Below are 57,671 nucleotides of genomic sequence, written 5' to 3'. Positions count from 1 at the left end.
GTGGACGCCGATCTGACCGATGGGCCAAAGCATCATGAAGACGTGGAAAAGCAGATAAACTTTATATTGCGTAGTGATGACGTTCTTGACGAACACATAGACGAAGATAGCAAACAACCCTAAGAGCAAGCCTAAATCGATGCCTGCCGTTAGTCCCATGAGCTCCACCCAAATCACTATTTAATATGCCATGACAAAAGGCCTGGGACGATTTTCCGTATACACTCTTCCATTCTATCACAATGCCCGGATATCCGACAATAACGGTTGTCACCTTAATTGACATCGCCGGCGGCGAGGCGAAGCTTGTCCTCGAGCGCCCGCTCCAGATAAGGTGAGACTTGAAGCATATTGCGGAACGATACGTATTCCTGCCATTTGGCGGCGGCGTCCGCGCGGCTGGCGCCGGATTTGACGGCGCGGATCAGCATGTTTTTCGGCGTATGCTCGGGATCGATGAACTCCAGCAGCTGCGTGCGGTAACCGAGCACTTCGAGCAGCTGCGCGCGGATCGCGTCCGTGGCGAGCGCGGAGAACCGCTCCTTAAGCAGGCCGTGGGACAGCAGCGGTTTCATCGTCTCGTTCGCAACCTGGCGGAACAGCTCGTGCTGGCAGCAGGGCACGGACAGCACCACGGACGCGCCCCATTCCACCGCCTTGGCGAGCGCGGCGTCCGTCGCCGTATCGCAGGCGTGCAGCGTCACGACCATATCGGCCTGGGATTGCTCCTTGTAATCCGCGATGTCCCCGACCTGGAAGCGCAGCCGGTCGTAGCCGAGCTTCTCGGCCAGCTTCGAGCAGAACGCGATGACGTCCGCCTTCAGGTCCAGCCCGACGACGGAAATGCGGCGCCCCCGCTTCACGGCGAGCAGATGGTAGAGCGCGAACGTCAAATACGACTTGCCGCAGCCGAAATCGACGATCGTGATCTCCCGATCGGCCGGCAGATGCGGCAGGACGTCTTCGACCATCTCGAGAAACCGGTTGATCTGGCGGAACTTGTCCTGCTTCTTCGCGGCGACCCGGCCGTCCTTCGTCATAATGCCGAGCTCGACCAGAAACGGCGCGGCTTCGCCTTCCTGCACCACCCGCTGCTTCTGCCGGTCGTGCGAGAACGCGGCCTCCTTCTTCTCCTGCGGCCGCGAGGACGGCTTGCGCAGCACCGCCGGCTTGCCCTTCTTGGAGAACAGCACCTGCACGTCCGCGTCGTCCGTCCGGATCAGCGCCTGCCGGTAATGCGCCTCCAGCCAATCCGCCATCCGCCCAGCCGCCTCCGCCTGCGGGACGTTCTCGTGCGTCACTTTATTGTCGGCGTAATATTGAAATTGATAGTGCAGCGCGCCCTTCAGCTCGACGGGGCGAATGACCGTCATGGCCGGGATGCCGCCGTCCTTCCGGCGAAGCTGGCTGAACGTCGCGCCCCCGATCCGCCCTTCCGCCACCCAGTCTTCCAGGTCGCGCCGCCATTGCTCGTTGCTTTCCATAATCCGTTCTTCAGCTCCTACATTGTCTCGATCTATACCGTCTTCAACTAAACCGTCCCGCTGTCCTGCTTGATCCGCTCCAGCCCGTCCTGCACCTCGTCGCGCGGCAGTCCGCCCGCCTCCAGCGACTCGTCCGGCAGCAGCAGCAGGCGGCTGTAAAAATCAAGCGCCTCCTCGCGGGACAGCGCGCCGTCCTCGAGCAGCTCGTGCAGCATGTTCTCGGCCTCATCGTAGCGCCGATCGCCCTCGTACCACTCCAGCATGAGCCGCTTCGTGGCGGCGGGCAGCTCGTAGTCGCTTAGCCGGCCGGCCAGCTCCTCCGCTTCTTCCGACGGCGTCCGCAGCATCGCCGGCGCGTCCAGCAGCGCGAGCCGCATGAACAGGTGGAACGCCTTCAGCTCGATCGGATACGCTTGATCGGTCCGTCCGAGCTCGCTTAGGATCGCCGCCTCTTCCTTCATCAGCAGCGCCACGCCGCTTAAGTTCGCCGTCTCGACGACGCCGTTCGTCGTCATCATCCGGACGAGATCGGCGTCGGACAGCTGCCGGATCAGCTTGCCGTTCATCCGGAACTGCCGGTCGAGCAAATCATCGATGACGAGCAGCGCCTCCTCGTGCTTGCGCTGCTGGCGCAAGCCCATGATAGTGCCGGCGGCCTCGCCTATCTGCTGGATCATCCGCATAAAGTAATCCCGCTGAAACATTCCGTTCTCCTCCCCTTCCGGCAGCGCCGGTCAACACGCCCTGCATGACCGAACGTCTTATCGTTTCAGAAACCCGAGCAGCTCGGCGGCCAGCCGTTCCGGCGCCTCCACCATGCTCATATGGCCGCAGCCTTCCAGCAGCGCCTGCGTCACGCCGGGACCGTCCGCCGTGAACGTATTGGCCGGCGGCACGACGCCGTCCTCCGAGCCCGCGACGAGCAGGCGCGGTACCTCGAGCGCGTCCAGCACGCCCGTCCGGTCGGGGCGCGCCTTCATGCCGAGCGCGGTCGCGGCCGCCCCCGCCGCGCTCGTGCCGCGGCCGACGCCGATCATGCGCCGCACGTCGCCGGCCATCGATTCCTTGTGCGCCGGCGCGAACAGCTTCGGCACCAAGCCCTCGACGAACGGCTCGATCCCGTCCGTCCGCAGCGCCTGTGCCGCTTTGTCTCGGTTCGCCTTCGCTTCCTCGCCGTCCGGCTTCGCCGTGGAATGCACGAGCCCGAACGCCGCGAGCTTATCGGGATGCCGCTCCGCGAAGGCGAGCGAGACGTAGCCGCCCAAGGAATGGCCGAACAGCGCGACAGGTCCGGCGTTGACGTGCGCCAGCAGCCGCGACAGGTCGTCCGCGAAATCCTCCATCGCGTACGCGTCCGCTTCCGGCGCCGAGCTGCCGCCGTGGCCGCGCAGATCGGGCGCGAGGATCCGGCCCGCGTCCCGCAGCAGCGGCAGCGTCCTCTCCCAATACGCCGAGCTGCCGCAGAAGCCGTGCAGCAGGACGACGACCCGGCCGTCGCCGCCTGTACCCGCGGCCTCCGAATCGTAATAAGCGATGGTCTGGCCGTCCGGCAGCGTGAACGTCCGGTTCGCGATCGAGCGTGGATCCGTTGTCATGCGTATCTCTTCCCTTCCGTATTCGGCGGCCGAAGCCGCCGATGGTCATTTATGGCCTTAAGCGCTTGGCGGCCCGGCATCCGGCAGCGCGGGCAGCCCCCATGCCGCCTGAACGGCTCCCGCCAGCGCGCGGGCCAGCTCCAGCACCTCGCGCAGCGAGGCGTGCTGGATCGTCCAGTACGGCTTCGGACTCTTCGGCCCGACGATGCCGGCGATGCTGTAATGCCCGGCGGGCGCGAGCTTCTTGCCGACCGCGTGTCCCGGGAACAGCGGGCCTTCGCCGACGATGAAGCCGGGCTCCTCTTCCTTTGTACCCAAGCACGCGTCGATCGCAATCGTGAGCATGCCCTCCGGAATCGCCGTGCGCATCGCGTCGTACATGTCGGCGTCGCACGGTCGCTCCAGCGTCCCGACGACATGGACCCAGCCGGCCTCGGCCAGCATCGTTCCGACGAGCGGCCCGAACGCGTCGCCCGTCGAGCGGTCCGTCCCGATGCACAGGAACGCGACCCGGCCGCGGTCCGGCTCCGCGGCGGCTGCCCGGCGCAAAAGCGCGGCTGCGCCGTCGATGCCGACGCGCTCCCGCGGCACCGGATCGTCCAGCCGCGCCCTGCGGGCTTTGGCCCGGTTTCCCATAATCTCGATTTCCCCCTCTTTATGGCTGTCCCCATTGTACCGAATTCGCCATACGGCTTCAAATGCGCCCGCCGCGGGGCGCGGTCCCGGTGTAGCGGTCATCCCGCGGGCATGCTACAATACGAGCAGTCACTTAAGAGACGGGAGGAGATTAAGGATGCGAAACTTGGCAGAACCGAACGAGGACAACATCGCCTTCATGATCGACGCGATCAAAAACAAGCTGCGCATGGCTTCCGGAGCCGCCATGCAGGCGTCGAATTTCAGCCTGGCCAAATACGAGGACCTGCGGGACGTCTACGACCTCGTCGCGGCCAAGGACAAATTCAGCATCAGCGAGGTCGAAGCGATTGTCTCGGAGCTCGGCCAGCTGCGCGACAACTCTTGATTCGACATGAATGACAGTTATTTACAATTATCGGCGTAAACTGACAACCAAACAACCCGGACGCGCGCTGCGTCCGGGTTGTTTGGTTCCACTATTGGCTGAAACTGCCATCGAAGCGCCGAGGCGCCGCCGGCTTAACGTTCTTCTTCCCCTTCGCGCTGCGCGAGCGCGCCCGACGCCGAGATCGACAGCTTGACGGATACCGTCTTGTGCTCGCCTTTCAGGAAATACGCCAGCCGTTCCAGCTTCTCCGCGAGCTCCGGGCCCGTCAGCGTCACGTTCAGCTCGTAGCCGAACTGGTCCTCCGGCAACGTCCGCCCGGCGGCCGAATACGGCGGTCCGGCATGAGCGTCGGCGCCCCCGCGCGAGGCGAGCAGCTGCTCCGGCGAAAATTTATCGGACTTGTTAACGACGCGCTCGTATATGCGAAGCTTCTTGAGCAGCATGTAATATTGCGCGGAATGCTTGAAGCCCCACGCTTCGCGAATATCCTTGAGCGTGTAGTCCATTTTCCACTGCTTTAATTTCTCCACTTGCTCGTCGGTCGTCAGCGTGAGAAATTCGTCAATCGGTACTATCGGCTGCGGCATAAGTTATGTCCCTCCGAATCTGGAAATTACGCTTCGCTCATTAGTTTCGCCGTAACCTCCAATTTTCCTTTTTATTTTATAAAAATATTCCAGTTATTTTGTCATATTCGCAAGAATTTATCAATATTTAAACAAATACAGCCCGAAGCGCGATGACTTCAAGGCTGTTTCGCTCGCGCTGCCGGCAGCGAAAAAGGCCGTCCGGCCCCCCGGGCGCGGACAGCCTCTCTCGCGTGACCCGGGCGCCGGCTGCGGCCGGCCGCCGCTTCACGCTTCCTGTTCGACGAGGCCGAGCGAGCGCAGAAACCTCGCGAACGCCTCTTGTCCTTCCGGCGTCCGCTTGTACACGCCGGCGTCCTTCAGCACGTCGAGGAACTTGCGGCCGACTTCGTCGCGCAGCACGTCCTGCGCCCGTTCCGCCGACAGCGCCGTGCCGTGCGCTTCGACCATCGCGGCGATCCAGTCCGCGTGCTTCGCGAGCGGTCCGTCCTGCAGCGCCGCCGCGTCGTACGCCGTCTCGCCGGTCAGCAAGCCCGCGATCGCCTCGAGCTCGGTCTTGAGCCGGCCCGGCAGCACGGCGAGACCCATGACCTCGATGAGGCCGATGTTTTCTTTTTTGATATGGTGCAAATTCGCATGCGGGTGGAAAATCCCGTCCGGATGCTCCTCGCTCGCGCGGTTGTTCCGCAGCACCAGATCGAGCTCGTAGCCGCCGCCCTTGCGGACGCGCGCGATCGGCGTGATCGTGTTATGCGGCACTTGCGCGCCGTCCTGCTCCGTATGCGCGTACACATCGGCTTCCGGATCGCTGTAGGCGCGCCAAGCATCCAGGATGCCGTTCGCCGCTTCCCGCACCTTCGCCTTATCGGCGCCGCCGATCCGCACGACGCTCATCGGCCACGCCACGATGCCGTAGGTCAGCGCGTCGTCTTCCGGACGGACGAATACGCGCTCCTCCGCGGCCGTTTCCATCGGGAATACGTGGCGCCCCCCCTGAAAATGGTCGTGGTTCAGGATCGAGCCGCCGACGATCGGCAGGTCCGCGTTGGAGCCGATGAAATAATGCGGGAACGCGTCCGTGAAGTCGAGCAGCCGCGCGAACGTCGCGTGCGAGATGCGCATCGGGACGTGCCGGCCGTGAAATACGATGCTGTGCTCGTTATAGTACACATAAGGCGAATATTGGAAGTACCACGTCTCGCCCTGCAGCTCGAGCGGCACGACGCGCAGGTTTTGCCGCGCGGGATGGTCCGCGCGCCCGGCGTAGCCGACGTTGTCCGCGCAGAGCAGACATTTCGGGTAATTGCCCGGCGCCACCGTTTTCAGCAGCGCGATTTCCCGCGGGTCCTTCTCCGGCTTGGAGAGGTTGATCGTGATCTCCAGGTTGCCGTAGGCGGTCGGCTGCTCCCAATAGAGGTTCTTCGCGATGCGGTCCATCCGGATGTAATTGGAATCGATGCTGAGCCGGTAAAAGTCGTCCGTCGCCCGCTCGATGCCGTCGCGCTCCGCCGTGCGGCGGAACCGGGCGGCCGCCTCGGACGGACGCGGCATGAGCAGGCCCATGATGCGCGCGTCCAGCAGATCGCGGTACGTCGTCGTGTCGTCCGGGACGAGGCCGATGGACGCGCCGTAATCGAGCAGCGGCTCCAGCAGCGGGGCCGGGCTGTCCAGCCGTTCCTCCGGGACTTCGCCTGCGCAGGCTTCCGTGAAGCCGAACAGGTCGAGCAATGCGTTGCGGGCCGCGATCGTATCGAGCGGCGGTTCGATCAGGCCGCGCTGGGCCGCGAACTGCACGAGCCGTTCGATCAGCAGCGGCGCGTCATGGGTGCCGGTTCGTCGTTGTTCCGTCATGTTCAAGTCTCCTTCTCGCCGCGCGTTCGTTCGCGGGCCTTAGCGGTCTCCGTAGCCGTTCGGGTTCGCCTGATGCCAGGCCCACGCGCTGCCGATGATGTCCTCCAGCTTGTTGCGCGTCGGGTTCCAGCCGAGCTCCCGGCGGGCGCGCTCGGACGAGGCGACCAGCACCGCCGGGTCGCCGGCGCGGCGCGCTTCGACGACGGCCGGAATGGCGCGGCCCGTCACTTGGCGGGCGATGTCGATGACCTGCTTGACCGAGAAGCCCGTGCCGTTGCCGAGGTTATAGACGGCGCTGTCGCCGCCTTGGCGCAGCCGGTCGACGGCCAGCACGTGCGCGTCCGCCAGATCGCTGACGTGGATGTAGTCGCGGATGCAGGTGCCGTCCTCCGTCGGATAGTCTTCGCCGAAGACGGCGATATGCGGACGCTGGCCGAGCGCCGCCTGCAGGACGAGCGGCACGAGATGCGTCTCGGGGTGATGGTCTTCGCCGATCCGGCCGCCCGCGTGGGCGCCGGCGGCGTTGAAGTAGCGGAGCGACACGTATTTGACCCCGTGCGCGACGTCGAACCATTTCATCATTTTCTCCATCGCGAGCTTCGTTTCGCCGTACGTGTTGGTCGGCAGCGTGCGGTCGTCCTCGCGGATCGGAACGTTGTCCGGTTCGCCGTAGGTCGCCGCCGTGGACGAGAAGACGATCCGCTTCACGCCATGGGCGTTCATTTTCTCCAGCAGGCAGAGCGTGCCGTATACGTTATTGTGATAATACTTGGCCGGATCCTTCATGCTCTCGCCGACCAGCGAATTCGCCGCGAAGTGAATGACCGCGTCGATGTCGTTCTCGCCGAACACCTGATCCAGAAACTCCCCGTCGCGCAGATCCCCGACGTACAGCTTGCCCCCGAGCACCGCGTCCCGGTGACCCTGCTGCAAATTATCGACGACGACGATGTCCTCTCCGCGCTCGAGGAGCGCCGCCACCGCATGCGAGCCGATGTAGCCCGCGCCTCCCGTTACCAATACTGCCATATAATTCCTCTCCCTTCTCTATTTCCAATCCGTATAGCGCCGTAATCTTCAATAACTAAGCTTCAGAAACCGCCGCTTCCTAACCGGGCTTGCCGGCGCACCTCCGCCGAGCCTTGCCGCGCGCTTAGGCGAGGCGTTCGACGCCGTTGCCGATCGCGCATTCGTAGAAGTCCGCGACCAGGCCCGTCGCTTCCGTGTACTTGCGGCCGACTTCCGCCTTGAACGTCGCGACGCTGTCCTGATGCACCAGCGACACCGTGCAGCCGCCGAAGCCCGCGCCCGTCATGCGGGAGCCCAGGACGCCGTCCACCTCGCGCGCCGCGGCCACCATCGCGTCGAGCTCCCCGCCCGTCACCTCGTAGAGGTCGCGCAGCGAGTCGTGGGACGCGTTCATCAATCGGCCGAACGCCGCCAGATCGTTGGCTTTCAGCACCTTCATGGATTGCAGCACGCGGTCGATCTCCTCGACGACATGCTCGGCGCGGGCGCGCACGACGCCGTCGCGGATGAGATGCTTGTTCGCATTGAACTGCTCGAGCGTCAGCTGGCCGAGCAGCGTCAGGTTCGGGAAGGCCGCCTTCAAGTCCCCGACCGCCTGCTCGCACTGGCTGCGGCGCTCGTTGTATTTGGAATCGACCAGGCCGCGGCGCTTGTTCGTATTGCCGATCACGAGGCGGTAATCGCCGGAGTTGAACGGCACGAGGTCGTATTCGAGCGTGTCGCAAATCAGCAGGATCGCGTGGTCCTTCTTGCCGTTGGCCACCGCGAACTGGTCCATGATGCCGCATTGGACGCCGTTGAATTCGTTCTCGGACTTCTGCGCGAGCTGCGCGATCCGGACCGTGTCCGTCTCGCGGCCTTCCATCGCCAGCAGCCCGTAAGCCGTCACGACTTCGATGGACGCGGAGGACGAGAGGCCCGCGCCGTTCGGGATTTCGCCGTGGAACAGCAGATCGTAGCCGCTGCTGAAGACGACGCCGCGGCGTTCGAGCTCGTGCACGATGCCTTTCGGATAGTTCATCCAGTCGTCCGCTTCGTCGTAGACGATCGGCGCGATCGGCAGCTGCTTGCGCGTCTCGAAATTCGTGGACGCGAGGCCGAGCTGCATGTCGCCGCGCTTGCGGGCCAGCATCGTCGTGCCGAACGTCAGCGCCGCGGGAAACACGTAGCCGCCGTTATAATCCGTGTGCTCGCCGATGAGATTGACGCGGCCCGGGGCGTGGAATATCGCGATGGCTTCGGCGGATTCGCCGTATACGTTCAAAAATCGTTGGGTCAGTTCTTGCAGGTTCGCCATTAAGCCGCACCACTTTCGAAAAAGGTTGTTGTCTGAATCTAGAACCAGTATAGCCGAAGGGCGCGGGGAGCGAAATGGTACGATGTGAGCATAGAATGGAATTTTGTGACCCCATGTCGAAGCCGCGCGGCCGCCTATGGTACAATGGAAGGCAGATGAACGAATTGTAAACAAAGGAGTTTCCTGAAGATGGAGCTGCGCGCGACCTATACGGTGCTGTCCAATCCCGTCCCTAATCCGCATGGTGATTTATATGTCTTGTTCGCCGGCGAAAGCCAGACGAAGCCGGGCCATTCGGTCGGGCCCAAGGTGTACGACTTCTATTTGATTCATCATGTCCTCTCCGGATCGGGGTCGTTCACGTGCGCCGGGCGGCGGCACGAGCTGCGGGCCGGCCATTCGTTCCTGATCCATCCGGACACGCTGATCCGCTATGAATCGAGCGCCACGGATCCGTGGCGCTACCGGTGGCTCGCCTTCGAGGGCCGGCAGGCGGCCGCGCTCGCCGCGGAAGCCGGCCTCGGCCTGCCCGCCCCCGTCGCCGACACGGGACGTAACCGCCGGGTCGGCGTGCTGTATCACCAGACGATGCAGGCCTTCCGGCAGGGCGCCTCAGCCCCCTGTCTGCGGTCCGCCGGCTATCTGCAGCTGCTGTTCGCGGAGTACGCGTCCGCGCTGACGGAGGGCGAAGCCGGCGCGCCGCCGCGCGGCGGCGAAGGGGAAGCGCTCACCCGGCAGGTGCTCCGGTACTTGTCGACGCAATACGCCGAGCCGATCACGATCGAGAACATGGCGGACACGCTCGGCTACAACCGTGCCTACCTGTCGCGCCAGTTCAAGCGGCAGACCGGCGTCACGCCCGTCACCTTCCTGCTCAAGCTGCGCATCGACAAGGCGCATCTCCTGCTGCGCGAGCGGCTGGAGCTGACGGTCGAGCAGATCGCGGCGTCGGTCGGCTTTCAGGACCCGCTGTACTTCTCCAAGCAGTTCCGCCGATTCTACGGCCAGTCGCCGACCGCATATCGGGAGGCGATGAAGTCGCTGCGGAAGACGGAGAGCCGAAACGGCGGGAAAGGGTAAGTCGGGCGGCCGAGGGCGGCTGGGGAATGGCTGATAGGCTGGTGGGCTGCTTCGGGTGAAATGCGCGGTGATGCGGGGCATGAAGGCGGTTCGGTCGCCTTCATAGAGTGAAAAGCATGGCGGTGCGGCGCGTGAAGGTGGTTCGGTCGCCTTCTATAGAGTGAAAAGCATGGCGGAGCGGCGCGTGAAGGTGGTTCGGCCGCCTTCTTTAGCCGGAAGCGCGGCGAGCTTCGTCCTGCATCAATTTTCTGCCTCATTAATAATAAGCAAGAAGCCTCCAGTTCCACCGATGCGCGTGGAATTGGAGGCTTCTTGCTTTCCAGCAAATTGCGTGTTCCTCCGGCTTCGGATTCGCGAAGCAGCTTTCGGACTTCGCCGCCCTCGCGTGCCCAGCCGGATTCATCGGCAGACGGCCATTCGTTGCACATCCATCATAACCGTGCGGCTAAACGCGTCTTCTGCCGAAGAAGAACGAGAGGATGAACAGGACGAGGAATACGACGAACAAAATTTTCGCGATGCCCGCGGCGGCCGAAGCGAGCGTGAAGAACCCGAGCACTCCCGCCACCAGCGCCACAATCAGAAACAATACCGCGTACCCTAACATAACCATCACCCTTTCGATTTGTCGTGATCGGCGTTGCCGCCCTTGCTACTTGGCATATACACCGTCCGCCCGCGGCTTGAAACGCGCCGCACCCGCGAGCGCCTCTGCGCCGGACGGCCCGCGCGGCGCGGCAGCCGCGCAAAAAAGCCCCGTGAACCTGGCCCGATCGGGCTGGTTCACGGGGCTTTGCCATCCAAGGCCGCTAGCCGCGGCCGATGCGGCTCAGCCGCAAGCACGGCTCGCGCCGGCCGGTGACCTGGCCGGCGTCGTTGACCATCTCCGGCGGGAGGCTCCGCCGGACGGCGGCGACGACGTCCTCGCCGAGGCCAAGCTGCTCCAGCATGCCGCAGACGGCCTCCGGCCACGGCGTCTCGCCGCCGTCGGCGAGCTTGACGACGCCGGCGATGCCTTCCTGGCGCAGGGCGAAGACGAACACGCCCTGCGCGCCGCTCTTGGCGACGACGTTCCCGTCGCCAAGCAGCACGCTCGCCAGCCGGTCCGGTCCCTCCACCAGGACCGGGTGGCGGCGCATGGCGGCGGCGATGCGGGCCGCCGCCGCGGCAGTGTCGCCGCCGCCCGCCCGCTCCGCGCCGGCGGGCGAGGCGCCCTTCGCGCCGCCGGGGCCTGCGGCGGCGTCCCACGCGGCGAAGCGCGCGTAAATAAGCGCGAGCCGCCATAACGGCAGCGCGAACACGGGCAAGCCGCAGCCGTCGACGGCGCAGCCGACGGCCTCCGGCTCGAGATCCGCGAGCGCGGCGACCGTCCGCAGCACCTCCTGCTGCAGCGGATGCTCCCGCTCCGCGTACGTCTCCATCGGCCAGCCGCGCAGCTTGCACAGCGCCAGCATGCCGATATGCTTGCCCGCGCAGACGTGGTACAGCTTGCGCGGCCCGCCTCCGCGGCGAAGCAGCTCGTCGCGGGCTTCCCGGCTCACCGGCAGCTGCGGCGCGAACACGAGCTGCTCCTCGCGAACGCCGGTCTGCGCAAGCATGCGCTCCAGCACCTCGATATGCGCCGGCGTCCCTTGATGCGACGCGCACATCAGCGCGATCGCGTCGTCGCCCAGGCCGTAGGCTTCGGCCACGCCGCCCATGATCGCCGGCAGCGCCTGCACGGGCTTGGCCGTCGAGCGCATATAGGTCCGGATCGAGGCGTCGCCCGCCTCCGCCAAGAGCTCGCCGGATGCCGAGACGACCGCGGCATGGCCGGCGTGCACGTTTTCCACGACGCCGCCGCGCGTCGAATAGACAAGCGGCACGCCCAGCACCTCCGCCGGCGTCGGTGTTTGATTGATCATCCTGCCATCCCCTGTCGTTTCCAAAGCTGAAATGCGTATCATACCAACGACTGATTGTACCATAAAATCCCGTTTGTTTCCTACCACGCATCGCGTCTACGACAGCCTATGCGCCGCGGCGGCGGTCCGCCTCGATCTCGATTCGACAGGCGCCTGCCGACGCGCCCGCTCGCCCGGCGCGTTTCAACCCGCTGCCCGCGCGTGTATTTAGTACATAAGCCGAATCCGAGAGGAGTGACGACGATGACGGAGGCGAATCCGCCCCGGGAGCCGCAGGCTTCGTCCGCCGGTCAGGCGGGCCGCAAGTCCGAGCCGGTCGAACGGGCGAAGAACGGCTCGATGGTGCAGGATATGCAGGACTTGAAGCGTCTCGGCCACGACATGAAGCAGATGAAAACAAACCGCCAGCTGCAGGAACAAGGACTAGTACCGGATCCGATGCAGGAATAGGCGCGGCACGGACGAAAGAGGGGCGCTCCCCCTCTTTTTTTGGGCTGCCCCCGGGCCGTGACCGCGGCCTGCGTTATCCGCCCGTTCGCCGCACGCGGCCGGCGCACAAGGCCGGCGCGGCACGCCCGGGCATCGCTATCGTTAGCCGCGCCCAACCGGGCCATGCCGCGTCAACCGGCCAGAAGGGTTCGGCACCGGTTACGCCGGTTCATTTTGCAATCGGAAATGGGCATAATACCCGCGGGAGGCTTGATGAGAGATGAAGGATTTGCACGAAGGCCGCATGTATTGGCAGGAAACGCTGCCCCATCCCCGGACGTATCCCCCGCTTCGCGACTCGTCGGAGGCCGACGCCGTCATCGTCGGCGGCGGCATGTCGGGCACACTCGCCGCGTATGTCCTGGCAAGCGCCGGCTTGCGGACCGTGCTCGTGGAGCGCGGACGCGTCGCCGCCGGCAGCACGCTCGCCAATACGGGCTTATTGCAGTATTGCAACGACATCATGCTGTCGGAGCTGACCGGCCGGATGGGCGAGCGGGACGCGGTGCGATTCTACCGCGCCTGCGCGGAAGCCGTGCAGGATCTCGGCGCGATCGCCGCCGCGCTGCCGATCGACGCGGAGTACCGGCCCGCGAGCAGCCTATACTGCGCCAGCACCGACCAGCACGTGCCGAAGCTGAAGCGCGAGTACGAGGCGCTGGCGCGGTTCGGCTTCGACGTCGAGTACTGGGAGCCCGAGCAGATCGGCGCCCGCTTCCCGTTCCGCAAGCCCGGGGCCATCGTCACGCACGGGGACGCAGAGATCAATCCGTACCGGTTCGTCCATGCCCTCGCGGACGAAGCCGCCGACCGCTTCGGCCTGCTCATCCATGAAGAGACCGATATCGCCGCCCACGAGACGGAGGGCGACGGCACGCACGTCCTGCGGACGGCCGCCGGAGCGGAGCTCCGCGCGAAGCACGTCGTCTATGCTGTCGGCTACGAGCCGGAGGAGCTGCGCGGCCGTCTCATCCGCTCCGAGATGGACCGCTCGAGCGTCATCGTCACCGCGCCGCAGCGGGAGCTCTCGCCCTGGTACGGACGGTATATGATCTGGGAGACGGACCGCCCTTACTTCTACGCCCGGCTGACCGACGACGGCCGGGTCATCGCCGGCGGCTTCGACGAGCCGCACGGCCAGCCGCTCGCCGGGCGTAACGCCCGCGAGCGCATCTCGGACAAGCTGGAGAAGCGCATCCGGGAGCTCTTCCCGTCGTTCGACGTGCAGGCCGACTACGAGTGGAACGCCACGTTCGCATGGTCGCGCGACGACTTGCCGTTCATCGGCGAGGACCCGAAGTGGCCGCGCGTCTATTACTGCCTGGGCTATGGCGGCAATGGCACCGTCTACAGCATGATCGGCGCCGGGCTGCTGCGCGCGCTCATGCTCGGCCGCCCCCATCCGCTGGCCGGCATCGTCGGGCTCGATCGGCCCTCGCTGCAGCCGAGCTAGCCGTTGGCCGGCCCTTCCGTCCGCTATAAGCCCCGCCCCCTGACTTCGCCCACCCGCCTGCTGGCCGCAGAGAAAAAGCCGCTCCCTCACAGGAGCGGCGACAGCATTCTCGCGGCCATCTCGCCGGCCTTCTGCCATGCCGGCCGCCGCTGAAAATGCGACCGGTTCACTTCCTCGCACGACGCCAAATCCGCCATAAAATCAACCTCGAGCCGCTCGATCGCCTGCTCGTCGAAGAGCAGCGCGTTGATCTCGAAATTGCTGAAGAAGCTCCTCATGTCCATGTTCGCGGTGCCCACCGACGCGAGCAGCCGGTCCACGATCAGCACCTTCGCGTGCACGAAGCCGCCGTGATAGCGATAGACGCGGACGCCCGCCGAGAGCAACTCCTCCACGTACGACAGCGTCGCGAACAGCACGAGCCTCGTATCCGCCACGTACGGGATGATGATGCGCACGTCCACGCCGCTCAGCGCCGCGGTGCGCAGCGCCATCAGTACGCTGGGATCGGGGATGAAGTACGGCGTCGTGATATAGATGCGCGTCTTGGCGACCGCCAGGGCCGCGAAGACGCATTCCAGAATCGTCGCGTCCTTGTTGTTCGGCCCGCTCGCGACGATCTGCACCTGCTCCTCGCCCCTGCAATCATGCTCCGGCATGTAAACCGGATTCGCGAGCCGCTTCCGGGCGGTGAACCACCAGTCCTGGATGAACACTTCCTGCAGAAAGTAGACGGCATCCCCATTCACCTGCAAATGCGTGTCCCGCCAGAAACCGAGCTTCGGGTTGCCGCCGAGGTATTCGTCGCCGATATTGATGCCGCCGACGAAGCCGACCAGCCCATCGACGACGACGATTTTGCGATGGTTGCGGAAATTCATCCGCTTGTTGAAGAAAGCGAGCTTCGCCTGCAGGAAGCACTGCGTCTCGACGCCCGCCTCCTGCAGCTCGCGCAGGTAGCGGGCCGGCAATTCCAGGCTGCCGAGGCCGTCGTAGATGACCCGCACCTCCACGCCCGCCCGCGCCTTGCGGACCAGCGCATCCTTCAGCCTGCGCCCGATGCCGTCGTCGCGGATGGTATAAAATTCCACGTGCACGTGATGCCGCGCCGCTTCGATCGCCGCCAGCATGGCGCCAAACGTCGCATCCCCGTTCGTCAGCACCGTCGTCTCGTTGCGGCCGGTGATCGGCGAGAACGCCGTGCTTTGCAGCATCCGGAACAGCCGCTCCTGGCAGCGGAATTCCTCGCCGCGCATATCCTCCGGCCGGTGCACCAGCTTGCAGCGCAGCAGCGCCTGCAGCATCGTCTCCTTCGTGACGACGCCTCGCCGGCGCAACGTCCGCCTCCGCCTGTATTCCTGCGCCAGGAAGTAGTACATGACGAAGCCGATGAGCGGCAGCGCGAACAGGATGAGCAGCCACGCCACCGTTTTGGACGGACGGCGGTACTCGAGCACGAGTATCGTCGCGATTTGAAAGATGAATACGATCAGTACGAGCAAAGCCCAAATCATGGCGTCCCTCCCCCCGAGTCGGCCCGGATGCCGCACCTTCTAGTTTTCGCGCAACCGCCTGGCTCTATACGCGCGATCAGCGCGTTTCCCGTCGCCGCCAGGTTCGCGCTGCCCCTAGCATGTTTCGTCGCGCCCGGGAATAAATAGCTAGTAGCACGTTACCACCGAAGGAAGGAGGATGAATCGGCGCGATGTTCAAAGACTCCAAACGGACCCGTTACACCGAAACGACCATCGGGCTCGGGACGCACGTGGAAGGCAGGCTGGTGAGCGATGCCGGCATCCGGATCGAAGGCGAATTCAAGGGCGACATCGACTGCAAAGGCGACGTCATCGTCGGCGAATACGGCATCGCGCGGGCCGGCATCGCGGCGCAGGACCTGACGATCGCGGGCAGGGTCTTCGGCGATGTCAACGTCAAGGGGCGCTTGACCATCGCCGCTTCCGGACAGCTGCACGGCAACGTGTTGGCGCATTCGATTCTCGTTCAGGACGGAGGGATGTATAACGGCCATTGTCGCATGGAGCGCCAGACGGAAGCCAAGCCGCGCCATCTGCAGGAGAACGATCCGCTGCAGCCTGCCCCTCAGCCGGTTAAGGAGATCCCCGCCAAGGAAAAATCCCGGCAGGCCGGGTAGCCGGAGGAACAACAAGCATGCCGAGCGGACCGAGTGAGGGTCCCTCATGGCTAGCGAACCTCATGAAACAAGCGCCCTTCCGGGCCTCCCGGGGGCGCTTAACATTTTTCGAGGCCTCGCAGCCTTCGTTCCCGCGCTTGCGGCGGCCGCGCCAGCGCCGTCATGCTCCGCGCTGGCGCCTAAGCCTTGTCTGCCCGTTGCGAGCTGGGACTTGGCACTTGCATCAACTTAAGAGCCGCGCCTTGCCGCATTGCTCCTTCTATAGCGTCCGATGCCCGCTCAACGCCGGCCGTTCCGCCGATCGGCGGATGCCGAGCGGCAGGCTGACCGCGCCAAGCAGCACGACGCACGCCGCGCCGAGCAGCGCCGAGCGGTACCCGCCGCTGCCCGCGAGCAGCAGGCCCGCGGCGAGCGGCCCGAGCATCTGCCCGAGCCCGAAAAACGCGGTCAGCCAGCCGATCATCGTCCGGTTGTTCTGCGGATACAGCTCTTTGGCGTAGGCGACGAACAGCGTCGTAATGCCCATGAACGTCGCCCCGAACAGGAACGCGCCGGCGAACACGGCGGCGGACGAAGGCAGCAGCACCGGCAGGGCGATGCCGACGGCCTGCAGCAGCATGGCGGCGGTCAGCGACCGCTTCTTCCCCCACCGGGAGGCAGCCAAGGACCAGACGAGGCACGACGGCGCCGCGGCAACGCCGACCACCGTCCAGCTGACCGACGCCAGATTCGGCAGGCTCGACACCGTCTTGGCGAAGGCCGCCAGGTACGTTCCCGTAACGATATACCCCAAGCCTTCCAGCCCGTAAGCGATCATGAGCACGATGACGATCCGGCGGGCGCCGGACGGCGGAGCGGCGGATGGCGGAGCGGCGATCGGTGCCGCAGCGGACGCTTGGGCGCTGCCGGACCGGTGCCGCAGCGCCAGCCAAGCGGCAAGACCCAGGACGAGGCTCATTGCCCCCAAGCCTTGCCAGGCTTCGCTCCAGCCGCCGTGCCGGCCGAGCAGCGGAACCGTGAGACCCGTCAGCAGAATGCCCGCGCCCACGCCGCCGTAAAAGAGGCCGGTCTGCAACGCCGACAGCCGTTCCAGCACGATGCCGGATACGAGGATGAAGACGGCCGCGCTGGCGAAGCCCGACAAGAAGCGGAGCGCCAGCCAGCCGTCGAGGCTGCCGCAGACGGCCATGCCCCACGTGGTCGCGATGCTGACAAGCAGTCCCGCAGCCAGCGCCGCGGACCGGTTCTTCACCCGGACCAGCGTCAACGCGACCGCGCCGAGCAAATACCCCATATAATTGCCGGCAGCCAAATACCCGGCCCCCGCGGCCGTGAATAGATGCCGCTCCAGCATCGACGGCAGGATCGGCGTGAAGGCAAACCGCCCGATGCCCATCGCGACGATCAGCGCGGCCGCGCCTCCGAGCAGGACGAGGGTCGTATGACGTTCGCTTGCTTGTCGTTTCATGGCTACCTCCCGCGATTTGCGCTTGACGCAATTTGTCCATCCAGCATACCGCATAGGCTGTCATCGCGGATAATACGAGTTGTCGATAATGGGTATCTCGATTACAGATGCCAAAGCAAACAGCCCCTGACCGAAGTCAGGGGCTAATAGCAATATCTATTCAGAAGAGGTCAACTCATTAGTTAAACATAAGGAATTGTATATTTTAAGATATGCCCTGTCATCGGAGAAACGTATTCTGTTTCCGAACCGAGACCGAAATAAAACGTCCCTTGATATTCCTCGAAAGAATGGGCATAAGTCACGTAATTGAAGCTAAACTCCTCTATCCACTTTACAGCATCATTGGATCTATAAACCCGAATGATCCAACTGTCATTTTGGACCTTTTTTGAAGTCAAGAGATAAGCCGTCTCTTCTCTAATCAAGATATCTCTCGGAACAAATCCGGTAGGAAGATTTACCTTACGCGTCGCAAGTAAGTTATCGGCTACAATCAGAGCTAGTGGAATAATTTGATGATCATTATATATCTCGCCATAAATATAAAGTGCTTTTCCAAGGAAATTCGTAGGGCGATCTAATTTCAGAATCATTTGTCCATTATATTCCGGTGCTATTACGCTTCGATCAACTGCTATTGTCCTAACGTTAAAGTTTATATCAATTTCTAAAAAGATCGTCTTCAATTCATTTATTGCATAAATATATCCTGTTGCATACAGCTTTCCATCAACCATTACAAACGTAAAGAATCTGTTTCCAACAGAAAAATTTTCAAATACACATTCACCAACTAATTGCCAGGATAGTCCGTTGTCAATTGAACTATACACCTTTCCTGAATCATCGCTTCCAATTGCCGAAAACAGCCTGCCATTAAAAGCAACCATATCATAAACATGAATGCCTTTAGGAATATTGCGATATTTTTTCCAAATCCCTGATTCAAGGCGATAAAAGTTACCAAAATCCCAGCTTTCACCTTTAGCATCATGGCCAGGAATAGTCAAAATGCAATTAATAATTCGAAAACGATCGATTTGTTCCTCGTCTGCATGCGTAGAGCTAGTGTTTGAAACATTTTCAACTCCAAAAGTATCAGAGTTCAAATCTAGATATCGAATCGGTACGGGACCGCAATTAGGCTCAGGTCCCGAATTGGAACTATTTCCATGACCAAAATATATCTTGTTATTGAACAGTTGCATGTCCCATACGTTTTTTCCGTAGCTTTTCTTCTTGAATGGCATCCCTAAGTCAATTATTGATCCAGATCTTAAAACATCAGTCATAAATTTTCACCTCCTTCAAGTAAATTAGTACTAGCAGTATATTCGAATAATAGACTTATGAGACACTACTCACTTTTATTTCCATGTATGTCGAGGTGAGCAATTAGCCCGCCTGCTGATGCCTGGACTGAAGAGTTACTTCCCGCGGCTCAAGTACAAAAAAGATGCCTCCTAACAATGTTAAGAGGCATCAACATTCAAGTCGGTGTCGGCTAGAATGTCTCGGTATTCAGTTCCGAACGAAAGAGATGCCATCAGGTCGCGACGTCCCGCCGGTTGAACACGAGCCACGTAATCACGACGAAGACGATGTAGTAGCCCGCGAGCACGGCGAGCGAGAAGCCGATCGTCATCCCGTGGGCGATTTCTTTGCTGCCCAGGTAGGCTTTCAAATTCAAGTGCAGGAACAGCAGGTAGTCCACCCACTTGTACTCCAGCATCAACAGCAGGCTGCTGCCGATCATCCCGAAGAAATAGATGAACATCGACAGGCCGATGGCCAGCCCGCCGCTGCGGAACAGCGTCGAGAGCATGAAGCTGAACGTGACGATCATGATGAGCCCGATATAATCGAGGATGTACGCCTGGATCATATAGCTGAGCGGGCTGGAGTTGTTAGGCACGCCGAAGGCATCGTTCGCCGTCTTGGTGTCGCCGTAGCCGAACAGGATCAGGTTCAGCACGAACGAGCCGGCCAGCATGACGATGGTCATAAGCAGCGCGAACAGCAGCAGCGCGACGTACTTGGACAGCAGAATTTTGGAACGGCTCCACGGCCGGATGAGCAGCAGCTTGATCGTGCCCGAGGAGAATTCCCCTGCCACGCTCTCCGCGGACACCACGACCGTGAAGATCGTAACCAGAAGATAGCTGAACTGCTCGATGCTGTTCATGACGCTCCACATGGACTCTCCGCCCTTGTCGAAGGATTTCGACAGGACGCTGAGCAGGATGACGATCAGCAGGATGATGCCGAACATGATCCATGTGCCGATGCGCCGGTAAATCTTCATATTCTCGTTGCGGACGAGCTGCAAAAAGTTATACAAGCTGTTGGCCTCCCGTCATCTCGAGGAACTGGTCCTCCAGCGATTTGTTCAGGACGCGAATCCCGTATACCTTAATGCCCGCTCCGACCAGCTCCGCATTAACCTGCGCGATCGTCTCCCGGTCCGCCCGCACGAGCGCGCCTTCCTCCACGCGCGCCGCCTCGTGCTGCGCCAGCAGCCGCACGGCATCGTCCGGCCGGTCGACCTCGAACACCACGGGCCCGCTCGTCTCCGCGAGCTGCGCGCCGCTCTGGATCAGCCGGACGTCGACGAGCTTGCCGCCCTGAATGATGGCGACCCGGTCGCACATCAGCTCCATCTCGCTCAGCAGGTGGCTGGAGACGAAGACGGCGATGCCCTCCTCCTTGGCGAGCTTGCGCAGGTAGTCCCGCAGCTCGCGGATGCCCGCCGGATCGAGCCCGTTCGTGGGCTCGTCCAGGATGAGCAAGGAAGGCTTATGCATAATCGCCTGCGCCACGCCGAGCCGCTGCCGCATGCCGAGCGAGTAGGTCTTCACTTTATCATGGATCCGTTCCTTGAGCCCGACCAGCTCGACGACCTCGTCGATCCGCTGGCTCGTGATGCCCGGCACCATCCGGGAGAAATGAAGCAGATTTTGATACCCGGTCAAATACTTGTACATTTCCGGATTTTCGACGATCGCGCCCACATGCCGGATCGCCTGCTCGTACTCGTCGCGGACGCTGTGCCCGCCGATCAGCACGTCGCCCTTGGTCATGCGCATCAGCCCGACCATCATCCGGATCGTAGTCGTCTTCCCCGATCCGTTCGGCCCCAGGAAGCCTAGCACCTCCGCCCGCGGAATGTCGAGCGTCAAGCCGTCGATGATCGTCCGCTTGCCGATGACCTTCGTGACCTGCTGCAGCCGCACGATCGGCTGTTCGTCCGATACGGTTCCATACGCCATTGTCCTAACCCCCCTTAACGCGATGCAGAGGCGCTGCCGCCTGCGCCCGCGTCTCGCGTCTTGTCCCCATCAGTATACCGAATGAAGGAAGCGATTGGAAGGCAGGAAGCGAATGTGCCGGTTACGCGCTATATACGAGCGGCCTGCTATCGGGATAATATGAAGCATTCGCATTCGACCTGAACGAGGCCTGGCTCTCGACAACATTCACTTCCCCACAAACGACACAGAATCCAAGAGGAATGTTCATTCGGTAGAACCCGGTTCGAAATACTTGCTTAGCTCCCTCTACGCCAAAGAGTTTTCCGCACTTCACACAGCAAAACCGTAGTGTATCCGTCATAATATAAGCCCCCTTTTATTCTCTGTCGGTATATACTCTTCGTATCATTTAATTAGTTTATGTTACAATTTGTATCTGATACCTTTAGATTACGCAGTATAGTGATTTCTGTCAATAGATTCAATCGACAAAAGGCACTTTTTGTCGCATGCGTGCTGTCATAATTCAAAAAAAGAAGGGACGCTTTCGCATCCCTATCCCTCTTTCATATCCAGTGGTTAAATCCACTCTTAGTCGAACTCACTTCTTCCTCCATCATCCGCTGATAGAGAAGATATACCTTCTGTCGATTGGGATATTTTAAGCGGAAGTATGCTAGCAGCGCATCCTTTAAGGCTAGATTCATTTTATTGTTCGGTACGAAGGCCATTCCGTAGACGTACCTATTTTCTTCCCTGCGCCTCCACTGCAACGAACCCGTTAAGCAAAAGTCCCAATCCCCAAAGGAAATCCAGGCTTGCAGCGAATAATCTTTGCTAACCGGAAACCGTAAATGGGTTTGAAATTTCAATCCGCCCGGGCTCAAATCATCAAGAAGAACAGGCGTATAACCGGACTGTACGTTTTCCCCGAATACGCTCGATACCGCGATTCGCATTGCTACGTCGCCCCGGACTTTTATTCGGATATACTCGCGTGATATAGGATGGCTACTATTGCATAACATGATTACTCGCCTCTTTTTAGAATGTGTATCATTGCTGGAAGATTTGATACTAATTGTATCATTGTAAGCGTTATAAAATCCGCCATTTTAGGTGACAGGCGGGTGATATAGACCTGGAGTCCTTCCCTAACTAGTAAGCACCTTACTTTATATGCTCTTTAATAAGGTTATGAATTCTTTCGCGTTCGCCGGGAGCCACCTTGTAATACCAGATTGCGGAAATTGTTTCCCCTTGGCCTTGCACTTCCACGGTATCAACGGACTTGATCAAAGGGCGATAGTCCAGAACGAAACTCTTCATTTCATCAAAATTCATATTCGTCTTCACGCTATCTCCGAGTTGTCCGAGCATCGAATGAATATGCGTAACGGAGGAGATGCTCAAGGAATTTTTCATAATCGCTTGAAGAATATCTCGCTGCCGGGTATTTCGCCCTAAGTCCCCTCGAGGGTCATCATAACGCATACGCGAATACAGAAGCGCCTCGTCACCATTCAACGAAAGTCGTCCCTGCTCGAAATGATGACCGCTATAATCGAACGCAAACGGATTATCGACTTCGACGCCTCCAACCAAATCGATCAGTTTGGCAAACCCTTGCATATTTACTTTAATGTAATAGTCGATCGGGAAGTCGATAAAGTTTTCAACCGTAGCCATCGACATTGCGACTCCGCCGAACGCATAGGCATGATTAATCTTATCGACCGTCCCATGTCCAATAATCTCCGTCCGCGTATCGCGAGGAATGTTGAACATCAAGATCGAATGCTTATTCGGATTGACCGTCATGACGATAATCGAATCGGAGCGCCCATTGTCGTGATCTCGTTGATCGACGCCTAGCAGTAGGACCGTAAACGGACGAATCGTCTTGCTTATCTTCATTGTAGGCAGTATCTTCACACTTTCATCTTTGCTGACATACATCGGTTTAACGGAATCAACCTGCTCATACATACGGTCGGCTGTTTGTTTCACTGAGTGGTAGAAATACCAGAAGAAGCCTCCAACGAACAACACAAGTGCTCCCATAGCAATCCCCACCCAAATGATCAACCGCTTGGCAGGAGTTTTCATAGCTCATCACTCCTTTTGACAAAAAATACAAGTAATATTCTTCAAAATAGACAGGTTATGCGATCAATACTCGATACGTAACGTAGCAATATACAAACAATACGGTTCATCCAGCTTTCTTGTCAACTCTTTTCTTTGCATTCACAAGGGCTACAGTGCATGTTACAAGTAGTTTCATTTCGACGGATTTCGATAGCATCAGTTGCCTATCATATCTACCTTATTGCAGTTACTTGGGATTAATCCATGTTCAGAAAATTATTAATAATTTTACTCTGGTTCCCTTTTATAGTTTAGCTGTGGTGTGTATGCATGGAGATTCACTTTCGATTGCTGATGCAGCCGTTTTGGTATCATCTCTTTATCGTACCCAAGTTTGATTTTAACGGTGTGATCACATGTAATGACCTCTATCAGAAAATAGACCATTTTGTTGTTGCGGTACTATCCGCTATCACGTATTTAACTGCTTCATAAATATAAAATCGATCGTTATGTGTAATTCTAGACATATTATGTGGCTTTATAATCTATTTTGACCAAACAACGAGACGATTTGTATCTTTATTTCAAAAAACAGATACAAATTGTTTCATTTTTGCTTAATTATCTGTATAATGGGCTTAGTCACAGATTATTGTAGCAGGAGGGGCCTATGAGCCTTATCGTTGGTATCGTCTATAAAGAAGGTCAATCACATGACGCTTTGCGGGAAGAGGGACAACGTCTCATGCATGCGATGCGACTATATCCTGCAGATGACCGACAACATTGGCAAGAAGATTCCGTCTTCATGGGTTGCCACGCCAAGTGGATTACCCCTCAAGCCGTATCCGAGAAACTCCCATACTACGATGAGATTTACGATATTGCAATTACAGCTGATGTGATTTTGGATAACCGTGAGGATTTATACAGACTTTTACAGGTAATCCCTTCGCAGAGAGATGTCATAACAGACTCCGAACTAATCGTTCTGGCGTACGTTCGTTGGGGGACGGAATCTCCTAAACATCTTATCGGCGATTATGCGTTCATGATCTGGGATAAGAAGAATAAACTTCTATTTGGAGCGCGAGATCTCGCGGGGAATCGAACGTTATATTATCACCAACATCGACAAAAAATCACCTTCTGTACGGCCATTACGCCCCTCTTTTCACTAGATTATATCGAGAAGGCGCTTAATGAATATTGGTTTTCCGAATACTTAGCCATTTCCGCCCCGATCGATTGTGTCGACCCATTTATGACAGCATATCGTAACATCCAACAAATTCCGCCTGGGCATTGCTTAATCGCGACAAAAGGGACCCTTCATGTCGTAAGGTACGATACGCTAGTCACCGATGAACAGGTCTTATTGCAGTCCAATTCCGATTATGAAGAAGCCTTTCGAGAGGTGTTTAGCCAAGCTGTTTCCTCCAGGCTGAGAACCTTTAAGCAAATTGGCGCAACGCTAAGCGGTGGTCTTGATTCCGGAAGTGTCGCTAGCTTTGCCGCAAGATCTCTTCGCGATGAAGGCAGAACGTTGTACGCTTACAGTCACGTCCCTGCTGCTGATTTCAAGGATTGGACAGCTAGCCATATGATGGCTAATGAGCGGCCGCTCATTCAAGAAACAGTGAGACATATTGGTAATATCAAAGCCACTTACCTAGATTCTCCAGGGCTCAGTCCTCTAACCGAGATCGATGAAGTTCTCCGTATCATGGAATCGCCATATAAGTTTTTTATTAATTCGTTCTGGATCAAGGATATTTACGAGAAAGCCAGCCAACAAGACATTGGCGTGCTGCTTACAGGGGCACGGGGCAATAACTCGATTTCTTGGGGATCGGTGACCCAATATTGCGCCCACCTCCTCAAGTCGATGCAATGGGTACGATTCTATCAACATGCAACGTTATTCAGCCAACAAATCAAAGTACGGAGATCGCGTCTCTTCCCGAACATAGCCAAGCTTGCATTCCCGCTCATGGCCAGGTTGCCTTTCGTTAAAACCAATCGGGAGGGGGAAATTCCTTCCTTGATCCATCCAGATTTCGCTTCGCGTACCGAAGTGTATAACAAGCTCAAGGAACATGAATATACCATCAGCGATGCACCGTTGAATTTAATGCAGGAGAGGCAATTCTTCTTCAATAATCTCGCTGTTCTTAACATGCAAGGCACTTCTGGCTCCAAGCTATCTTTACGATACGGTGTCTGGGAACGAGATCCTTCTTGCGATCCACGGGTCGTTCGGTTTTGTCTCTCGATTCCAGTCGAACAATTCGTACTACAAGGTGTTGGCCGTTCCTTAATCCGTAGAGCAACCAAAGGATATTTGCCGGATTCAGTTCGAATGAATCAACGACTACGTGGAGTCCAGGGAGCGGATTGGGTGCATCGCATGATTCCCTCATGGCCGGAGTTTATCGCGGAGATGCGCATATTATGTCGAGATCCTCAAGTAATGGAATATATGAACGTGGTAGCAATCAACGCAGCGCTATCAGATATTGAACGAAAACTTCCTCAACCTGATCTAGCTACAAACGACAACATGATCTTCTTAATGCGTAGCTTAATTGTCTATCGCTTCTTAAAGAGCTTTTGATTTCTTTTATTCATGCAACCTGCATTGAAGGGAGGTGACACAATGAAAAAAGTATGGCAACAGCCAAAAATGGAAGTACTTAGCGTCAACGAAACAATGCTTGGTTTTGGTTCCAAATTGACTGACTGGACTTATGTTGGCGGAGTATTGGACACGGACCAATACGATCCAGGGAATCAAACCGGCGGCAATTCTGGACCAATACCTGTTTCGTAAGGAAGATTCTAAGCCATTTTGCATTCAAAGGGCTGTCTAGAGAGCTATAGGCTTTCAGACAGCTCCTTTATTTTCAAGTATAACTTTCATAGTACAGGACCCCCTCTAACCGTTGTTGCCAACGATTTAGAGGGGGTCCTGTACTGATTAGAACTAAGTTTACAACTTCTCGGTGAAAATTATTTGGCTGACTGGATTAATCTTCCAAATTCCCGATTTATCCTTGTTCACTTGAAAAACAATGGATAAGCGTTTGTTTTCATAATCGGAGGGTGATTGTTTCTCCGATTTTTGCTTAACGTATACGAATGCCGTTTCGTTTTTGTAATAAATGATACGCTCAACTTCATTCGTAAATTTAATGTCGTACTTCTTGAAGAGAGCAGCATACGCATCTACCAACTGTTTAGTAACGCTTGCATCTCCGTTGTATGTAGTATTCAATGCAACGGCATCCTCTGCGTTTAGGGCTGCTACGTTAGCATTTACGACTGCAAGGATAGCTGTTTTTTCCGCGTCTGGAACCGTTACTTCTTGCAACCCGTTGTCATTAGCGTTCGGGTACGTTGTAGATTTGGTTTTAATATCATAAATCTTCCAACCACCAACCGCTGTGCGAGTCAGTATTGCTTCAATCAGATCTAGACGATCTAAGAAGAATTCCTCACCATCCCCCTTCGTCGTTACCTTATAGCTAATTGTCGCTTTGTTGCCTTGCCAGGATTTAATTTTGATGTCTTCAAAGGTAGAGGCGGAGTTCGGGAACGTGATCGCCGTTACTTCTTTATAATCATTCCGAATAGGAGACTTAGTATCGAAGGTGGCCAACAGATCAATCAGATTACCCTCCGCAGCTGCTTTCTTATTTTTGATCAATAGCGCCTTGATAGCGTCGAGATCATTTTGGTCCGGCTTTTTATAAGTTAGCCGAATGATTTGGGAGGCTTTGATCCATTCAACATCCAATCCTGAAGCTTCACTAATGAACCGAATCGGGACGAGCGTACGGCCCTTAATCAGAATTGGTGTTGGCGGCTTCGGTGGAATTTTATCAAACTTTCCGCCATTAATGGTCATTTCGTTAGTTTTCAAGTTAATCATGATCGTTGTCGACGCGGATAAACCCGTTACGATTTTCGTCTTCATATCATACTTGACCGTATAACCAAGTGCCTCAAAGATGCCTCGAAAGCCTGCATAAACGGTCCCGCCAGTCAAGAAAGGATGAACGTCAAACTGAATTTCTTGATCTTCTAGATAGGTGCGAATATAGTCCGGGCTGGAATTCGTGGCCGCCATACTGATCGAAGCGAACGAGAAAACCATCGCAACAGCGACTAACAAAGCGAACACCATTTTACATTTTTTCATAATTGCACTACCTCCGTCTCCTAATTTACTAGCCGCAGTTCCTCTCTTTTCAGATTCTGTGTGTCATAGATGCAATAATAAACTCCCACTTTTATTTCCTAATACCGAACCATATTTACCATATTATTATATATTTCACACTATACCATTTAGTAAATGTAAAAAACAGCGATATAAGCCCTATACTCGTCGCAACTTCATCGACATCCTACTCATAATATGAGTTGTATAAAATTGTAGATATTCGTCCATTTCTTAATCTAAACACATACTCTTTTGTTATATTGTCGAAATTCAGATCGTCATCAGGACCGATGGTCCTATACCGAAAGATCACGTGGTTCTTGAAAAGAAAGCAGTTTCCCGAATACTCCTTTCGTCTCCGAAGCCAGTTGAGCATACGCTCCTTGTTGAATAACTTCTCCCTTGTCAAGTACAAGGACCTGGTCCGCATTACGAATCGTGGACAGGCGATGGGCAATGACGATGATCGTCATATTTCCCTTCAATCGCTCAAGGGCCGTTTGAATGATGGCCTCATTCTCGTTATCAAGCGAGCTGGTCGCTTCATCTAGAATCAAGACGGTCGGCTTTCGCAAAATCGCTCTCGCTAATACGATTCGTTGGCGTTCTCCGCCCGACAGACGAACTCCTCGGTCGCCAATTACCGTATCGAGCCCACTGGGGAGATTTTTGACAAATTCAGCCGATGCCGCAAAGTGAAGAGCATGCCAAATCTCGGTATCGCTCACATGCGGCTTAACCAGCTTCATATTCTCACGAAGACTTGTATTAAAGAGAAAAGGCTCTTGTGAGACATAACTGATCGTCTGTCGATAACTCGGAATATTTTGGTCTTCCAATGGTTTGCCATCGATAAGAACTTCTCCTTGATTCGGTGTGAGAAGACCAATAATCAAGTCGATAAGCGTGCTCTTACCGGCCCCTGACTTGCCGACGATTGCCACCATACTATTTACCGGAATTGTCAAAGAAACGTCTCTCAAAGCATACGACGACTGTTCATTATCGTATCGGAAAGAAATGTGCTTGCATGTGATGCTCTCGCGAATCGGCATTGGCATCGGCAATTCAGCGTCCATGTTGTTCCAAGGCTCTTTTGCTTGCTCACAAGCCGTACGGATATCGAGCAATTTGGAAAAAGCCGGGATCGACATTGCAATCTGCTCAATCGTGCCTTGAAGTCCGGAGAAGCGCGGCCATAGCCGGCCGAAAATTAACAGAATCAACATCATCTGTCCTGCCGTAACATTAAATATATCTATAGAGAGGTACACGAACGTTACAATTAGAAAAGACGACACCAAGCTGTAACGAATCTGGCTTGTCGCCTGAAGTGTAGCGAATTTCACAACGTTTCGCTCCATTTGCCTACAGATTATTTGGAACCAAGACAAATGCGAGGACTCCAAGCCATTACTTTTGATGTCCTTGATGCCGTTAAAGTGTTCATTAACCCCAGCCAAGTAGTCCATCGATAGCTCCGTCGTACTGTTTCCAAGTGTCTTGGCTTTTCGTACGAAATGCCGAGAAAAATAAGCAAAGGCAAGTCCGCAGAAGATTACAATTAAAGTAAGCTGCCAGGAGAGCACCATTGCGAAAGCAATCTGAATAAGAGTAAAAGCTACTGACGTCACGAGATTCAACGTTTGTATTGTCCCCTGACTGACCCGCGCCAGCTCGGTCGTTAGAACGGAGCTAAAGTCGGCTTTCCGTCGATGAACGAAGAAAAGCCAGTCAGACTCCATAATCGTACGATACGTCTCGATGCGCAATTGTTTGATGAATCGTTGTTGAATAACTGAGTTCAAAATCGTTTGCTGCCTTTTTATGAAGGATTGACCCGTTACGATTATGAAATAGGCACACAAAACAATAGGAAGAAGCATCTGCTGCGGAAAGAAATGGAGACCTTTGGATACCTCAGCCATGAACGGAATGTTTGATGAAGCCATATTGACAACACCAATAATGCCCATGACCGGTACAAGCAGGTATAAGCTAACGCTATCCATGAGACTTATGAAGATCATGCTAATGAGATTCCAGTATAGGCGCCTTCCTTCCGTCTTATGAAGTTTGCGAAGATAAAATAATAATTGATTCAACGTGTTGCCTCCTTCTACAAAGCAGGGATGCTCTTCCCTCAAACCGATTACCCCTCTTGCGTGGTTCGATTTCGATGAGGGTTGGAAACGATTTTGCCAAAAAGACGAACCATAGTGAACTTAGGCATTTCGGCTGCTCCCGTAACATATAAGCGGCCGCTTCTCAACCAAGCATGAGCAATCAGTTTGCCCTGGTCGTCTTTCGCCGTGCCGAAGTATATGGTGCTAGCAATACCGCGCCGCTCAAGCATCTTCATGGCAGCCAGACCCCTGACTAAGCATTTGCTCTCCCACCAAGTATGTTTACTGACCAGTAAGAGCGCGTTCGAGATGCGGCGCATCGTTACTTCCTCTTCCTCGCTTGAGGAGAAAGTCGTTTCGTCTGTTTGTAGTCCTAAATAGTTAACTACCTTAGAAAAGGGCAGTGCCTTCAGCAGCCTAGCCCACGCTAAGTAATAAGTAGCTTCTATAATAAGCCATCTCGTTTGACGATTCATCTTGAACAAGCGCGATAATTTCCGACGCACCTTTAACCATACTCCTTCTATATAGTTCCCGCTTTGTTATCCGTTCGTAACAAGACCCTCTTCCAATAAATGTGCCAGGAAGATGCGAACATGCTCCGCGCATAAGTTGTCTTCCACCTCGTATTCCTCACACAAGATCGCAACGATCTTATTCAAGGTCAGGGGCTGTTCAATTAAATCCCAGATCCTCCCACCAATTTGACCTAAATTATAATATTTTCCGCTGGCGATGCTCATCATGACCGTATCGCCGTCCATGTTGCTTGCCAGATTTCCTTCTGCTCTGCAAAACGACTGATTCTCGTTGATCATTAATTTGCCCATGTTTATTCCACCTCTTTAATTGTTGTCCATATTTGGTCTACGATCTCCTTGACTGTAAACCCGTCTGCCGGTCTGCGGATTCTATACACGGGAAGATGCTGTGCCAGTTTCACGCAAGAGGCAAAATGCCATTGTTCTCGCTGTAGAAAGGGAACGAGATTCCCCCGAAAGGTGTGACACATTAATAGCGGGATTGGCATTAGACCTGTCGCCCGATCGACCTCGACTTGCCGGTCGTGTCCTTTCGTAAGTACGAAAATGCCGGCTAGGTCGATTTCCCTGTCGTAGAACGAAGATAACACGGGGACTGCGAATTTGGTTTGACGGTCATGCAGCGGCTTATACTCACCTGCCATACCAAGACCATCCAGACTTTCTTGCCATAATTTTTGCTGGGGATACGCTGGAATAATGACAGGATTTGCTCCAGACAATCGTACCGGAATGACGTCATCGCTTACCAATGCGCAGCCTTGATGAAGAAACGCAGCGGCAAGCGTCGACTTGCCGGCACCCGATTCGCCGATGAACGCATATGCTTTGCCATTAAGAACGACTGCGCTTCCATGGAGCGAGAGCAAGTCGCGCTGCATTAACAAAAGCCCCATGCAGGTGCCTAATAAATAAAGGCGAATAAGTTCCATGTCAGTTGAAATCAATGGCGATACCTCAATTCTGGAGCCATCTTCGATTCCGAAGATCGCCACATCCGGTACATACATCAGCAAGCAATCACCTTGAATACCGTAATAGCCTTGAAATTTACGAGCTTGCTCCCATCGAGTTGACAAATCACTTAGTCCAATTTCTATATCCGATTCTTCTTGGACGAATTGAGTCTGCGTCAGTTCTGGCAGCGAAAATTCACTTAAGATGCGAAGGCCAAAAGCCCAGTAGTAAAATCTGTTCATTATGTGGATCATCAATCTTCCATCCCCCAGAGAAGATTTCGGAGACCCTCATACAGCTAGAGGCTGCATGAAGGTCGCCGACTAAGTATAATTCCGTTACGACGGCGATGGCGACGAACCGCCAAAGAAGACAATTGGGCTACTAGGTTCGATTAGGATTTCCTCATAGTTATCGGCCGTCACATAATCGACGTATTTGCTCCCGACGCCAGCCATTGTCATACTTACATTCAAAACTTCCAAGACCGGTTGCTGCCATTCTTTCTTCGCCATTGCTATCACCTCCTTTCGGCTCAAGCCTGGAATCGATGAAGAAACCGACCTATCACTAGACTCTGCATGATTAATCGAGTTTCCCCGTTGAACGCTTGTTCCGCCTCCGGCGCCTTTCCTACGAATCCGCAGGCCTTCCGAATGCGGTCAACATTCATATAGCGCGCAAAGACCGGCTCTTTACACATTGATTCGACCTCATCGATTACTTCCGCCCAATGCGCTCTCATTCGATAGACCCAATCTGCGCCTTGTATCCCCCTAACGCGATGATTCAGGCGAATTTCATCCGGCAGCAAGCCAGCCATGGATCTTCTGATCAGCGATCGGTCCTGTCCCTCGCGAACATATTGCGCCATCGGTACAGATAAGCAGAATCGCACTACCCTCACATCGCTTGTCGGATCACGTTCCCACACGCGATAACGCAACGAAAGCTTCATGGCCTTGTTGCCGAATGTGTTAGAAATTGCACCATTCTCGAAATGTTGGATGCGTGCGTCAAGCGCGTTCAATAACCGCGAGCCGTTCAAACTATTCCGATGAGGCGAAAGTCTTTCAACCATTCGCATCTTACAGGCAAACTCCGGATTAATGATTGCGGATAAAACCGGGGTGCGCTCCCGCGGATCAAGCGTAGTTGCACCGAAGGCCCGTTTGGCGATCAGGATCATTAACTGTTTCCTCCCGACACCTTTCTTACGGCTATACCATCGAAGCTCCCGGTAGAGCTTGAGCAACTTCCACTTTCGTAGCATATAAGCGTAACAACCGATAGCCGGTCCCCAGGAGACCGAATGATTACCTTTTGCACCGGTCAGCAAGATTCCAGCACCATCGCGAGCCGCTTGCTCATAGAACCCCCGGATCCAAAAGGAATTTTCCACGAATTTATAAGGCATTTCGAGTGTGTCAAGCCACTCTCCCACCTCGGTCAATGCATTGCTGTTAGCAAAACTCATATAACGGTTGTTAATGTTCCCAATAAAGTCGCTAGTAGCTCGAATGAATGGGGTTTCGTTGGCCAGCATTCCGTTCCCCGTCCAGTCCGTGAAATCGTCTACAGGAATATAACTATAGGCATCCAGGCTCTTACCATGATCCTTAAGCATCCGTGCGGCAAAACTCGCTACAGAGCTTGAATCCAATCCACCGCTCAGCGAGACCGCAATCTTGTGTCTGGTACGCAGTCTAGCTTTGACCGCTGTATTCAATTCATAACGGAATGCTTCCTCGTATTCACTGTTTGACTTGAATTTTGTTTCTCGGTCAGGGATAACCGTGTCATATCGATTGACGTTGAATTGCCCTCTCTGAAGGACGAATGAGTGGCCCGGTGGTAGCTGACGAATCCCACCATATACGGTTGAAGCGAGATCGAAGGAGTCGAACATATCCGGAATCGCCAGGAAGTCGGCAAACCATGTTTCATTCAGCGTCTTTATCCGGTTCGGTAAGGCGAGAAGTGGAGAGATCGTAGAGCAAAAAGCAAAACAATTTTCCTGTTGACAGTAATAGAGCGTTCTATTACCCATGAGATCTCTTGCCCCGAACAAAAGCCGTCGCTCACGGTCCCAGACCATATAAGCATAATCCCCCAACAGATACTTCGGAGATTCCGTCCCCCATTTCGTGTATGCGCGTAGGATTAGCTCACCATCGGTCATTGCCCTACGATCAGACGCGTGAATTGATAACCGCTCGAATAGTTCTTCGCGGTTATCAAGAATGATATCCGCCGTAAGCATTAAATGTTGATTCTCGTCGAGTCTTGGCATTGGTTCGTTCACAGATTCAGGCGTAAGCCATTGTGCGTGACATCCCATGAACACGGATTCCTCGTTTCGCGTCCGGATATCATCGGCTGGAAAATCCTCCAATCCGTTCATCAGTGTCCTCCCAATCGGGGAGACATCCATATCCGAATCTATACCGATTACTCCGACAATCGCGCTCATCGCTTCACCTCAGGAGAGGAAAATAAGTGATGATCTGCCCATTTCATGACCCGACCGCTAAACGGAAGAAGTGACTTTAGACGGTTAATTTTTGAGCGATATCGCTCAAGCTCGGCTTGAATTCGCTGCTGCTTATCATAGCTATCTGTCAGTCGCTGTTCCAACGTGCGATATGCCATCTGCAATCGAAGAATTTCGCCTTTATCCTTGAGGGGGGAAACAAATGATTCTTCAGTTCGTTTATCTTGAATGACATCCCCTGTACGCCGAATCCCGTAACTATCAGTCCAGTTGCAGCCCGTCATAGCCGATAACTGATTTGTTCGACGATGAACCATATCCTCATCTGGCCCCATATCAAACCGCGTGCCGACAATCTGCTCCGCTGCTTCCAATTCATCATTGTATCCGAGGTCACGGAAAATTTTGGCGCCGATCGCCCTACAGTAGAGCTCGATCTCTTTCTTGTCGAGCACAGTCTTCCAACTATCTACTGACTCTCGGTGTACTTCCTGATGTTGAGCGACATACGGGTCGCCCACGCCCATGCTGTAGAACAAATCCGCCTTGGTCGATTTCGAATAAAGACCGTATTTCTCAATCCCCTCCTCATAGGCAATACCGAGAAATTCACATATATCCTGGATCACTTCACGAGGACGATCAACCAATTGTTCATAATATAATTTATAGGTACACGGATGGTCCAAGGCAAAATAATCAAGATACCGTAGCATCCCCACTGTAACATCGTTGATTTTCATATCGAAGCTCTCGCTCACCAATGCTTCAGTTAGATGCAACTCCCCCTTGCCACCATAGACCTTCTTATATGAAGCAAGTACTGCAAGCGGATTACGGATTAACCAGACGCGTTTTGATTGCGGAAATAATCGATCGAGAAATTCCAATATGCAGTAGTACCTTGGCGATTTGTCGAGGATCAACCGCGCATCCCCACTTTGAAGCAAACCATTATAAATCTGTAAGGCAAATTTCCTACAGGCTTGATCATAGATTGAATCGGGGACGATACCGTTATAGAAACGCTTAACGATTCCCGTGCCTCCATATGGCCGATTCGGCGATACCTTCAAGTCATACAACCCCATCAGAAACCACATCTCTTGAGCAGCGAAGACGGCGGAATGATTTTGAAGGATCGTCGTCAACAAAGAACTCCCACTTCTAGGTGTACATAGAAGAAAAACGAGATTGGTGCCATCCTGTGAGATCATATGCCCCTCCGTCTTTTAGATACGATATGTAGCAATTGTAGCACATTTATTCCGTTTTGTATCGTTTTTTTATAAGTTAGCAAGCAACGTAAAAAAGCCTCTTGTACCAAGAATGAACTCTTGGTGCAAGAGGCCTTAACCGCTTTAATGTCGAGCTTTATCGACATCATTCATTTTGAATCGCCTTACCAGCCACAATAAAGGCCGCAAAGGGAAATAGAAAATAGACAGTGATTTGGGAAGCCGCAGCATCTCGACATCTCTGCGGGTAGGAATAAACTGGTCAAGTAAATAGGAGAATTTCTTGTTATCGGAATGCAGCGTAAATAAGTACCATTTATAATGCAAGACCAGTTTTTTCGGTAGCGCCGTAAAAGACACCATATCCTTAAAAAAAACCGTGCTACGTACCGCTAATCTTTGGGTTCTTCGATGATGCGCAAAAGGCATCATCGCTTCCGGCAAATCGGTCTTTAACAACTGATTCGTTAAAAGCACCGCTAGCCCGCCGACAACCAAGGCATTGTAATGCTTAAGTGACGGAATCATCTTTTGCTGCCAATCCACATCTAGCTTCATAAATAACTGAATATCCGTAAGCCATCTAAGTCGGAACCAGCCATGCCGAGCGCCGTGAGATACAAGGAAAAAAAACAAATCTTCATGGCTCAAATAATGGATGGAGCTGCGGCCAAGCACCCTGCTCCTGATCCATAAATCATCAAAGGCAGGCTCCGCTGACGAATGCGAATTTAATCGCCAATGCAGCTCTACTTCGATCTTCTTCACGGGATGCAGCAATGAAATATGATGCGTCAGTCTCTGGCTTATATTCAGCTGTTCTAAATCGGTACATATGTACCCTTCTTCTTCAAGAAGTCCAACAGCGGTTTCAACGTCACCTGCGTCAACGAGAATATCCAAATCCTTGGATGTTCGAAGAGACAGATCTCCATAGAGGATCTCTGCAAGTATCGGACCTTTCAGCACCATTGTACGGATTTGTTTATTCTGTAATAGTTCGCTCACATGATGCATTTCCGCACTTAATTGAAACATGGCAAACGCGTTCCTTCTATACTCTAAGTGTAGGTTGCTCATCACGTTGGCCGGAAACGGAAATTGCGATTGATTGTGCTTAAGAATGGCATACACCTGGGGATACACCCGATGATGGATAGCTAGCGCAAGGAAGCGGTCCCAATTTATGTCCGTAAATGTCTCAAAATACACATTCCCCAGTGAATCGTTATCCTTCTCAAACCCGAGTACTGCTAAGAGCAACTGTAACTCTTTCGGAAACGATTGCAGATTAATTGTAAATTCATTCATAAGAATGCGCTCCTCTTGTTCATTCGGATACGCATGCCCCTGTCAAAGCTGGCATACTTCTAGCTTATCACTAGATAGCTTTGGATGATTTTGGAGGGTATTTCCGCATCACTTATAATTTGAGGGATTTTCGATTCAAGATGGCGTTTAATTTCCGCCTTGTTCTTCCAGCACTTATCGCTGACGGCCATTAGTTCGTCCGGCTTAATCGTATTAATTTCGATAACATATTCATTCAGGCCCAGCATGTTCATGATTCCTCTAGTTTTATGTTCGTAGTTGATTGCGACAGTGGGGATATTGCTGGAAAGCGCGAAAATGTTAGAGTGCATTCTCGTTCCAACGAACATATCCATTTTGGAATAGAAATACTTTAATTCACGAGGAGACAAGTCAAGATCAAGAAGTTCGGCTTGCTTCGGATTAATGCCCGCGAGAATCTCTCTACTGATAATTCTGTCATCATTAAACGGATTCGGTCCAAGAACCTGAGGCATGAAGATCAGTTTGGCGTCAATCTTGGCGGTTAGGAAATTGATAAGCGCTCTGATACTGTTGACATAACTTTTTCGTTGTTCGTCCTTATCTTTCAGCTCAGGGAAATTCCAATCGCGGACAGTAACGCCGATCAACGGCCCCTTATGCTGGCTTTTGATTTTAGCCAAAAGCTTATTTATCGTCTTCGACTCCTCTTCCATCATGCAGAATGCGGAATCGGGCACAACCTCGATTAAGTTTTCGTTGCAACCAATTTTTTGCAGCCAAGATTGCGAAACCGTTTCTCTTATGTATATTTTCGTCACTTTATTCAGTATATCGCGGGTCACATTTTGCATGAACTTATTATAGAATGGTCCAATGGACTGCGAGTAGATAATGACAGGCTTACCGAGATCGATAGCTGCTTTGATTTGAGCCAGATGCTGCAAAAGTGCTACGCTGAACCCGTGGGACAACAAAAACCCACCACCGCAGCTGACGACGACATCTGCCCAGAGATAATCCGGATCGTCTTTATTGTTTTTTGGCCCGCGAATCATACTCACTAATTTGAATGCATTCCGAACCTTTTGCAGTTTTGAAATATTCGGGCTAACCGATACATTATGAATACAAGCAGAAACAGGAATATCATAGGCGTTTTTGTCGACCTCTGGAAACCTGGATTTGATCCTGATCTCACAGCCCGGGTTGTTTTTCTTAAGCGAATCGATCATCGACAATAAAATACCAGCGTCTCCCTTATTTTTGGATGAATGCGCATTAATAATTAATATTTTCAACTTTTTCATCTCTCCTCTGAACTTTTCGTCTCCTGCTCATCCATATTGTTTTACAGTAACCCATTAAATGTTCTTCTCTGATTACAAGGAGTACGAGCATAAAAACCACTGTGCTGAGCGCGAAATAAACACCGAGCATGATTAATTTTTCAATCCCGTTTAATTCATGAAACGACTGAATCGCACCGCTGTCTCTCACGAAAATGATAATCAGATAAGAAATAACAAACGCACATAACGCCTTGATATGGAAGACGACAAAATCTTTTGACCATAAATTAGGCAGACGCTTAGGTAGCTTATAACCCATCACGATTGCGGTGAAAATGAAGGAGAGGCTTGCTGAGAGCCCCAGGCCTTGAAGACCGTAGAATCTCGTAAAGACGACGCTGAGAACGATGTTGAGCATAAGACTGATTACCATAATAAAGGTTGGCGTCTTCGTGTCCTTAAACGTATAGAAGGTTCGGACTGCCACTTCCCGAAATCCAATAGCCACTAAACCGATGGAATACGTAAAGAATATGCCCGATGTCATGGCTGTAGCGGTTTGATCAAATTTCCCTCGCTCGAATAGCAAATTAATGATTTCTTTGCTGAACACCATGAAGAAGATTGTTAGTGGTGCCAGGACGTATATTAAAGCGACCATACATTTTTTCGTGAACGCTTCTAATTTTTTAACCTCCAACTTATGCGCCATTTCAGCCGCTTTCGGAAAGGTTACGGTTATGATTGAAGTAATAAACACCCCCGTAGCCAGACCCCTTAAGCGAAACGAATACATTAATGACGAGACGCTGCCTTCCCCGAGCCCAGAAGCCAATACACGGTCGACGATCGCACTGATTTGGCTGAAACTCGTACTCATTAAAATAGGTAATAGGAGCAACAAAAATTCTTTCGTTTTGAAATCAAAAAACTTAACTGGAAGTTTGATTTTATAGTCATACTTTTTCAACGCAAAGTACAAGATAACATATTGAATAACATTAGAGATCAATGTTGCATAAGCTACACCTGTAAGGCCTAATTTATCTTTAAATACTTCCAGATACAAAATAATTAGCAAATTGCTAGGAAGGATACTTATGGCAGGCAGTAAGAAACTTTTCATACTGTTTAGCACAACCGTATAGATTTGGACGGCAATCACAATATAAATAAGTGGGAACATAATTTTCAATAACGATATATAAAGTTGCTGTTGCTCTACAGGAATCCCAGGTGCAATAAGATCGAGGAATTGATGTTGAAACAAGAATAATCCGGCATAAAGGATTAGCGTGAAGAAAAAAAACAAAGCCAATACGTTATTTAGAAAACGAAATGCACCGTTTCTTTGATCGAGATCCCTGATGAACAGGGGTATAAATATCCCACTAAGACTTAAAGAAAAAGTGATCGCCAGTGTACTTGGCGTAAGTGCAATATAGTAGGCATCCGAGCTAATTGAAGTCCCGTAGATAGCGGCGATTAACGTCTCTTTCGAGAAACCCAGCAACTTGCTTATGATGGAAACCACGAACACAATTATGCCGGCTCTAAGCAATTTCTTTGACATTGAATAACCTCTTTAGTTCCAAAGTAAGGTAGCCTTCTCATTTTTACGAAATGGTCATTGCTTTAATGCATCCACCAGCGCTTCGTACGCCTCTTTTTTGCGAAAACGTTGATCGAAAATCAAAGGGGACTTCTCTTTAGGTAGCCACGAATATTTGTCAGTCACTCCCCAAACTATAAATGCCGTACACGTTCCTTTCGAATTGAGACAGGTGTTTAATAATTTGAAATATAAATCACCTTGGATGTCGGTTTCCATGTTCGGATCGTTTCCTGGTACTGCAATGTCTACTTCTGAAAAGTGCACCTCCACACCAATATCGCGATAGCGCTTCATGTTACGTTTCACATTGTCCGCATTAAACTCCTTGGAAATACTGTAGTGCATTTGAAACCCTACGCCATTGACAGGAATGCCCTGCATCTTTAACGATGAAATTAAACGATATACAGCCGTAGACTTATCGCTCAATCCTTCAATTCCAAAATCATTTAGGAACAATAACGCTTTGGGATCCGCCTCATGCGCCCATTGGAAAGACAACCCTATATATTCGGAACCTATCGTTCGCAGCCATATTGAATCCCTTAGACTACCATCATCGTTAAATGCCTCGTTGACGACATCCCAGGCGTACACCTTATTTTTGTAATGTCTGACGATGGTTTGAATATGGTCCTTTAAAATACGCTTCATTTCTTCTTTCGAATAGTGTCCACGCAATAACCAGTCTGGTATCCTATTATGCCAGACCAACGTATGCCCTTGTACTCGCAAATTATTCATTAATGCAAAATTCACGACCACATCTGCTTTGTTAAAATCATATTGTTTACGCGCAGGATGGATGGACGTAAACTTCATGTCGTTCTCAACGGTGACCATATTGAATTCGGATTTAACAATAGACTTGTATTTCGAATCGCTTGCAACCTTTTCGTAGTTAATAGCAGCTCCAATTAACAGTTGCTGCTTATCGGCCATCTTTTTCAAAGGTTGATCGCAACTCCTACATACCGATAAAAAGATTTCTGATTTAATGATCAGGACAAGACTTATTATCGCCAAAGTTGCGATTAGAAGTTTAAAGCGCCCCGCCATGCTTACAGTGTCAACAACGGTAAATTACCTCGGATACCACTTGCCAAATGTGGTCGGCCGACGGAATAATAGACAAACTTCGTTTTTAATAAATCGTCTTCGTAAAACACGTTTCGACCGTCAATCAGAATTGGTTCGTTCATGATCTTTTGCAGCTTACATAAGTCGATTTGCAAGAACTCTTTCCACTCCGTCAATAAGCACAGCGCATCAACGCCTTGAGCAGCTTCCATTGCATCCTTACACCAACGGATGTTTGCATGATCGAATTGACGCTTGAAATTGTCAGAAGCAATAGGATCGTACGCATGAATATGCGCGCCTAGAGTAATTAGGCGGTCGATAATCTCAATCGCCGGAGCCTCGCGAATATCGTCAGTTTCCGGTTTGAACGCTAGCCCCCAAATCGCAATTGTCTTACCGGCCAGACTGCCGAATACGGATTGCAGTTTCTTAATTACCTGGAAACGTTGATCTTGATTGACTTCAACGACGGATCTTAGGAGTTTGAATTCATAATCCACGTTTCCTGCGATTTGAATGAGCGCTCTCGTATCTTTAGGGAAACACGATCCCCCGTAACCGATACCTGCTCGCAAGAACGAGTTTCCGATTCTTTTATCCATCCCCATGCCTTTGGCAACCTCGTCGACATTCGCGCCAACCTTTTCACAGATATTGGCAATTTCATTGATAAAAGATATTTTTGTCGCCAAAAAAGCATTTGATGCATATTTTGTCATTTCGGCGCTCCTGACATCAGTAACGACGATATTCGTGGTTAAATCTCTATGCAATGAAACGACAATTTGTTCTGCTTGTTTCCGTTCGGCTCCGATCACGATCCGATCTGGATTGAATGTATCGTGAACAGCCGATCCCTCTCGTAGAAATTCAGGAACAGATACAATATCAAACGGAACTGATGTTTGCTCCTGAATGATGCTCTTCACTTTTTCATTTGTCCCAACCGGAACCGTACTTTTAATGATGACAATACTATATTTTGAAATCAATTCCCCGATTTCTCTAGCAGCCTCGTAGATATAACTCATATTGGCTTCACCGCTCGGTAAGGAAGGCGTCCCAACAGCCAAAATAATAATTTCGGATTGCTCAAGCGCTTCAGCCAACGATGTCGTAAACTGCAAGCGACCGCCTTCTGCATTCTTTTGGATCAAGTCAGTTAATCCCGGCTCGTAAATCGGAGACTCTCCGTTTTTCAATCGTTCAATTTTACTGCTAATCTTATCTACACAAGTCACATTATTCCCTAATTCCGCGAAACAAACGCCCGATACGAGTCCGACATATCCGGTTCCGATGACAGCGATATTCATTTATTCCACTCCTATATATTTATATTTTTAAGGATTTTCGTCGTTATAGAACTACCATTACATATGAGCTAAAATATACTTCTCTAAATCTAGAAGAAGATTACTGTTATCGATGATGTATTTATTGAAGACCCTCGCTTGGATACCTTCCAATTTAGCGGGCAATTCTTCAATATCATACACGGCTTCTACAAACTGCTTCTCTTCGAATACTTTCGCGATTTCCAACTGGTGATTGTCTATGTGTTCATTAAAAATCAGTTGTCTCGGTACCACAATCATCTTCTTCTCTCTCTTTAATCCTTGAATGATTGAGCTGGTCCCAGCATGAGTAATTATAATGTCTGACTTGACAAAGTAGTCACTTACTTGTTGTGCATTAAGCATGTCGAAAGCTTGGAAATGTTTGGGCCTATAGTTCGAATACCCGATTTGTCCAATTACAGGTAATTGAATCCGGGCTTCACCTACTAATTGATCCATTTTTTTAATTAAGCGATCAAATTGGAACTTCTGTGTGCCTACCGTTACAAATATCAATAGAGCGCCCCCCTATATAAAGCTTTAGGATATACTTTCTCCATATCCTCCCACTGTACGTAGAACCGATTTGAAATTCTGTATAAAATTTTACCGGTCATAGTCGGGGTGCTTACTTTCGCGAAGCTTTCGATAAAGATGAGTTTAGCACCCATTAATCGTCCAAAGATGCATAACGGCAGTACCGCACCAGCACCTGTAGAAATGATGATCTTTGGCCTCTCGCGCAGCAAGATGTACAGCGATATGCAAAAGTTGATAAACAGATTGAGGAAAATGGAAATGTTGCTTCTTTCCTGCTGCCGCAAGTAATAGATTCGCTCGGAAGCCATCTCCGTCATCTTGCTCCGCTCTGTAACGACGAAATACTCAAACTTCTTCACCATCGACATTACTTCTTTCAATTGCGCATAGTGACCTCCGGTAGAACTGATCAGACAAATTTTTCTACTCACCTTTTCATCACCTCACCTGTTTTAAACTTCGATACATTGTTGTCAACTCTCTTACAAAAACTTGAATATGATAATCCTCCCGTATTCGTCTGATGTTGTTGTTTCTTAGTTGTTGTCTTAATTTCTTGTTGTCTACCAACATTTCAATCCTGGTGCATAACGTGTCTACCTCGCCAGCTTGGATTAAATATCCATTTTCTCCATTAATGACAAGCTCAGGTATTCCACCCACCGTCGTACTAATGATTGACAGGCCAAAAGACATCGCTTCAAGTATAGCCATCGGAAGCCCTTCGTTATAGGAAGGCAGGATAAGGATGTCTGACTTTCGCAGCAGTTCATCTTTCTCTTCCTTGTCAACCCATCCAACAACCTCGACATAGTCTTCGAGACAATTGTCTTTGACAATCGAACGGACCTTATCCACTTCACCGTCACCTGCAAGAATGAATCTGGTACATATGTTTCGACTCTTAATCATTTGAACAGCCTCTAATAAATCAAAAATCCCTTTCCGTACGCTCATTCTTCCGAGGAATAAGCATACAGGAAACGGATTTTCTTCTTTCGTACGAATGAGTTGCGGCGGCTTCACCGCGTTATAGAGAATTTTCAATTTATCCTTGTTAACGATTGTGCTGAAGAATTGATACCATTCTTTAGATAAGACAACGATTTTCGTAGAGGAATTGAGAATATAATAGCAATAGCTTCTGGCCATAGGCGACATACCAGCGTAAAAGTCCTTAAAGCTTGATCCATGGATATGCGTTATGACCGGTACTCTGAATGGCTTTAATAGCAAGATAATAAGTGATTTTCTATAGAAACTTCCTTTATAAGACATATGTATATGCACGATATCTGGCTTAAATGCAAATAAATTAACAAGCAGTAACAGAATCCCTGTGAAATAAGTCCATATTCGTAGGAGTTTCGATCCGGTCAAGTAGGTAGAGATCGTTTTAATGTTCACCATCTCTCGATCTACATTTTGCAGAATATTCTCGATGACGGTCACAATTCCGCCTTTATCCTCGAGAGAAGATCCTACAATCAATACTTTAATCTTCATACATTCTCACCTTTCGCTTGATATTGCCGTACGTTGAACTCTTTCGACTTTGATACGTAGAATCCAATCAGCATAAACAATATTCCCGTATAATTCAGGCCCATCGTACTCTCCTGGAAGAGCGATGCGATAAGAATTGAGAATGCCGTTGCGTATAATACGATATACCTAAAGCGCTCTTCGCTGTCGGCGGTTGCATAAGCCGATAGTAAGTTTCTCATCATGCTGATGAAGAAGAACAGGAACATGACAATACCCGGAAAACCGAGCTGATAGATCATGACGCCGATGAAACTCTCCGCTCCGGTTGAACTGATGTCCCACGCCTTGACATTGTTTAGGATAGCAAAGTAGTTGCCCCCAATCCCTAGACCGTGCCCCAGTGGGCTATAAAATATATTCATTAGCGGTCCCATTAACCCGTCAAAGTGTACCGAGGCACTCGATCGGAAATTAAAATTGTAAACGAACTCATAAGCGATGCCCATTACTACTAGAAAAGCGGTAACGAACCATTTAGCATTTATTTTCATGTAGTGTATGCATATGATGATGACCATCAAAATCAACAGCATTCCAATTGCGCCTTTACCAAAAGTAAAGATCAGACCGGCAAATAGCAGCAGTTGTATGGGAAGCATGATTCTCTTCCTGATCAGCATTGAACAGATTAACGAAGTAATCAGAAAATAACTCAAGCTAATGGAATCAAAAAAGAACGAAAACATTCTTCTTAAATATAAAGGGCCAATGGGCGTATACCATCTAGGGAAATCTTCATACCTGCCTGTTTTCGCTTCAGAAATCAATCCTAGATGGAAAATGTCTCTCCAAAGTGAGGAATCGACGCTAATCAGCAAGAAGATAAAGCCAATTACGACTGCCATAACGCCAATTACCGTCACTGTATTTATGATCGGTTTTATGCCGCTTTTGGTTTTCATTTCAAAGTAGGCCATTCTACCGATCAAATAACAGACGAAAGGGATCAAATAAGTCCTCAGATAATATAATTTCGATTCCATTTGAGCTCCGGATATTAGCAATTCTATAAGTAAATATATAACAAGTACAGGTACAATCTTTTCGTAATTGTTTATACGGATTTTCTTATTCGTTTTAAGATACAATAACACTAAAACAATAACGGAAATTATTTCCTTGTAGATTAGTAGCGGCCTTAGTGCCAATCCGCTGCTTTGATAGGCAGATAGCATATCCCCGAGCCCAATGAACAAATTCTGAAATGATATCATGATGATGATATTAATAATCATCAACGTAATATTATTGATGTAGTAGATAAATAAATAAGTAAATATAACAGCGTTCAAAACGATAAACAGTAACGATAATTTGATGTCCAGCAAGTTAACGGTAAGTAGCATTGCGGCGATCTGAAACAGCAGTGGATAACATAAATAAAGCAAGACCGATTTGTCATTTGAGTAATTAGAGCGGATTGTCTGCTCCATCCGGATCACCTTCTAGTTTTTACTCTTGTTAATTATTCGGGGCATAGCAGAACAGCGTTCATCTCATTGCTCACCGATACACCTGTTCTATCTATACCCACCGAAATTAAAATGCATTTTTGGACCCAAACAGAACGAGGATCGTTCTAAACATGATTTTCAAATCCATTACTACATTGCAGTTATTTATGTAGTATAAATCCAATTCAACCATCTCGTGGAATCCTACGTCATTCCTGCCGGAAACTTGCCACAATCCCGTACATCCCGGGACGACTTCAAGTCTCTGTCTGTCGTAATTCGTGTATTGCAGTACCTCTCTTGGAAGGGGAGGACGCGGACCTACCAAAGACATTTCCCCACGCAGCACGTTGACGAGTTGTGGCAGTTCGTCAATGCTGGTCCTGCGAATGAATTTCCCCACCTTGGTAATTCTCGGGTCGTTTTTGATTTTAAACATGGCACCTTTTATCTCATTCTTCCCAAGCAAATGATCCAATTGCTGCTCCGCATTGCTGACCATGGAGCGAAACTTGAACATTCTGAAGTGCTTTCCGGACTTCCCAACTCTTGTCTGATAGAAGAAAACTGTCCCCCCCGGATCCTCAACCTTGATCAAGATCGAAATGATAATAAACACGGGAGTCAGTAATAACAAACCGAAGAAGGAGCCAAAGATATCGATCCCCCTTTTGAATACACTGTATAAGGTTGTCGGCTTCCTTAAGCCCGGTGATAAAGCATTTGCACTCCCTATTTCCTGTGACAATGTACTCGCTGCCGCATAGTAAGTTGTATTCTGCATTATTACTTCCGCATCGTTTTGATGGGGTGACGTCATTATTTTTCACCTCTAGCATGAAATGCTACATTACGTTCGCGTTCCAGCAATCCCTCCATAGCCAACAATAACGGATGCCGCAATTCTCGATTGACAAGTGCGAATTCCAATGTCGTAAGGATGAATCCCAGCTTTTCGCCAACGTCATACCGAATCCCTTTGAAGTCATACGCGCATACGCCTTGTTCTTCATTCAACTTTTGAATTGCATCCGTAAGCTGAATTTCTCCGCCTGCACCGATTTCATGACTCTCCAGGTACTTGAAGATATCCGATGTCAGCACATATCTTCCCATGATCGCCAAGTTCGAAGGTGCTTGGCCGACTGGAGGCTTCTCTACAAACCGCTTTACTCTATATAGCGATTCTTCGCCGTCGATCAGATCTACTATCCCGTAACGATTCGTTTGCTCCCACTCAACGGATTGCACACCGATAACCGAACAACCTGTTTGATTATATTGTTCAATGAGCTGCTTTGTGCAGGGTACCTCAGCCTGCACGATGTCATCGCCCAGCAGAACAGCAAAGGGTTCATTTCCAATAAAATTTCTTGCACACCAAACCGCATGACCGAGCCCCAGAGCTTCCTTTTGTCTGATATAGTGAATTTCTACACTGGAAGATCTCCTGACCTCTTCCAGAATATCAAGTTTACCCTTCTCCAACAGAGTTTGCTCCAATTCAAACGCAATATCAAAGTGATCTTCGATAGCCCGCTTCCCTTTGCCTGTCACGATAATGATGTCTTCAATACCCGATTCAATCGCTTCTTCGACAATGTATTGTATCGTTGGCTTATCGACAATGGGCAGCATTTCCTTCGGCATCGCTTTGGTAGCCGGCAAAAATCTAGTTCCAAGACCCGCTGCAGGTATAATCGCCTTTTTAACTTTCTTCATTTCTCATCACCCTAGCCTTATATTTAATTTATCTATATTTGGCATAAACTGATAACATTTAAAAACATAAAAACAAGAGCTATATTTAAGAAAATATAACTCTTGTTTTTATGGTTTATGCAAGGGGGCATTTAACCCCTCCTCACATCACACCCTCGACAATGGATGTCTAAGGCAGATTGCCCACAGCGTGATCGAGTATCTACAGTGATAAAGGTTCAGTAGACATTACCTAAACTTTACTTGGAAACCCCACAGGTCAATAAGCTGGAGCTTTTCTTTGCTTCAAATTATTAAATACAACACCTAGAATACGAGCATTCACATGTTCTAAACTTGCCTTTGCTTTTCTGACAATCTGTTTATCCGATTGTTCTGACGACACGATCATTACAACCCCATCACAATACGTACTAAGCACGATACTGTCTGTTACCAAGCCGACTGGAGACGTATCGATTAGAATCACATCATATCTATTTCTCACTTCTTCCACGAGCTTACTCATGCGATTGCTTCCCAATAATACCGCTGGATTAGGAGGGATAGGACCAGACACCAACACTGATAAATTTGGGATCCCTGTATCGGCAACAACGTCGCCCCAAAATACCTGATTGGCCAAAACATTACTTAGCCCATCCCGACCCTTAAATGAAAACAGCTGATCAAGTTTTGGATTGCGCAAATCACCATCAATTAGTAGTACGCTTTTACCTTCTTCCGCAAAGGCCACCGCAAGATTACATATTGTTGTCGTTTTTCCTTCACCCCGTTGAGCAGCAGCAACCATAATAACTTTGACAGGAGAGTCGCTGGAAGAGAACTGGATATTTGTGCGAATCGTACGGAACACCTCTGACACTGCCGTTTGAGTATTTACAATATTAATCGAATGTCGATCATTGGTTGATTGTCGCATAAGACCCTTCTCCTAATTGTCGTTTTTTTGAAACTGGCGCCACGCTAATCTGACGTTTATCCTTGGCATGAATTCTATGGATTACGCCTAATACTGGTAAACCCAACTCTTTCTCCAACTCGAGTTCCGACTTGAATTTATTGTCCATGTAATCCAATAGGAACACGATGCCAATACCAAGCATGAAAGAAATAACAAAACTTAAAATGATATTCATAATAGGATTCGTATTGATTGGTGCCGGTTCATAATCCGCGCCCATCTCCGCCTCGTTTAAAATCGTTACATTATCAACATTCATAATCAATGGAATTTGTTCTTTGAATACATTGGATATTGCATTGATTTTAGCGGCTGCTGAACGATAAGAAGTATCGGTATATGTCAAGTTCATAACCTGGGAATTGCTCGCAGAGACAACGCTAATATTCGATGCCTGAATTCGTAAATCTGGATACTCAGCTGTCACCTTTTTCAAAATCGCACTTGATTTAATAATTTCCTTGTAGGAATTGATCATCATTATATTCGCTTGTACGAGACCTACACTTGGTACATTATCTCCGTCTTTCTGATTCGTCTGGTTAACAATTAACTTCGCATTTGCTTGATAGAACGGTGTCGTCAACATAATGCTATTAAATGCAGTTGCCCCACAGACGATTATTACTATCACTGATACCAGCCAGAACTTTTTCTTAATAATTGCAAAGTAATGTTTAAGTTCCACTTACCGCTCCTCCAATTTAAATGATTTTAATGTTGTTCCCAGTCCTTTTGACACAAGCACCAATCTTTTAAAACCGACAAATGAATAAAAAGCGAACGATTGGATAAGATGCAATATAGGGTCTTCAGATACGATTCGTATCAATCTGTATTTTAAACTTTACGATACAGAACGTAACATGTCAATAGGTTTTTCAATGTTTTCACATTTTTGCGACGTTTTGTAACTACACATGCATTAGAAAGCGTTTCGTTATAATATGGAGATAATGCTAGTTAGGAGGAGAAATATGAACATTGGGAATATCATTTTTAAGTTGAGGGAAGATAGGGGGTGGACTCAAGAACAGACCGCAGGACTACTTGGTATTTCCCGCGCAGCGCTATCCCATTATGAGAAAAATCGTCGCGAACCTGACTCCGAGACATTGTCGAAGTTCGCCGATTTGTTCAACGTGTCCGTTGACTACTTAGTTGGACGGACCACTATACCTCACATCACTTTGGATGAGCCCGTTCGAAAATTCGTCGATCAACTGGAGCTGTCCGAAGAAGAAATCCTTCGGAAATTCGATTTAACTATAGATGGTGTCAAACTATCACCTGAGGAAGCTCGCAATTTCATTGCTTTCGTACGCGCCGCTCGCAACATGAATAGACAATAAAGGTCGATTGCAGTAGCTGATTCCAGCCTCCTTAACCTAGCACATATAACCTTATCATTAGCAAGAAAAAACCATAGCCGGCAAAACCGACTATGGTTTTTCATCCTCTGATGTATATGTATGCAATTTGTTGATTATGAATGATTGTCTCACAGGGGTGGCAGGTCAGCTGGCCAGTCTTTACGATCGATGCCAAGTTGCTCAAGAATTACCACAACATCCAACTCTACAGCCTGAGAAGTTGTACTTCCATCATTGTCTTGATTGTGCTTATTCATCATACTACTGCCCCTACTCCCCAACATCCGATTTCTCGTCTGCATTTGTGCCACTAAGAACCTCTCCCTTTAATCTCTATCTTTTTTTGTTCTATTCTGCACCTGCCAACTGTATTTCTATTATATACAGTCCAATCCAAAAAGAATGTCGAAGGTTGTGGGTCCTTCCTCATATTTTAATTCTTATTTTGTCGATTTTCCCAGAAAAGGCCGTAGGTGTTAGTGAGCCTAACACTTTCTTCACAATTCAGGCTCGAAGTACTCATCTCATTTTATCTAAAAGTTACTTAAAGCTTATTGTATTCAGCCCTCTACAAATGGTAGAATCCTTCCAAATCATGATAAGGATGGTGACTTCTTGCTTCCCGACACTCCGAAAACGATACTGGTCACCGGAGGAGCCGGCTTCATCGGCAGTCAATTTATCCGGTATTTGTTTCATCGATATCCGACTTATACGATAATTAATTATGATAAGCTCACGTACGCGGGTAATCTCGACAACCTTGCCGATATCAGTAAAACGGAACGCTATCATTTCGTGCGGGCTGATATCTGTGACTTCGAAGCTGTCCAATCCGTCATGAATGTGTATCGAATCGATGCCATCGTTAACTTTGCCGCCGAATCGCATGTCGACCGAAGCATTTCCGCACCCACTCTATTCGTTACTTCCAATATAAACGGTACCCAAACGCTGCTTGAAGCTGCGTTACGAAATTATGTCAGTAAATTCGTGCAAATCTCTACGGATGAGGTTTACGGCGCATTAGGCGATACGGGTTACTTCACGGAGGGTTCTCCCATTGCTCCTAATAATCCTTACGCCGCCTGCAAAGCTTCTGCCGACCTCCTCGTGAAATCTTACCATCTCACCTATGGCCTTCCCGTTAACTTCGTGCGGTTCGCCAATACATACGGCCCTCGTCAACACACGGAGAAACTAATACCCATGACGATTTCGAACGCTCTACAAAATAAACCGATTCCAATTCACGGCGAAGGGCAGAGCATTCGCGACTGGCTGTATGTCACGGATAATATCCAAGCAATTGACCTCGTCCTGCACGACGGCCGTCCCGGCGAAGCCTATAATATCAGCGCGCGTCAGGAACGAAGAACAATCGACGTCGTAAGCCATATCTTGCAGCTGCTCGATAAACCCCCAACGTTGATCCAGTTTGTAGAGGACCGGCCGGCGCAGGATTACCGCTATGCCAATGACCCCTCCAAGATCATGCGAGAACTGGGATGGATGCCTCGGATATGCTTTGAAGAAGGCATTCAAAAAACGGCGGATTGGTACGCGCATTCGCTAGGCTTTCGGCTTTCAACCGCTTAATAGGAACAACAAAAACACTCGAGATTCAGCCTGGCTGAACTCGAGTGTTTTTGTTTAGCGATAAATTTAATTCCCGCCCACGCGCGCCAGTTCCTTCATGTTGGCTTCGAACGCCGCCAGGAGCGCTTCTTCGCCGGCGAGGCCGGATTGTTCCATTTTCTCGATCTGCTCGAGCATCCGCTTGTAGTCTTTCGGGATAACCTTGACGAACTTCGTCAAGGCATTGTCCCAGTCGGACAGCAGGCGGTCGGCGACGGCGCTGCCGGTGTACTCGGCGTGGCGCTTCAGCATGCCCTGCAGTTCGTCGATGTCGCGGGCGTCTTCGACGCGCTCCAGCAGCACCATCTCGATGTTGCAGTGCTTGTAGAAGTCGCCGGCTTCGTCCAGGACGTACGCGACGCCGCCGGACATGCCGGCCGCGAAGTTGCGGCCCGTGGCGCCGAGGATCGCGACGCGCCCGCCCGTCATGTATTCGCAGCCGTGGTCGCCCACGCCTTCGACGACGACGTTCACGCCGGAGTTGCGCACCGCGAACCGTTCGCCCGCGATGCCGCGGATGTACGCTTCGCCGTTCGTCGCGCCGTAGAACGCGGTGTTGCCGATAATGACGTTCTCCTCGGCCTTGAAGGTCGCCTTCGGCGACGGCGCGACGATGAGCTTGCCGCCGGAGAGGCCTTTGCCGACGTAGTCGTTGGAGTCGCCTTCCAGGGAGAGCGTGATGCCCTTCGGCACGAACGCGCCGAAGCTCTGGCCGGCGGAGCCCACGAAGTGGAACGAGATCGTGTCCTCCGGCAAGCCCTTCGCCCCGTGCTTGCGCGTCACTTCGCTGCCCACGATCGTGCCGACGACGCGGTTGATGTTCGTGATCGGCAGCGTCGCGCGGACGCGCTCGCCGGTCTCGATGGCCGGCTGCGCCAGCGGCAGCAGCTTCTGCAGGTCGAGCGACTCTTCGAGCTTGTGATCCTGCGCCTGCGTGTTGTACCGCGCGGCGTCCTGCGGGACGTCCATCTGGTGCAGCAGCGGACGAAGGTCGATGCCCTTCAGCTTGTAATGGTCGATCAGGTCCTTCGTCTGCAGACGGTCGACGCGGCCGACCATCTCGTTGACGGTACGGAAGCCGAGCTCCGCCATGATCTCGCGGAATTCCTGCGCGACGAACAGCATATAGTTCGCCACGTGGCTCGGGTCGCCCATGAACTTCTTGCGCAGCTCCGGATTTTGCGTCGCGACGCCGACCGGACACGTATCCAGCTGGCAGACGCGCATCATGATGCAGCCGAGCACGACGAGCGGCGCCGTCGAGAAGCCGAATTCTTCCGCGCCGAGCAGCGTGGCGATCGCCAGGTCGCGGCCGTTCATGATTTTGCCGTCCGTCTCCACGACGACGCGGTCGCGGAGGTTGTTGATCATGAGCGTCTGGTGCGTCTCCGCGAGGCCCAGCTCCCACGGCATGCCGGCATGGCGGATCGACGCGAGCGGCGATGCCCCCGTGCCGCCGTCGTAGCCGCTGACGAGAATGACGTCCGCGCGGCCCTTGGCGACGCCCGCCGCGATCGTGCCGACGCCCGCCTCGGAGACGAGCTTGACGTTGATGCGCGCGCGCGGGTTGGCGTTCTTCAGGTCATGAATGAGTTCGGCCAAATCCTCGATCGAATAAATATCGTGATGCGGCGGCGGCGAGATGAGCCCGACGCCCGGCGTGGAGCCGCGCACCTCCGCGACCCAGGGATACACCTTGCGGCCCGGCAGCTGCCCGCCTTCGCCCGGCTTCGCGCCTTGCGCCATCTTGATCTGAATCTCGTCCGCGTTCACCAGGTAGTGGCTCGTGACGCCGAAGCGGCCCGAAGCGACCTGCTTGATCGCGCTGCGGCGGGAATCGCCGTTCGCGTCCGGAATGTAGCGCGCCGGATCTTCGCCGCCCTCGCCGGTATTGGACCGGCCGCCGATGCGGTTCATCGCGATCGCCAGCGATTCGTGCGCTTCCTTCGAGATGGAGCCGTACGACATGGCGCCCGTCTTGAACCGCTTCACGATCGACTCGACCGGCTCGACCTCGTCGATCGGCACCGGCTCCGCCGTATAATTGAAATCGAGCAGCGAGCGAAGCGTCAGATGCTTCTTGTCCTCGCCCTGCACGAGCTGGGAAAACTTCTTGTACAGCTTGTAATCGTTCGCGCGGGAAGCCATCTGCAGCGTGTGGATCGTCTGCGGGCTGAACAGATGGTCTTCGCCGTCCTTGCGCCATTGGTATTCGCCGCCGGAATCGAGCTCGCGGACGCGGCCTTCCTGCTCGGCGAACGCACGGTTATGATGCTTCAGCGTCTCTTCCGCGATCGTATCGAGGCCGATGCCGCCGATCCGCGTCGGCGTCCACGTGAAGTACGCGTCGACGAGTTCTTCCGTCAGGCCGACCGCTTCGAATTGCTGCGCGCCGCGGTACGACTGGATCGTGGAGATGCCCATCTTGGACAGGATCTTCACGACGCCCTTGGTCGCCGCCTTGATGAAGTTCTTGACCGCCTTCTCGTGCGTCACGCCCTTCAGCATGCCTTGGCGGATCATGTCGTCGAGCGTCTCGAACGCCAAGTACGGGTTGACCGCGCTCACGCCGTAGCCGAGCAGCAGCGCGAAGTGATGCACCTCGCGCGGCTCGCCGGATTCCAGCAGCAGGCTGACCTTCGTCCGCGTGCCCTCGCGAATGAGATGGTGATGCAGGGCGGATACCGCCAGCAGCGAAGGAATCGCCGCGTTCTCGCGGTCCACGCCGCGGTCGGACAGGATCAGGACGTTGTGTCCCTTCTTAATGACGCGGTCCGCGGCCTCGCACATTTGCTTCAGCGCGAAACGCAACCCTTCCTCGCCGTCGGCGGCGGTGAACAGCGTCGGCAGCGTGATCGACTTGAAGCCCGGACGGCGGACGTGGCGCAGCTTCGCGAAGTCTTCGTTGGACAGCACCGGCGTCGCCAGGCGAATCTGGCGGCAGCTCTCCGGCTCCGGGTTCAGCAGGTTGCGCTCCGGTCCGAGCGTCGTGCCCGTCGCCGTGATGATCTCCTCGCGGATCGCGTCGATCGGCGGGTTCGTCACCTGCGCGAACATTTGCTTGAAGTAGTTGAACAAGCGCTGCGGACGCTCCGACAGCACCGCGAGCGGCGCGTCGTAGCCCATGGACGCGATCGGCTCCACGCCGCTGCCCGCCATCGGCTCGAGCACTTTGCGCAGGTCCTCGAACGTATAGCCGAACGACTGCTGGCGCCGCTCGACCGTCTCGTGGTCCGGCTCCGGAAGCTCCGGCGCGTCCGGCAGCTCATCGAGACCGACGAGATGCTCGTCGAGCCATTCGCGGTACGGGTGCTCGGCGGCGATCTGCGCCTTCACTTCTTCGTCGGAGACGATGCGGCCGGCTTTCGTGTCGACCAGCAGCATGCGGCCCGGACGGAGACGGTCCTTGTACAGGATGTTCTCCGGATCGACGTGGACGGTGCCCGCCTCGGAACCGAGAATGATGACGTCGTCCTTCGTTACATAATAACGTGCGGGACGCAGGCCGTTCCGGTCGAGAATCGCGCCGATCTGGGTTCCGTCGGTGAACGCCATCGCGGCAGGTCCGTCCCACGGCTCCATCAAGGTGCTGTGGTATTCGTAGAAGGCTTTCTTCTCGTCGCTCATGCCCTCGTGGTTCGCCCACGGCTCCGGCACCATCATCATCGCGACGTGCGGAAGCGAGCGGCCGGAGAGATACAGGAACTCCAGCGTGTTGTCGAACATCGCCGTATCGGAGCCGTCCGGGTTGATGATCGGCTTGATCCGATCCAGGCTGTCGCCGAACAACTCGGACTTGAACAGCGTCTGGCGGGCGTGCATCCAGTTGACGTTGCCCCGCAGCGTGTTGATCTCGCCGTTGTGGATCAGGTAGCGGTACGGATGCGCGCGCTCCCAGCTCGGGAACGTGTTCGTCGAGAAGCGGGAGTGCACGAGCGCGAGCGCGGTTTCCACGGCTTCGTCGTTCAGATCCACGTAGAACGAGCGGACCTGCTCCGTCGTCAGCATCCCCTTGTAGACGATTTTCTTGCTCGAGAAGCTGGAGAAATAGAACGTGTCCGCGCCTTCCATGCCGGCATAGCGGATCGCCAGCTCGGCGCGCTTGCGGATGACGTAGATCTTGCGCTCGAACGACAGCTCATCCTGCAGCGACGCGTCCTTGCCCATGAACACCTGGCGCACGTAGGGCTTCACCGACTTCGCGGATTGGCCCAGCTTCTCGTCGTTGGTCGGAACGGTCCGCCAGCCGAGCAGCGTCTGGCCCTCCTCGCGGATGATGGCCTCCAATTCGCGCTCCTGCATACCGCGGACGCGCTCGTCCTGCGACAGGAACAGCATGCCGACGGCATAGTCGCCGCTCTCCGGCAGCTCGACGCCCTGCGCCTTCATCTCGCGCGCGAAAAACGCGTGCGGAATCTGCAGCAGAATGCCGGCTCCGTCCCCCGTGTTCGGCTCGCTGCCCTGCCCGCCGCGATGCTCCATGTTCTCGAGCACCGTCAGCGCCTGCTGAATGATCGTGTGCGACTTCAATCCCTTGATGTTGGCCACAAAGCCCATGCCGCAGGCGTCTTTCTCGAACTGCGGGTCGTACAGGCCTTGCTTCGGCGGCAATCCTAAACGATTCTCTTTCACGTGGATGCAACCTTTCTATAAAGAAATTTTTGGATAAACGAAGCAAACGGCGGGGCCCCCCGGTCCCTGGCCGCATCCTGGGAACGTCCCAAGGGATGGATTGTTATGCATCGGTCGCGACTTCATTTCCGGGCCAAGATCGCGTACAATGGAGGTAGCATGAAAAACCTTCCTCCGAACTTTCATGGCTCGCTTCAAAAAAAGACGCTGAGCTGCGGCTGGTTAAAAATGCCGTATTCATCAGCATCCCTCGGCAAAGCAAGGATCTAGATGGATTTTCGTTATTATATTATTTTATCATTACCCCCAATCGATATCAATTTAATATTTTTATGCAAGTGATAAGAGTTCTTTAACGAAGCAACGCGTACCCGCGGGCAAGCCTTGTACTATTTGTACATTTCTTTTCACTCGGACGCATAATTATGCAAAGGATGTGTTGGCCTTGTTCCATTCAATTCGTAAACCGTCAAGCCTCGCGGTCCTGCTCGCGGCGGCTCTGCTGCTCACCGCAGCGCCGGGCGCTGGAAGCGCCGCCGCGGCAGGCCGGGCGAGCGGGGGCACAGGAGCGCCAGCCGGAGTCCAGGCCTACGCGGCAACGGCAGTACCCGCCGCGCCGAAAGCGCAGGCGAACGAGCCGCTTCGCATCGTCGCCGTCGGCGATTCGCTCACGGCAGGGTACGAGCTCGGCATGAATACGGCCTCCGTGCCGTACGGCTACGCCGAACGCGTCTACGAGCAGGCGCTGTACCACGGCCGCGCCGAGCTCAAGAACTACGGCATCATCGCGCTCAGGACGCCGGGACTCGGCAAATTCCTGCAAGCGGCGGCGGACGGCAAGACGATCACCGCCGAGGACGTCCAGCAGAACCTGTCGACGTACCCGCTCGCCCCGGAGACGGTGGCCAAGACGGCCGCGCTCGCCGCGGACCTGAAGCAGGCCGCTCTCGTGACGGTGACGATCGGGGGCAACGACTTCACTCCGATCTTCGACGCGATCAAGCAGGGCGGACTGACGGACGCGGAGCTCGGCGACCAGTTGAACGCCATGCTGGACGATTACATGCCGCAGCTCGAGTCGTCGCTGCGGACGATCCTCGGCCTGAACCCGAAGGCGACGATCGTGTTCGCGGACCAGTACTTGCCGGTTCCTGCGCCGTCCGTCATCAATAAAGCGATCACGCCGTCGCAGTACGGCGTCCTGACCGCCGCCGTCGACCGGCTGAAAGGATTGGACGAGGCGCTCGCCGCCAAGCTGGGGAAGGAAGGCTACGACGTCCGGGCCGTCGACGTCTCCAAGCCGTTCCGCGGCAAGGAGCTGACGTACACGTACATCGCGAAGGGCGACATCCATCCGAACCAATACGGCTACGATCTCATGGGCCGCGCGTTCGCCGATGGCATCTGGGGCAGCTACCGGGAACCGGCCGCGCTTCCCGCCGGCACGCCGCTGCGCGTCGTCGTGAACGGCGCGGATCTGAAGGGCGGCAACAAGCCCGTCCTGAAGGACAACGCGACGTTCCTGCCGATGCGCGACGTGGCGAACGCGCTGCGCGCGACGCTGAACTGGGAGCCGAAGACGCGGACGGCGACGATCGGCTCGAACGGCAAGAAGGTCGCGTTCACGATCGGCGCGAACACGATGAAGGTCGACGGCCGGACCGTGCCGCTCGAGACGCCGGCCTTCCTGCAGACGTCCGGGGGCACCGCCTACACGTATTTGCCGCTCGCCGCGCTCTCGCGCGGGCTCGGCTACCAGGTCGAATACCGGAAGCCGATCGCGACGGTGTTCATTAATTCGTAAGCGTACGTCCGCGCCCGCAGAGGGATAATGCTCCTCAGGCCAGAAGCGGAAGTCAGCCAATACCGGCATCGTCCAAAAAAAAGGGCGGGATCGCCGGGCAGCATGCGCTGCGCCGGGGATCCCGCCCTTGTCGTCGTTATCATCATTTCCAATGAAGTCAGCCTTCCCCCGTCAAGCCCGGCATCACGCCGTCAGTTCGGCCGGCATTTCCGCGCCGCGAATCCGTTCCTTGCGGTACATCAGCTGGAACACGGCCAGCGTCAGCCCCGCGAAGACGACGGCGACGACCGCGAGGAACGCCGCGCAGCCGCCCGTGACCCGCAGCTCGTTGCCCGTCAGAATCTCGCGGAACGCGCGGATGGAATACGTCATCGGCAGCCATTCGCCGATGCGCTGCAGCCATGCCGGCACGAGCTCCGCCGGGTACGTGCCCGCGCTGCCCGTCAGCTGCAGGATGAGCAGCATGACGGAGACGAAGCGGCCCGGCTGATCCAGCAGCGTCACGAGGAACTGGACGATCATCATGAACGTGACGCTGGTCAGGATGGAGAAGCCGACGAATGCGCCGAGATGGTTGGCGTGCAGGCCGATGCCGTACAGCAGGATCGCGTCGGCGATCAGCGCCTGCGCGATGCCGACGCCGATGAAGAGCGGCGCCTTGCTGAGGTACCAGCTCCAGCCCGAGCGCGGCTGCGTGCCGGTCTCGCGCATCGGGATGACCATCGTCGACAGCAGCGCGCCGACGAACAGGCCGAGCGACAAGGCGTACGGCGCGAAGCCCGTGCCGTAGTTCGGCACGCTCGTGAGCTTCTGCTCCTCGACATGGACCGGATTCGCGAACATGTCGTAGAGGGCGTCGGTGCCGGTGACGCCCGCGCTCTGGCTCGCGGCGTCGCCGAGCTTGCCCTGCAGCTCGGCGGAGCCGGCGGCGAGCTGCGACGCGCCGCTCGCCAGGGCGGCGAAGCCGTCCGCCAGCTGGCCGGCGCCGCCCGCCAGCTCCGCCGAGCTGCAGGGCAAGCTCGGC

The 57,671-nt window shown here is 53.0% G+C and carries 50 protein-coding genes and 1 pseudogene (1 of these 51 running past the window's edge); 10 read left to right on the top strand and 41 right to left on the bottom strand.

Annotated features, from left to right (window positions below; translation table 11 throughout):
- The 5 genes from ACFPB1_RS19245 to yyaC all read right to left on the bottom strand — a co-directional run.
- Positions 1 to 159, bottom strand: the 5' portion of a protein-coding gene (locus ACFPB1_RS19245; protein ID WP_379227733.1) for a diguanylate cyclase. The gene continues 1,515 nt to the left of window position 1, outside the view; only the first 159 of its 1,674 coding nucleotides appear in the window; the start codon lies at positions 157 to 159; its stop codon lies off the left edge, out of view.
- Positions 160 to 275: 116 nt separating this feature from the next.
- Positions 276 to 1,484, bottom strand: a complete 1,209-nt coding sequence (locus tag ACFPB1_RS19240) for a class I SAM-dependent methyltransferase (protein WP_379227732.1) — start codon at positions 1,482 to 1,484, stop codon at positions 276 to 278.
- Between the two features lie 47 nt (positions 1,485 to 1,531).
- Positions 1,532 to 2,188 carry a DUF6483 family protein gene (locus ACFPB1_RS19235; RefSeq protein ID WP_379227731.1) on the bottom strand — a complete coding sequence of 219 codons (657 nt, stop codon included), beginning with the start codon at positions 2,186 to 2,188 and terminating at the stop codon, positions 1,532 to 1,534.
- A gap of 57 nt (positions 2,189 to 2,245) precedes the next feature.
- A complete protein-coding gene (locus ACFPB1_RS19230) occupies positions 2,246 to 3,079 on the bottom strand; it encodes an alpha/beta fold hydrolase (RefSeq protein ID WP_379227730.1) in 834 nt (277 codons plus the stop codon).
- A gap of 57 nt (positions 3,080 to 3,136) precedes the next feature.
- The gene (gene yyaC, locus ACFPB1_RS19225) at positions 3,137 to 3,715 is read right to left on the bottom strand and encodes a spore protease YyaC (RefSeq protein ID WP_379227729.1); all 579 of its coding nucleotides are present in this window, start codon (positions 3,713 to 3,715) and stop codon (positions 3,137 to 3,139) included.
- Between the two features lie 157 nt (positions 3,716 to 3,872).
- On the opposite strand from yyaC, the gene ACFPB1_RS19220 reads away from it, so the two are divergent.
- Positions 3,873 to 4,103 (top strand): DUF1128 domain-containing protein, encoded by a 231-nt coding sequence (locus ACFPB1_RS19220; protein WP_379227728.1) that lies wholly within the window; start codon positions 3,873 to 3,875, stop codon positions 4,101 to 4,103.
- A 134-nt stretch (positions 4,104 to 4,237) separates the two neighbouring features.
- On the opposite strand, the gene ACFPB1_RS19215 is transcribed toward ACFPB1_RS19220, so the two are convergent.
- The 4 genes from ACFPB1_RS19215 to ACFPB1_RS19200 all read right to left on the bottom strand — a co-directional run bounded on the left by ACFPB1_RS19215 (position 4,238) and on the right by ACFPB1_RS19200 (position 8,870).
- The gene (locus tag ACFPB1_RS19215; RefSeq protein ID WP_379227727.1) at positions 4,238 to 4,693 is read right to left on the bottom strand and encodes a hypothetical protein; all 456 of its coding nucleotides are present in this window, start codon (positions 4,691 to 4,693) and stop codon (positions 4,238 to 4,240) included.
- Between the two features lie 267 nt (positions 4,694 to 4,960).
- The gene (locus ACFPB1_RS19210; protein WP_379227726.1) at positions 4,961 to 6,544 is read right to left on the bottom strand and encodes a UDP-glucose--hexose-1-phosphate uridylyltransferase; all 1,584 of its coding nucleotides are present in this window, start codon (positions 6,542 to 6,544) and stop codon (positions 4,961 to 4,963) included.
- 39 nt (positions 6,545 to 6,583) lie between these two features.
- On the bottom strand, positions 6,584 to 7,573 hold the full coding sequence (gene galE, locus ACFPB1_RS19205) for a UDP-glucose 4-epimerase GalE (protein ID WP_379227725.1): 990 nt from the start codon (positions 7,571 to 7,573) through the stop codon (positions 6,584 to 6,586).
- Between the two features lie 124 nt (positions 7,574 to 7,697).
- Positions 7,698 to 8,870 carry a galactokinase gene (locus ACFPB1_RS19200; RefSeq protein WP_379227724.1) on the bottom strand — a complete coding sequence of 391 codons (1,173 nt, stop codon included), beginning with the start codon at positions 8,868 to 8,870 and terminating at the stop codon, positions 7,698 to 7,700.
- A 189-nt stretch (positions 8,871 to 9,059) separates the two neighbouring features.
- Between ACFPB1_RS19200 and ACFPB1_RS19195 the strand changes: the two genes are divergently transcribed.
- Positions 9,060 to 9,950, top strand: a complete 891-nt coding sequence (locus ACFPB1_RS19195) for an AraC family transcriptional regulator (protein ID WP_379227723.1) — start codon at positions 9,060 to 9,062, stop codon at positions 9,948 to 9,950.
- A gap of 445 nt (positions 9,951 to 10,395) precedes the next feature.
- On the opposite strand, the gene ACFPB1_RS19190 is transcribed toward ACFPB1_RS19195, so the two are convergent.
- Together ACFPB1_RS19190 and ACFPB1_RS19185 are read right to left on the bottom strand one after the other, a co-directional pair.
- Positions 10,396 to 10,557 (bottom strand): DUF1328 domain-containing protein, encoded by a 162-nt coding sequence (locus ACFPB1_RS19190; RefSeq protein ID WP_161698111.1) that lies wholly within the window; start codon positions 10,555 to 10,557, stop codon positions 10,396 to 10,398.
- Positions 10,558 to 10,759: 202 nt separating this feature from the next.
- Positions 10,760 to 11,854: an asparaginase gene (locus tag ACFPB1_RS19185; RefSeq protein ID WP_379227722.1), complete on the bottom strand. Its 1,095-nt coding sequence runs from the start codon at positions 11,852 to 11,854 to the stop codon at positions 10,760 to 10,762.
- Positions 11,855 to 12,097: 243 nt separating this feature from the next.
- On the opposite strand from ACFPB1_RS19185, the gene ACFPB1_RS19180 reads away from it, so the two are divergent.
- Positions 12,098 to 12,304, top strand: coding sequence for a hypothetical protein (locus tag ACFPB1_RS19180; RefSeq protein WP_379227721.1), 207 nt, complete (start codon positions 12,098 to 12,100; stop codon positions 12,302 to 12,304).
- Between the two features lie 259 nt (positions 12,305 to 12,563).
- Positions 12,564 to 13,796, top strand: coding sequence for an NAD(P)/FAD-dependent oxidoreductase (locus ACFPB1_RS19175; protein WP_379227720.1), 1,233 nt, complete (start codon positions 12,564 to 12,566; stop codon positions 13,794 to 13,796).
- 86 nt (positions 13,797 to 13,882) lie between these two features.
- Here the strand turns inward: ACFPB1_RS19175 and cls are convergent, their stop codons facing one another.
- On the bottom strand, positions 13,883 to 15,310 hold the full coding sequence (gene cls, locus ACFPB1_RS19170; protein WP_379227719.1) for a cardiolipin synthase: 1,428 nt from the start codon (positions 15,308 to 15,310) through the stop codon (positions 13,883 to 13,885).
- Positions 15,311 to 15,501: 191 nt separating this feature from the next.
- Between cls and ACFPB1_RS19165 the strand changes: the two genes are divergently transcribed.
- Positions 15,502 to 15,948 carry a bactofilin family protein gene (locus ACFPB1_RS19165; protein ID WP_379227718.1) on the top strand — a complete coding sequence of 149 codons (447 nt, stop codon included), beginning with the start codon at positions 15,502 to 15,504 and terminating at the stop codon, positions 15,946 to 15,948.
- Between the two features lie 259 nt (positions 15,949 to 16,207).
- Here ACFPB1_RS19165 and ACFPB1_RS19160 read toward each other — a convergent pair whose 3' ends face one another.
- The 6 genes from ACFPB1_RS19160 to ACFPB1_RS19135 all read right to left on the bottom strand — a co-directional run bounded on the left by ACFPB1_RS19160 (position 16,208) and on the right by ACFPB1_RS19135 (position 22,779).
- On the bottom strand, positions 16,208 to 17,416 hold the full coding sequence (locus tag ACFPB1_RS19160; protein WP_379227717.1) for a YbfB/YjiJ family MFS transporter: 1,209 nt from the start codon (positions 17,414 to 17,416) through the stop codon (positions 16,208 to 16,210).
- 182 nt (positions 17,417 to 17,598) lie between these two features.
- A complete protein-coding gene (locus ACFPB1_RS19155) occupies positions 17,599 to 18,711 on the bottom strand; it encodes a hypothetical protein (RefSeq protein WP_379227716.1) in 1,113 nt (370 codons plus the stop codon).
- Between the two features lie 254 nt (positions 18,712 to 18,965).
- Entirely contained in the window at positions 18,966 to 19,760 is a 795-nt protein-coding gene (locus tag ACFPB1_RS19150; protein WP_379227715.1) for an ABC transporter permease, read from the bottom strand.
- On the bottom strand, positions 19,753 to 20,688 hold the full coding sequence (locus tag ACFPB1_RS19145; RefSeq protein WP_379227714.1) for an ABC transporter ATP-binding protein: 936 nt from the start codon (positions 20,686 to 20,688) through the stop codon (positions 19,753 to 19,755). Before ACFPB1_RS19145 ends, ACFPB1_RS19150 begins: the two co-directional genes overlap by 8 nt.
- Positions 20,689 to 21,236: 548 nt before the next feature.
- Positions 21,237 to 21,698: a PilZ domain-containing protein gene (locus ACFPB1_RS19140; RefSeq protein ID WP_379227713.1), complete on the bottom strand. Its 462-nt coding sequence runs from the start codon at positions 21,696 to 21,698 to the stop codon at positions 21,237 to 21,239.
- 142 nt (positions 21,699 to 21,840) lie between these two features.
- Positions 21,841 to 22,779 (bottom strand): LCP family protein, encoded by a 939-nt coding sequence (locus tag ACFPB1_RS19135; RefSeq protein ID WP_379227712.1) that lies wholly within the window; start codon positions 22,777 to 22,779, stop codon positions 21,841 to 21,843.
- A gap of 655 nt (positions 22,780 to 23,434) precedes the next feature.
- Here ACFPB1_RS19135 and ACFPB1_RS19130 point away from each other — a divergent pair.
- Positions 23,435 to 25,381 carry an asparagine synthase-related protein gene (locus ACFPB1_RS19130; protein WP_379227711.1) on the top strand — a complete coding sequence of 649 codons (1,947 nt, stop codon included), beginning with the start codon at positions 23,435 to 23,437 and terminating at the stop codon, positions 25,379 to 25,381.
- Positions 25,382 to 25,423: 42 nt separating this feature from the next.
- Complete coding sequence (locus ACFPB1_RS19125) at positions 25,424 to 25,597, top strand: paeninodin family lasso peptide (RefSeq protein WP_379227710.1); 174 nt, start codon at positions 25,424 to 25,426, stop codon at positions 25,595 to 25,597.
- A 159-nt stretch (positions 25,598 to 25,756) separates the two neighbouring features.
- Here ACFPB1_RS19125 and ACFPB1_RS19120 read toward each other — a convergent pair whose 3' ends face one another.
- The 21 genes and pseudogenes from ACFPB1_RS19120 to ACFPB1_RS19020 all read right to left on the bottom strand — a co-directional run bounded on the left by ACFPB1_RS19120 (position 25,757) and on the right by ACFPB1_RS19020 (position 47,888).
- Positions 25,757 to 26,968 carry a copper amine oxidase N-terminal domain-containing protein gene (locus tag ACFPB1_RS19120; RefSeq protein ID WP_379227709.1) on the bottom strand — a complete coding sequence of 404 codons (1,212 nt, stop codon included), beginning with the start codon at positions 26,966 to 26,968 and terminating at the stop codon, positions 25,757 to 25,759.
- Between the two features lie 320 nt (positions 26,969 to 27,288).
- Positions 27,289 to 29,097, bottom strand: a complete 1,809-nt coding sequence (locus ACFPB1_RS19115; protein WP_379227708.1) for an ABC transporter ATP-binding protein — start codon at positions 29,095 to 29,097, stop codon at positions 27,289 to 27,291.
- 47 nt (positions 29,098 to 29,144) lie between these two features.
- Positions 29,145 to 29,594: a lasso peptide biosynthesis B2 protein gene (locus tag ACFPB1_RS19110; RefSeq protein ID WP_379227739.1), complete on the bottom strand. Its 450-nt coding sequence runs from the start codon at positions 29,592 to 29,594 to the stop codon at positions 29,145 to 29,147.
- A 66-nt stretch (positions 29,595 to 29,660) separates the two neighbouring features.
- Positions 29,661 to 29,948 (bottom strand): lasso peptide biosynthesis PqqD family chaperone, encoded by a 288-nt coding sequence (locus ACFPB1_RS19105; protein ID WP_379227707.1) that lies wholly within the window; start codon positions 29,946 to 29,948, stop codon positions 29,661 to 29,663.
- 2 nt (positions 29,949 to 29,950) lie between these two features.
- Positions 29,951 to 30,871, bottom strand: a complete 921-nt coding sequence (locus ACFPB1_RS19100; RefSeq protein ID WP_379227706.1) for an aldolase — start codon at positions 30,869 to 30,871, stop codon at positions 29,951 to 29,953.
- A gap of 159 nt (positions 30,872 to 31,030) precedes the next feature.
- Positions 31,031 to 31,132 (bottom strand): annotated as a pseudogene (locus tag ACFPB1_RS19095) (paeninodin family lasso peptide); the annotation flags it as partial.
- Positions 31,133 to 31,152: 20 nt separating this feature from the next.
- A complete protein-coding gene (locus ACFPB1_RS19090; RefSeq protein ID WP_379227705.1) occupies positions 31,153 to 33,021 on the bottom strand; it encodes an asparagine synthase-related protein in 1,869 nt (622 codons plus the stop codon).
- 65 nt (positions 33,022 to 33,086) lie between these two features.
- Positions 33,087 to 34,328: a sulfotransferase family protein gene (locus ACFPB1_RS19085; protein WP_379227704.1), complete on the bottom strand. Its 1,242-nt coding sequence runs from the start codon at positions 34,326 to 34,328 to the stop codon at positions 33,087 to 33,089.
- 144 nt (positions 34,329 to 34,472) lie between these two features.
- Positions 34,473 to 35,660: a nucleotidyltransferase family protein gene (locus ACFPB1_RS19080; protein ID WP_379227703.1), complete on the bottom strand. Its 1,188-nt coding sequence runs from the start codon at positions 35,658 to 35,660 to the stop codon at positions 34,473 to 34,475.
- Positions 35,661 to 35,719: 59 nt separating this feature from the next.
- Positions 35,720 to 36,943, bottom strand: coding sequence for a polysaccharide pyruvyl transferase family protein (locus ACFPB1_RS19075; RefSeq protein WP_379227702.1), 1,224 nt, complete (start codon positions 36,941 to 36,943; stop codon positions 35,720 to 35,722).
- A complete protein-coding gene (murJ, locus tag ACFPB1_RS19070) occupies positions 36,924 to 38,507 on the bottom strand; it encodes a murein biosynthesis integral membrane protein MurJ (RefSeq protein ID WP_379227701.1) in 1,584 nt (527 codons plus the stop codon). The genes ACFPB1_RS19075 and murJ overlap by 20 nt, the downstream gene beginning before the upstream one ends.
- A 54-nt stretch (positions 38,508 to 38,561) precedes the next feature.
- On the bottom strand, positions 38,562 to 39,491 hold the full coding sequence (locus tag ACFPB1_RS19065; protein ID WP_379227738.1) for an endo-1,4-beta-xylanase: 930 nt from the start codon (positions 39,489 to 39,491) through the stop codon (positions 38,562 to 38,564).
- Between the two features lie 119 nt (positions 39,492 to 39,610).
- Positions 39,611 to 40,948: a UDP-glucose dehydrogenase family protein gene (locus tag ACFPB1_RS19060; RefSeq protein ID WP_379227700.1), complete on the bottom strand. Its 1,338-nt coding sequence runs from the start codon at positions 40,946 to 40,948 to the stop codon at positions 39,611 to 39,613.
- 57 nt (positions 40,949 to 41,005) lie between these two features.
- On the bottom strand, positions 41,006 to 41,488 hold the full coding sequence (pssE, locus tag ACFPB1_RS19055) for a PssE/Cps14G family polysaccharide biosynthesis glycosyltransferase (RefSeq protein ID WP_379227699.1): 483 nt from the start codon (positions 41,486 to 41,488) through the stop codon (positions 41,006 to 41,008).
- Positions 41,485 to 41,943 (bottom strand): PssD/Cps14F family polysaccharide biosynthesis glycosyltransferase, encoded by a 459-nt coding sequence (gene pssD, locus ACFPB1_RS19050; protein WP_379227698.1) that lies wholly within the window; start codon positions 41,941 to 41,943, stop codon positions 41,485 to 41,487. Before pssD ends, pssE begins: the two co-directional genes overlap by 4 nt.
- A gap of 7 nt (positions 41,944 to 41,950) precedes the next feature.
- Positions 41,951 to 43,018: a glycosyltransferase family 4 protein gene (locus ACFPB1_RS19045; protein WP_379227697.1), complete on the bottom strand. Its 1,068-nt coding sequence runs from the start codon at positions 43,016 to 43,018 to the stop codon at positions 41,951 to 41,953.
- Positions 43,015 to 44,493, bottom strand: a complete 1,479-nt coding sequence (locus ACFPB1_RS19040; protein WP_379227696.1) for a hypothetical protein — start codon at positions 44,491 to 44,493, stop codon at positions 43,015 to 43,017. The genes ACFPB1_RS19045 and ACFPB1_RS19040 overlap by 4 nt, the downstream gene beginning before the upstream one ends.
- A 106-nt stretch (positions 44,494 to 44,599) precedes the next feature.
- Entirely contained in the window at positions 44,600 to 45,334 is a 735-nt protein-coding gene (locus ACFPB1_RS19035; RefSeq protein WP_379227695.1) for a sugar transferase, read from the bottom strand.
- Positions 45,334 to 46,236 carry a UTP--glucose-1-phosphate uridylyltransferase GalU gene (galU, locus tag ACFPB1_RS19030; RefSeq protein WP_379227694.1) on the bottom strand — a complete coding sequence of 301 codons (903 nt, stop codon included), beginning with the start codon at positions 46,234 to 46,236 and terminating at the stop codon, positions 45,334 to 45,336. The genes ACFPB1_RS19035 and galU overlap by 1 nt, the downstream gene beginning before the upstream one ends.
- 259 nt (positions 46,237 to 46,495) lie before the next feature.
- Positions 46,496 to 47,158, bottom strand: coding sequence for a CpsD/CapB family tyrosine-protein kinase (locus ACFPB1_RS19025; protein WP_379227693.1), 663 nt, complete (start codon positions 47,156 to 47,158; stop codon positions 46,496 to 46,498).
- Positions 47,139 to 47,888 carry a YveK family protein gene (locus tag ACFPB1_RS19020; protein ID WP_379227692.1) on the bottom strand — a complete coding sequence of 250 codons (750 nt, stop codon included), beginning with the start codon at positions 47,886 to 47,888 and terminating at the stop codon, positions 47,139 to 47,141. Before ACFPB1_RS19020 ends, ACFPB1_RS19025 begins: the two co-directional genes overlap by 20 nt.
- A gap of 289 nt (positions 47,889 to 48,177) precedes the next feature.
- On the opposite strand from ACFPB1_RS19020, the gene ACFPB1_RS19015 reads away from it, so the two are divergent.
- Together ACFPB1_RS19015 and rfbB are read left to right on the top strand one after the other, a co-directional pair.
- Positions 48,178 to 48,552 (top strand): helix-turn-helix domain-containing protein, encoded by a 375-nt coding sequence (locus ACFPB1_RS19015; protein WP_379227691.1) that lies wholly within the window; start codon positions 48,178 to 48,180, stop codon positions 48,550 to 48,552.
- A gap of 636 nt (positions 48,553 to 49,188) precedes the next feature.
- Positions 49,189 to 50,172 (top strand): dTDP-glucose 4,6-dehydratase, encoded by a 984-nt coding sequence (gene rfbB, locus ACFPB1_RS19010; protein WP_379227690.1) that lies wholly within the window; start codon positions 49,189 to 49,191, stop codon positions 50,170 to 50,172.
- A gap of 66 nt (positions 50,173 to 50,238) precedes the next feature.
- Here rfbB and gltB read toward each other — a convergent pair whose 3' ends face one another.
- The gene (gene gltB, locus ACFPB1_RS19005; RefSeq protein WP_379227689.1) at positions 50,239 to 54,843 is read right to left on the bottom strand and encodes a glutamate synthase large subunit; all 4,605 of its coding nucleotides are present in this window, start codon (positions 54,841 to 54,843) and stop codon (positions 50,239 to 50,241) included.
- Between the two features lie 445 nt (positions 54,844 to 55,288).
- On the opposite strand from gltB, the gene ACFPB1_RS19000 reads away from it, so the two are divergent.
- On the top strand, positions 55,289 to 56,647 hold the full coding sequence (locus tag ACFPB1_RS19000) for a stalk domain-containing protein (RefSeq protein ID WP_379227688.1): 1,359 nt from the start codon (positions 55,289 to 55,291) through the stop codon (positions 56,645 to 56,647).
- 183 nt (positions 56,648 to 56,830) lie between these two features.
- Here the strand turns inward: ACFPB1_RS19000 and ACFPB1_RS18995 are convergent.
- Positions 56,831 to 57,671 (bottom strand): YhgE/Pip family protein (locus ACFPB1_RS18995; RefSeq protein WP_379227687.1); only part of this gene is annotated, 841 nt, incomplete at its 5' end.

Source organism: Paenibacillus sp. GCM10023250, from assembly GCF_042653205.1.
Classification (GTDB): Bacteria; Bacillota; Bacilli; order Paenibacillales; family Paenibacillaceae; genus Paenibacillus_Z.
This window is presented reverse-complemented; position numbering and strand designations above follow the sequence as displayed.

Coding starts and splice junctions, on each gene's coding strand:
- ACFPB1_RS19240 (WP_379227732.1), bottom strand. CDS start 1,484: ATGGAAAGCAACGAGCAATGGCGGCGCGACCTGGAAGACTGGGTGGCG.
- ACFPB1_RS19235 (WP_379227731.1), bottom strand. CDS start 2,188: ATGTTTCAGCGGGATTACTTTATGCGGATGATCCAGCAGATAGGCGAG.
- ACFPB1_RS19230 (WP_379227730.1), bottom strand. CDS start 3,079: ATGACAACGGATCCACGCTCGATCGCGAACCGGACGTTCACGCTGCCG.
- yyaC (WP_379227729.1), bottom strand. CDS start 3,715: ATGGGAAACCGGGCCAAAGCCCGCAGGGCGCGGCTGGACGATCCGGTG.
- ACFPB1_RS19220 (WP_379227728.1), top strand. CDS start 3,873: ATGCGAAACTTGGCAGAACCGAACGAGGACAACATCGCCTTCATGATC.
- ACFPB1_RS19215 (WP_379227727.1), bottom strand. CDS start 4,693: ATGCCGCAGCCGATAGTACCGATTGACGAATTTCTCACGCTGACGACC.
- ACFPB1_RS19210 (WP_379227726.1), bottom strand. CDS start 6,544: ATGACGGAACAACGACGAACCGGCACCCATGACGCGCCGCTGCTGATC.
- galE (WP_379227725.1), bottom strand. CDS start 7,573: ATGGCAGTATTGGTAACGGGAGGCGCGGGCTACATCGGCTCGCATGCG.
- ACFPB1_RS19200 (WP_379227724.1), bottom strand. CDS start 8,870: ATGGCGAACCTGCAAGAACTGACCCAACGATTTTTGAACGTATACGGC.
- ACFPB1_RS19195 (WP_379227723.1), top strand. CDS start 9,060: ATGGAGCTGCGCGCGACCTATACGGTGCTGTCCAATCCCGTCCCTAAT.
- ACFPB1_RS19190 (WP_161698111.1), bottom strand. CDS start 10,557: ATGTTAGGGTACGCGGTATTGTTTCTGATTGTGGCGCTGGTGGCGGGA.
- ACFPB1_RS19185 (WP_379227722.1), bottom strand. CDS start 11,854: ATGATCAATCAAACACCGACGCCGGCGGAGGTGCTGGGCGTGCCGCTT.
- ACFPB1_RS19180 (WP_379227721.1), top strand. CDS start 12,098: ATGACGGAGGCGAATCCGCCCCGGGAGCCGCAGGCTTCGTCCGCCGGT.
- ACFPB1_RS19175 (WP_379227720.1), top strand. CDS start 12,564: ATGAAGGATTTGCACGAAGGCCGCATGTATTGGCAGGAAACGCTGCCC.
- cls (WP_379227719.1), bottom strand. CDS start 15,310: ATGATTTGGGCTTTGCTCGTACTGATCGTATTCATCTTTCAAATCGCG.
- ACFPB1_RS19165 (WP_379227718.1), top strand. CDS start 15,502: ATGTTCAAAGACTCCAAACGGACCCGTTACACCGAAACGACCATCGGG.
- ACFPB1_RS19160 (WP_379227717.1), bottom strand. CDS start 17,416: ATGAAACGACAAGCAAGCGAACGTCATACGACCCTCGTCCTGCTCGGA.
- ACFPB1_RS19155 (WP_379227716.1), bottom strand. CDS start 18,711: ATGACTGATGTTTTAAGATCTGGATCAATAATTGACTTAGGGATGCCA.
- ACFPB1_RS19145 (WP_379227714.1), bottom strand. CDS start 20,688: ATGGCGTATGGAACCGTATCGGACGAACAGCCGATCGTGCGGCTGCAG.
- ACFPB1_RS19140 (WP_379227713.1), bottom strand. CDS start 21,698: ATGTTATGCAATAGTAGCCATCCTATATCACGCGAGTATATCCGAATA.
- ACFPB1_RS19135 (WP_379227712.1), bottom strand. CDS start 22,779: ATGAAAACTCCTGCCAAGCGGTTGATCATTTGGGTGGGGATTGCTATG.
- ACFPB1_RS19130 (WP_379227711.1), top strand. CDS start 23,435: ATGAGCCTTATCGTTGGTATCGTCTATAAAGAAGGTCAATCACATGAC.
- ACFPB1_RS19125 (WP_379227710.1), top strand. CDS start 25,424: ATGAAAAAAGTATGGCAACAGCCAAAAATGGAAGTACTTAGCGTCAAC.
- ACFPB1_RS19120 (WP_379227709.1), bottom strand. CDS start 26,968: ATGAAAAAATGTAAAATGGTGTTCGCTTTGTTAGTCGCTGTTGCGATG.
- ACFPB1_RS19110 (WP_379227739.1), bottom strand. CDS start 29,594: ATGAATCGTCAAACGAGATGGCTTATTATAGAAGCTACTTATTACTTA.
- ACFPB1_RS19105 (WP_379227707.1), bottom strand. CDS start 29,948: ATGGGCAAATTAATGATCAACGAGAATCAGTCGTTTTGCAGAGCAGAA.
- ACFPB1_RS19100 (WP_379227706.1), bottom strand. CDS start 30,871: ATGATCCACATAATGAACAGATTTTACTACTGGGCTTTTGGCCTTCGC.
- ACFPB1_RS19090 (WP_379227705.1), bottom strand. CDS start 33,021: ATGAACGGATTGGAGGATTTTCCAGCCGATGATATCCGGACGCGAAAC.
- ACFPB1_RS19085 (WP_379227704.1), bottom strand. CDS start 34,328: ATGATCTCACAGGATGGCACCAATCTCGTTTTTCTTCTATGTACACCT.
- ACFPB1_RS19080 (WP_379227703.1), bottom strand. CDS start 35,660: ATGAATGAATTTACAATTAATCTGCAATCGTTTCCGAAAGAGTTACAG.
- murJ (WP_379227701.1), bottom strand. CDS start 38,507: ATGTCAAAGAAATTGCTTAGAGCCGGCATAATTGTGTTCGTGGTTTCC.
- ACFPB1_RS19065 (WP_379227738.1), bottom strand. CDS start 39,491: ATGGCCGATAAGCAGCAACTGTTAATTGGAGCTGCTATTAACTACGAA.
- ACFPB1_RS19060 (WP_379227700.1), bottom strand. CDS start 40,948: ATGAATATCGCTGTCATCGGAACCGGATATGTCGGACTCGTATCGGGC.
- ACFPB1_RS19045 (WP_379227697.1), bottom strand. CDS start 43,018: ATGAAGATTAAAGTATTGATTGTAGGATCTTCTCTCGAGGATAAAGGC.
- ACFPB1_RS19040 (WP_379227696.1), bottom strand. CDS start 44,493: ATGGAGCAGACAATCCGCTCTAATTACTCAAATGACAAATCGGTCTTG.
- ACFPB1_RS19035 (WP_379227695.1), bottom strand. CDS start 45,334: ATGACGTCACCCCATCAAAACGATGCGGAAGTAATAATGCAGAATACA.
- galU (WP_379227694.1), bottom strand. CDS start 46,236: ATGAAGAAAGTTAAAAAGGCGATTATACCTGCAGCGGGTCTTGGAACT.
- ACFPB1_RS19025 (WP_379227693.1), bottom strand. CDS start 47,158: ATGCGACAATCAACCAATGATCGACATTCGATTAATATTGTAAATACT.
- ACFPB1_RS19015 (WP_379227691.1), top strand. CDS start 48,178: ATGAACATTGGGAATATCATTTTTAAGTTGAGGGAAGATAGGGGGTGG.